Below are 57,671 nucleotides of genomic sequence, written 5' to 3' on the forward strand. Positions count from 1 at the left end.
AGTCGAAGGCGTAGCCGCCGTTGCCGGAGGGGTCGTAGTCGCCGGACGCATCGAAGGTGGAGCGGCAGATGTTGGAGGTCTCGTCGAGGGTCCAGGGGAAGGACGTCCGGATCGTGTTGGCGAGGTCCACCTCCATGCCGCCGGAGATGAGGGCGCCCCCGCTGCCGTCGGCTCTCTCCGAGCCCGGGTCGGTGAAGATGGGGGCGTTGTGGTGGTGCATGGTCCCGATGAGGAAGGGGGCGCCGACGCTCACCGTCCGCGTGTCCCCGGGGAGGAAGCCGACGGAGCTCTGCTGGTCGCTGAAGTCGTCGGGGCAGACCTGCCGGCCGTTCTGCCGGTACCGCCCGTAGGAGAAGGCGGCGTACTGTCCGGACCCCGAGGTCACCGTGGCCGTCGTCGTCATGTCGAGGGTGGAGCCCCCGCCCCGAGGGCTGTACCGCACGCAGGCGTGGGTGTTCGCATACCGCTCGGGGTTCGACACGTCCTGTCTGGTGACGACGTTGTGTATCTGGGCGGAGGTCGCGCCCAGGTCGACCTGCATCGTCGGGACGGCGACGCTCGGGGCCGCGTGCGCCACGTTCAGAAGGCAGGCGAGCACCAGTGCGAGCGCACCGAGCAGGCGCGGGAACCGCCGCGCCGCGGCGGGGCGCGGGGGTGCGGCAGGAGCTGAGAGGCGCATACGGGATCCGTTCGGTCAGGGGCGACTGCGCCCCTGCGGGTATCCGACCCGCAGGGGTTGGGGTGCGGAACACCCTGAATGATCCCAGGTCTAGCACACAATCGTTGATTTTGAAAGTTTCACCATTCGTGCCCTGACTGCCCCCATCACCCAGATCGGGCCGCCTCGCCTCGTGCCGCTGCGACGTCGGCGGAGACGGGTCATCGACGGCCGCGGTGCGCGTCCCCCGCCGGAGTCGTGGGCCCACCGCGACGCGACCCGGGCCTGAGAGACCCGGCCCCTCGTCCGTGTCTCTCAGGCCCCGCCCGCGCGGGGACCGCCCGTCACAGGGCGGCGTTGATGGCGTTGATCGACTCCTTCGCGTCGCCGAAGCACATCACCGTGTTCTCGTTGAAGAACAGGGGGTTCTGGACGCCGGCGTAGCCGGCGCTCATGCCGCGCTTGAAGACGACGACCCGGCCGGCCTCCCACACGTGCAGGACCGGCATGCCCGAGATCGGGGTGCCCTGCTCCATGGCGGCGGGGTTGACGGTGTCGTTGGCGCCGATGACGAGGACGACGTCGGTGTTCTTGAAGTCGTCGTTGATCTCGTCCATCTCCAGGACGATGTCGTACGGCACGTGCGCCTCGGCCAGCAGCACGTTCATGTGGCCGGGCAGGCGCCCCGCCACCGGGTGGATGCCGAAGCGGACCTCGACGTCGTGGTCGTGCAGCTTGCGGACGAGCTCGGCCACCGGGGCCTGCGCCTGCGAGACCGCCATGCCGTAGCCGGGCGTGATGATGACCGAGGTGGAGCCCTTGAGAAGATCGGCCACACCGGTCGTGTCGAGCTCGGTGATCTCGCCCTCGGGACCGGCGCCCGCCCCGGCGTCGGACTGGCCGAAGCCGCCCAGGATGACCGAGACGAAGTTGCGGTTCATGGCCTTGCACATGATGTACGACAGGATCGCGCCGGACGCGCCGACGAGGGCGCCGGTGACGATGAGGACGGGCAGCTGGAGGCTGAAGCCGCTGAAGGCGGCCGCCCAGCCCGAGTAGCTGTTGAGCATCGAGATGACGACCGGCATGTCGGCCCCGCCGATCGCCGCGACCAGGTGGACGCCGAGCAGCAGCGACAGGATCGTCAGCGCGATGAGCGGGAACCAGCCGCCGCCGTCGGCGAACCAGATGCCGCAGGCGATGATCGCGATGAGGGCGCCCAGGTTGAGCCAGTTGCGTCCGGGCAGGGTCAGCGGGGCCGACTTGATCTTGCCGGCCAGCTTGCCCCAGGCCACGATCGACCCGGTGAAGGTCACGGCGCCGATGAAGACGCCGATCCACATCTCGTGCATCTGGAAGGCGGGGGCCTCGGGGTTCTCGATGAACGCGTTGATGCCCACGAGCACGGCGGCCAGGCCGACGAAGCTGTGCAGCTGGGCGACCAGCTCGGGCATGCCGGTCATCTCGACCTTGGCGGCCTTCCACAGACCGATCACGGCGCCGATGACCATGGCGATGATCATGAGGGCCCAGGCGAGGGCCCGCGTGTCGCCGACCGCCAGCGAGACGATCGAGGCGATGAGCGCGAAGGCCATGCCGAGGATGCCGAAGACGTTGCCCCGCTTGGCCGTCTCGTGCTTGCTCAGCCCCACGAGGGCGAGGATGAAGAGCAGGCCGGAGATGATGTAGGTGGCCTGCGTGAAATTGGCGACGCTCGCTTCGAGGAGAGTCATCAGCGATCACCCTTCCTGAACATGTTGAGCATGCGGCGCGTGACCGAGAAGCCGCCGAAGATGTTGATCGACGCGATGAGCACGCCGAGGGCCGCGATGACCGTGATCACCATGTTGTCCTTGGGCAGCTGCAGGAGCGCGCCGACGATGATGATGCCGCTGATCGCGTTGGTGACGCTCATGAGCGGCGTGTGCAGGGCGTGCGAGACGTTCCACACCACGTAGTAGCCCACGACGCAGGCCAGGGCGAAGGTGCCGAACAGGCTCACGAAGCTTCCGGGCGCGAAGGTCAGCAGCGCGATGAGCGCCACCGACAGCAGACCGACCACCAGGAGCAGGAACCACCAGGGCCGTTCCTTCTTCGGCTTCTCCGGCTCCCTCTCGGCGGGTTCGGCGGCGGCCGCGCCGGGGGCGGGTTTCGGCGCCGCGGAGACCTGGATCGGCGGCGGTGGGAAGGTGACCTCGCCGTCGCGGGTCACGGTCATGTTGCGCAGCACCTCGTCGTCGAAGTCGATGACGAACCGGCCGTCCTTGGCCGGGGTGGCCAGCTTGGCCAGGTTCACCATGTTCGTGGCGTACATCTGGCTGGACTGGGCGGGCAGGCGGCTGGCCATGTCGGTGTAGCCGATGATGGTGACGCCGTTGTCGGTGACGTACTCCTCGCCCGGGTGGGTGAGCATGCAGTTGCCGCCGCCCAGGGCCGCCATGTCGACGATGACCGAGCCGTGCTTCATCGAGGCCACCATCTCGGGGGTGATGAGCTTCGGGCTCGGCTTGCCGGGGATGGCGGCCGTGAGGATGACGATGTCGACCTTCCGGCACTGCTCCTCGTAGAGCTCCGCGGCGCGCTTGTTGTAGTCCTCGGAGGTCTCCTTGGCGTAGCCGTCGGAGCTGACCCCCTGGTCGCCGGCCGCGGGACGGACGTGGACGAAGGTGCCGCCCATCGACTCGACCTGCTCGGCCGTCTCGGGGCGGACGTCGGTGGCGAAGACCTCGGCGCCCATGGACTTGGCGGCGCCGACCGCCGCGAGGCCGGCGACGCCGGTGCCGATGATGAAGACCTTGGCCGGGGGCATCTTGCCGGCGGCGGTGACCTGACCCGCGAAGGTCTTGCCGTACGCGTAGGCCGACTCGACGACGGCCCGGTAACCGGCGATGCTCGCCGTGGAGCTCAGGGCGTCCATGGCCTGGGCCCGGCTGATGCGCGGCACCATGTCCATGCTCAGGCCAGTGACGCCGGCCTTCCGCAGGGCCTCGAGGAGGCCGGGATTGGCTCGCGGGTGGAGGAAGGTGATGAGCGTCGCGCCCGGACGCATCGCACCCAGCTCCTCGACGCTCGGCTCGTTGACCGCCATGACGATGTCGCTGCCCCACACCGTGCCGGTGTCGGCCAGTTCGGCGCCCGCCGCGATGTAGTCGTCGTCCAAGTAGGAGGCGCGCTCGCCGGCGCCATGCTCGATCACGACGCTGTAACCCAGCTTGATGAGCTGTGGAACCGTCTTGGGCGTTGCCGCCACCCGCTGTTCGCCGGGCAGCGACTCCCTTGGTATGCCAATTCTCATGATCCCGACCATAGCGGGTGGACATTCTCACCGGGGACGGGGGGCCGGCGGGTCGACGACCCGACGTGGATCGGGCCACAACGGGTTTCGCTCCGCGACGGGGCTCAGCAGGCGTCGGCGGGCGGCTCGATCATGCCGACCCGGCGGGCGTGGCGGCCGCCCTCGAACTCCGCGTCGAGGAACTCGTCGACGATCATCTCGGCCAGGCCGGGGCCGAGGACGCGCGAGCCGATGGCCAGCGCGTTGGCGTCGTTGTGGCGGCGGGCGAGACTCGCCGAGTAGGGCTCGGAGACCACCGCGCAGCGGATGCCGGGCAGCTTGCCGGCGCTCATGCCGATGCCGATGCCGGTGCCGCACACGAGGACGGCGCGATCGGCCTCGCCGTCGAGCACCTTCCGGGCCGCCCGCCTGCCGAACGTCGGGTAGTCGACGCTGGCCGGGCCGTGGGTGCCGACGTCGATGGCCTCGTGGCCCCTGGAGCGCACGTGCTCGACGAGCCGCTCCTTCAGGTTGAAACCGGCGTGATCGGCGCCGAAGGCGATGCGCATGGAGTGCTCCTCGTACTCTCCCGTGGCCGCCGGCGGCTGCGGCGACGAGTTCATTCTCTCACCGCCGGTCGCGGCTCCGACGCGGGCCCGCCCGTGGCATTGTGAGCAGGGGCGGTGCGAAACTCCGCGGACGAGGGGGACCCATGGCGACGACGATCCGATCGGCGCGACAACTCGGCGCGCCGGAGCCCGGGCTCACGAGGCGGGCCCGCGTCGTGGTCGTCGGCGCGGGGGCCGCCGGCTCGGGCGCAGCCATGCAGCTGGCCGCCGCCGGCGTCGACACGGCGCTGGTGACCGGCGGCACGCTGCTCGACGGGGCCACCGCGATCTCGACCGGACGCCTCGACGGGTGGGCCGGGCCCCACGACCCCGAGGAGGCGCTGCGCAGGGGCCTCGGCGTCGCCGACCGGCGGGCGCTGAGCCATCTGCTGAGGACCGCGCCGCTCGTCCACGCCAGGGTCGCGGAGCTCCTCGAGCGCGCCGACGCGACTCGGCCGGGACGCCACGAGACCACCGGGCACCAGGTGCAGCGCGGCCTCGCGTCGGCGGTGCGCACCATGGCCGGGCGCCTGGGCACGCGCCTGCGGCTGGAGACCGGCATGCGCGGCGTCGACGTGCTCACCGACGACGAGGGCCGGGTCGCCGGCTTGCGCGCGCTGCGCTCCGATGGGGCGCTCGTCGACTGGCTGGCCCCCGTCGTCGTGCTGGCCGGCGGCGGGGCCGAGCAGTTCTGGCCGCGCACGACCGCCCCGGTGACCGCCACCGGCGACGCCGCCGCCATGGCGCTGCGCGCCGGCGCCGAGCTGCGCGACATGGAGTTCACCGCCTGCGCCCCGACCGCCGTCGACCTGCCGGACGAGCTGGCCCTCCCGCTCGACCCGGCGATCACGCTGGGCCGCGAACTGCGTCGAGCCGGGGCCGTGCTCGTCGACGGGCAGGGGCGCCCGGCGCTCGCCGGGCTCGGCGAGGACGAGCTGAAGCCCTCCGACGAGCTGGCGATGGCGGTCCACGACTGGCTGGCCGGGCACGCCGGCCAGCGCCTCCTCCTGGACGGCACCCGCATCGGCGAGTCCAGCTGGGCCGCACCGCCCCTGTCCGCGACGCTGGCCGCCTGCCGGGCGCACGGCATCGACCCGGCGCGCGAACCGGTGCCGGTCCGGCCCGCGGTGCAGACGATGATCGGCGGTATCGGCGTCGCCCCGGACGGCTCGAGCACCGTCCCCGGGCTCTACGCGGCCGGCGAGGCCGCCTGCACGGGTGCCCGCGGCGCGGCCGGCCCGTCGAACGCCGGCCTGGTCGAGGCCCTCGTCGGCGGGTTCACCGTCGGCGCCCGTCTGGCGCGGACGGCGGACTCCTTCGACGAGCCCGGCACGCCGGTCGAGCGCACGCCCGGCGGCTGCGTCCCGGCGGCCGCCCGGCCGCGCATCACGGGGGCCGGCCGGGCCGTCGGCCTGGCGCGCGAGCACACCGAGCTCGCACGGGCCGCCGACGAGCTCGTCGGGCTGCCCACCGGCGCCCCGCTGACCGGGGCGGCGCTGTCGACGACGAACCTGCGGCTGGTCGGCGCGACCGTCGTCGCCGCAGCGAGGGCCCGTCCCGAGAGCCGTGGCTGGCATCGGCGCACGGACCATCCGGGCACGAAGGACGCGTGGAGGCGCACCGTCCGCATCGCCCTGGACGACGACGGCCGCATGCGGGTGCGCAGCACCCCGATCCCCTGAGCGCCGCCGGACGATCGTCCGGCCTCTCCCGCCTCGCTCCTTCCTCTTGCGTCAACACCCGGGACGCATCCGGGGCGACAGCACAGAAGCGAGGTGGGAACAGGGGAACGGGGTGCGAGCAGGGGAACGAGTACGACTCGCCCGCCCTCCGGCCCCGGGCGGTCAGCGGACCGCGGAGCCCACCGAGCCGTCGTCGATGCTGATGTCGGGGCTCGACGGGGAGGACGTCTCCGTCCCCAGCGGGCTGGCCGTGTCGAAGTCGGACTGCCACTGCTTCAGCCCGACGGTCCGCTCGTTCTTGAAGGCCGTGGCGATCATCAGCTTGATGCGGTTGAGCTGGTTGACCTCCGAGGCGCCCGGGTCGTAGTCGATCGAGGTGATGTTGGCCTGCGGGTAGAGCTCGCGCAGCGTCTTGAACATGCCGCGCCCGACCACGTGGTTGGGCAGGCAGGCGAACGGCTGGGCGCAGATGATGTTCGGCGTGCCGTGCTCGATGAGGTGCATCATCTCGGCGACGAGCAGCCAGCCCTCGCCGGCCTGGGTGCCCAGCGAGATGACCCTCTGGGCGCGGGCGGCCATGTCGTGGATGCGCTCGGGCACCTCGAACTTGCCGTTCGTGGCGGCCAGCGCCCGGTCGGCGGTCCTCTGGGTCTGCTCGATGTACCACAGCGCCAGCCTCTTGAGGTACCGCCCGGACCTGTCGAGGCCGAAGTTCTCGTAGCGCCACTGGCCGGTCTCGAGTGACTGCAGGAAGAAGCCCATGAGGCCGGGCATGACGGCCTCGCAGCCCTCGTCCTCGATGACGCCGATGACGTTGTTGTTGGCGTCGGGCTGGAACTTCACGAGGATCTCGCCGACGACGCCCACGCGCGGCTTGCGCGGGATGTCGAGCAGCGGCAGCTCGTCGAACTCCCCGACCATCCGGCGGCACAGCCATTTGAAGCCCACCCTGCGGCCCTCCGTCGGGGAGTACGAGGGGTCGGCCATGAACTCGCGCACGAGCGTGTTCCAGCGCCGGTAGAGCCGCATCGCCGAGCCCTCCTCGCGCTCGTACGGGCGCACCCGCAGGAGCACCTCCTGGAGCAGGTCCGTGAGGACGAGCCCCTGGATGGCCCCGTGGACGAGGCTCGGGGTCAGCTTGAAGCCCGGGTTGGACTCGAGGCCCTGGGCCGAGACCGCCAGCACCGGGACGTCCCCATAGCCGGCGGCCCGCAGGCCGCGGCGCAGCATGCCGACGTAGTTCGTCGCGCGGCACATGCCGCCGGTCTGGGTGATCGCCACGACGGACGCGGCGGGGTCGGCGCCGCCGGAGACGAACTTGTTGATGAGCTGGCCGATGACCATGATCGCCGGGAAGCAGGCGTCGTTGTTGACGTACTTGAGGCCGCACTCCATGTCATCGCGCGAGGCGTGCTCGAGCAGCTCCATCCGGTAGCCGGCCCGCCGGAAGAGCGGTTCGATGGCCTGGAAGTGGATCGGGGACATCTGGGGCAGGTAGACCGTGCGGGTCCTGCGCATCTCCTTCGTGTACGGCGGGGTGCTGCTCGCCGGCACCGTGACGAGTCCGGCGGCCGGGGCGGGGAGGGCCGTCGTGTCGACCTCGCGGGAGACCTCCTCGCGCTCGGCCGCCGCGGCGCGCAGCGAGCGCAGGCGGATCCGGGCGGCGCCGAGGTTGGAGACCTCGTCGATCTTCAGGACGGTGTAGATGTCGCCGGCCTGCTCGAGGATGTCCTGGACCTGGTCGGTCGTGACGGCGTCGACGCCGCAGCCGAACGAGTTCAGCTGCACGAGGTTGAGCCTCGGGTCGCGACGCACCTGGGCGGCGGCCTCGTAGAGGCGGGTGTGGTACACCCACTGGTCGCGCACGCGCAGGGGGCGGTCGAAGCCCGTGCTGCGCATGCCGTTGGTCAGCGCGTCCTCCGAGAGGACGACCATGCCCAGCTGGGTGATCTGGTCGGGGATGCCGTGGTTGATCTCGGGATCGACGTGGTACGGCCGCCCCGCCAGCACGATGCCCCGCATGCCGTGCTCGATCATGTACTGCATGGCGCGGTCGCCCTCGGCCCTGATGTCGGCCTTGGCCCGGTCGAGCTCGGCGAAGCCGGCCGCGACGGCCTCCCTCATCTCGGGCAGCCCGATCCCCCATGCGGCCAGGATCTCGACGAGTCGCTCGGCGAGCTTGTCGGGGTCGTTCAGGTTGAGGAAGGGGTCCATGAAGGTGACGCCGGGCTCGTGCAGCCGTTCGACGTTCTTCTCGAGGACCTGGGGGTAGAAGGCGACGATCGGGCAGTTGAAGTTGTTGTCCGCCTCGGCGATCTCCTTGCGTTCGTAGTTGACGCAGGGCATCCAGATGGTCCTCGCGCCGTGGTCGAGCAGCCACTCGATGTGACCGTGGGCCAGCTTGGCCGGGTAGCAGACGTTCTCGGAGGCGATCGACTCCATGCCCGACTCGAACAGGTCGTGGCTGGAGCGGCCGGACAGGAGCACCTTGAAGCCGAGCCGGGTGAAGATCGTGAACCACAGCGGGTAGTCCTCGTACATGCCCAGAGCCCTCGGCATGCCGATCTCGCCGCGGGTGGCCTTGGCGTCGGTGAGCCGGCGGTAGGCGAACATCCGCTTGTACTTGTAGTCGTACAGGTTCGGGGTCTCGCTCTTGCGCGGACGGGCGTCCAGGCTGGCGCCGCGCTCGCAGCGGTTGCCGGAGACCTGGCGGGAGCCGTCGTCGAAGGTCGTGATGGTGAGCTTGCAGTGGTTCTGGCACAGCTTGCAGATGCGCTGGCTGGACTCGACCGAGAAGCCCTCCAGGTCGCGGTCCATCATGGCCGAGACGTCGCCCGGGGCGGCGTGGGACCTGGCGATGAGGGCCGCGCCGTAGGCGCCCATGTGGCCCGAGATGTTCGGCCGCTTCACGTTGACGCCGGTGAGCAGCTCGAAGGCGCGCAGCACGGCGTTGTTGAGGAAGGTGCCGCCCTGGGCCACGACCCGGTCGCCGAGCTCGCCGGCGTCGCGCAGCTTCATCACCTTGTAGAGGGCGTTGCGCACCACCGAGTAGGACAGGCCCGCGGAGATGTCGGCGATGCCGGCGCCCTCCTTCTGGGCCTGCTTGACCGAGGAGTTCATGAACACGGTGCAGCGGCTGCCGAGGTCGACGGGGGCCGTGGCCTCCATGCCGACCCGGGCGAACTCGCGCACATCGGCACCCATCGTCTCGGCGAAGGTCTGCAGGAAGGAGCCGCAGCCGGCCGAGCAGGCCTCGTTGACGGCGATGGAGTCGACGACGCCCTCGCGGATCTTGACGAACTTCATGTCCTGGCCGCCGATGTCGATGACGCTCGTCACTCCGGGGCAGACGGCCTGGGCGGCGCGGAAGTGGGCCATCGTCTCGATCTCGCCCTCGTCGGCGTGCAGGGCCGTCCTCACGAGGTCCTCGCCGTAGCCGGTGACGCAGGTGCGGGCGATCGTCGAGCCGGCGGGCAGGGCCGAGATGACGTCCTGGGCGATGGCCACGGCGGCCTTGACCGGGTCGCCCTGGTTGGAGTCGTAGCTGGAGTGGACGATCGTGCCCTCGCCGTCGATGAGGACCGACTTGATGGTCGTCGACCCGGCGTCGATGCCCAGGTAGAGGTCGCCGACGGCCTCGCTCATGTCGGCCTGCTCGACGTCGACGACGCCGTGGCGCGCGTCGAACTCGGCGCGCTCGGCCTCGTCGAGGAACAGCGGACGCATCGTCTTGGACGCCACCGTCGACTCGCCGGCCCCGTCGAGCATCTCGGCGAGGTGACGCAGCGAGAGCGCCGGGCCGTCGGCGAGGAAGGCGGCGCCGACCGCGACGTACAGCTGGCCGTCGGCGGGGGTGACGTAGTCCTGGACGTGCTCGCCGAGGACCCGCCGGAACGCCTCGCGCAGCTCGGGCAGGAAGTGCAGCGGCCCGCCGAGGAAGATGACCTTGCCGCGGATCGGGCGGCCGCAGGCCAGGCCGGCGACGGTCTGGGTGGCGACGGCCTGGAAGACCGAGGCGGCGATGTCCTCGTGGCGGGCGCCCTGGTTGATGAGCGGCTGCACGTCGGTCTTGGCGAACACGCCGCAGCGCGAGGCGATCGGGTAGATGTTCTCGTAGCGGCCGGCGAGCTCGTCGAGGCCGCCGGCGTCGGTGCGCAGCAGCGAGGCCATCTGGTCGATGAAGGCGCCGGTTCCGCCGGCGCAGGTGCCGTTCATGCGCTGCTCGGGAGTCGGGTGCAGATAGGTGATCTTGGCGTCCTCGCCGCCGAGCTCGATGACGACGTCGACGTCCGGGTCGAGCTGCTCGATCGCCTCGGTCGCGGCGATGACCTCCTGGATGAAGCTGACGTTCATCATGCGGGCGATACCGAGACCACCCGAACCGGTCATGGCGACCTTGAGGGTGTCGTCGGGGAACTGCTCACCGATGTCGAGCAGGAGCCGCTTCATCTCGCCGCGAACGTCGGCGTTGTGACGCCGGTAATCGCTGAAGAGCATCTCGTGACCACGCATGACGACGGCCTTCACCGTCGTCGAGCCGACGTCGAGGCCAAGGCGCAGGGCTTCGTCAGTCATCCGTTGTTCTCCTTCGAGATCCGGTGAGCACCGTCCGAAAACAGAACGCTTGCTCTGTTTCATAGTAGGTCAGATCCGGCCCCTGTCACACCCCGATCCGTACCTCTGGACGCCGCGGCCGACGAGCGGGCCTGGCGCGGCGCAGGGGCACTGCCGCTGTTCCTCGTGGACAATGGGGGCACTGCCCGCGACGAACCCACCCCGGAAGACCCCGCCATGCAATCCCACGTGTCCCGCCGTGTCCGCCTGGCCGTCACGGCGCTCGCCTGTGCCCTCGGCTGTTCACCAGTGCTGAGCGGCTGCGGCGCGCCCGGCGCATCGACCGGGTCGCCCGCGGACGCGGTACAGGTCGTCCTCGAGGACCTCGTCGCGGCCTTTCCCGACGACGCCCAGGTGTCGGTCGTGACCGCCGACGGCGACGTCGTCACGGCCGGCGAGGTGCCTGAGAGCACCGCGTGGTCGACGATCAAGGTGCCGATCGCCATCGAGGCCCTGCGCGAAAGCGGGGACGAACTCGACGAGCAGGCGAAGCTGGCGATCACCGAGTCCGACAACGACGCGGCGAGTGCACTGTTCGAGACGCTCGGCGGCGGCTACCAGGCCAGCACCAAGATCGACAACCTGCTGCGCGAGGCAGACGACACGTCGACGCTGACCCTGCCCAATGCCGCGCTCGGCGGCGACACCGGTTTCGGCATGACCCAGTGGTCGAGTGCCGACCAGGCGCGGTTCGCCGCCTGGATGGCCTGCTCGGACGAGGACGCCGTGCAGCACGTCTACCGGCTCATGGCCGATCTGGTCGACTCGCAGGCGGTCGGCGTCGAGACCGTCGAGGGCGGGCACGCCAAGTCGGGCTGGGGCACCAACGAGCACACCGGCGTCTCGACGATGCGTCAGATGGGCACCATCGACACCGGCTCGGGTCTGGCCGCGATGAGCATCGTCATCACCGGGAGCGAGCTTGAGGACGTCACCGAGGAGATCGATGTGCTGGCCGACTGGCTGGCCGGGCACGCCGGCGAGCTGCCCGTCGTCAAGTGCGGCGTCGACGAGCAGTGACGCCGTTCCCGTCCCGACGGCCCCACTGGGGTGCGGCCGCGCCGGAGCATGCGGGGCCGGCGAGCCCCGTTGGGGGTGCGGCACATGGCTCGCAGCGATCAGCCATCGCGCCTGCTGAAGCCGAGCAGCCACAGCAGGTAGAGACCACCGATCGCCGAGCTGACCAGGCCGACGGGGATCTGGAAGGGGGCGAGCAGCCGCTGGGCCAGCAGATCGGCGGCGCCGAGCAGCGCCCCGCCCATCGCGACGGCCGGCCAGAGGGCGATCCCGGGCGTACCGGCCAGGCGGCGGGCCAGCTGCGGGGCGGCCAGGGCGAGGAAGCCGATCGGCCCGGTGACCGACACGACGGCCGCGACGAGCAGGACGCCGTAGACGAGCATGGCGAGGCGCTGCCGCCCCGGGCGCACCCCCAGGCCGGCGGCCGTGTCGTCGCCGAGTTCGAGAATGCGTGAGGGGCGGGCCAGCCAGGCCAGCTGCGGCAGCAGGACGACCAGCCCGGCCGCCAGCACCCCGGTCTGGGACCAGCCGATCGTGTTGAGGCTGCCGAACTGCCAGGCCTTCGCCGCCTCGGCGGACTCGAGCGGGGCGCGGCTGATGAGGTACTCGTTGACCGCCGAGATCATGGCGGCGATGGCGATGCCGGCCAGGACGAGGTTCTCGCCTGCCATGCCACGGCGGACCGTCGCCACGATGACGAGCGCCGCGGTGAGGAGACCACCGGCCACGGTGCCGAGGGCCAGTGTGGCGACACCGGGGGCGCCCATGCAGATGATGACGATGAGGCCGCCCGCGCTGGCGCCGGTGGTGAACCCGACGATGTCGGGGCTGCCCAGCGGGTTGCGGGAGAGCGACTGGAAGACGGCGCCCGACAGCCCCAGGCCGGCGCCGGCGAGCCAGGCCGCGATGGCGCGCGGGAGTCGCTGGTCGAGGACGATGAACCGGTCCGTCTCGGAGCCGCCGCCCTGCAGGACCTGGAGGACACCGGCGAGGTCGAGCTCGTAGGAGCCGGTCGCGACGGCCAGCACGGCGACGAGACCCGCGACGAGAACGAGGGCCGCAGTGACGGCCACGGCGCGCGGGCGCACCGGCAGGCGGGCGCCGGCGGGCAGGGGCAGCGATGGGGCCGCGGCTCCGTCGTGCCAGAGGTCCGTCCGCGTGCCGCCGTCCGGTCGGGTGCTCATCGTCCCCTCCTGTACACGACCAGGGAGAGCAGCACCGGCGCGCCGACGAAGGCCGTGACGACGCCCGCCTCGATCTCGTCCGGCCGGGTGATGACGCGGCCTGCGATGTCGGCGGCGAGCACCAGGATCGGGCCGCCGACGATCGACAGCGGCAGCAGGCGGCGCTGGTCGGGACCGACGACGAGCCTCAGGACGTGGGGGACGACCAGCCCGACGAAACCGATCGGCCCGGCCGCGGCGGTCGCCGCCCCGCACAGCAGGGTGATGGCCACCAGTGAGGCGGCCCGCACGAGGCCGAGCCGGGCGCCGAGGGCGGTGGCCTGCTCGTCGCCGAGGGCCAGGACGTTGAGACTGCGTCCGCAGGCCAGCGCGATGAGCAGACCGGCCGCGATGAACGGGGTGGTCCAGGCGAACGTGGCCAGGTCGCGGTCGGCGAAGGACCCGAGAGTCCAGAACCGGTAGGAGTCGAAGGCCGCGGTGTCGTACATGGTGACGGTGCCGGTCACCGCGTTGAGCGCCGCGGCGAGCGCGACACCGGCGAGGACCAGGCGCGCGTGTCCTGCGCCGGGTCGGCGCCTGGCCATCGTCTGGACGAGGAGGGCGGCCGCCGCGGAGCCGATGAACGAGAACCAGACGTAGCCGGAGACCGCACTCACACCCCCGACGGCGATGGCCAGGACGACGGCGAAGGAGGCTCCCGCGTTGACGCCCAGGACACCGGGCTCGGCGAGCGGGTTGCGGGTGAGGGCCTGCATGACGACTCCGGCCGCGCCGAGGGCGGCGCCCACGACGACGGCCACCACGGTACGGGGCAGCCGCAGCTGCCAGACGATGATCGAGGCGGCGCTGCGGTCGTGCGCGGCGAGCCCCTCCCACACCTGGGCGAGCGTGAGCTGGCGTGAGCCGATGGACATGCTGACGAACGCCAGCAGCACGATGACGGCGAGTCCGAACAGGACGCCAGCGGCTGTCCGGCAACGCTTTTCAGCTGACAGCGCAGGGATCTGAGACACACCGAGAGACTACTATCAGCAAGTTTAGGCTTACCTCATGACTGCACGTATTCAGCGCCGCACGTTCAGCCTCGGCGCCCTCGCCGCGGCCGCCGCCCTCGCCGGCTGCTCCTCCGACAACTCAGGCTCATCCGGCTCCGGATCATCCGCCTCCTCGACCTCCGCGCCGGCCAGCTACCTCGTGCCCCGCAGCATGGCCGAGGGCATGGGCAGTGGCGCCGCCGACGGCGCCTGGCCGCGCACCGTCGCCCACCACAAGGGGGAGACGACGATCGAGAACGAGCCGCAGCGGCTCGTCGTCATCTCGACCGGCCAGCTCGATGTCGCCCTCACCATGGGCATCGTGCCCGTCGGCTCCACCGGGGTCGACGGTTCCAAGATGGTTCCGCAGTACCTCTACGACGCCTTCCCCGACAACGCGGCCGGGCTGGACGCCATCACCTATGTCGGGAGCCGCACCGAGCCGAGCATCGAGTCGATCGCGAACCTCGACGCCGACCTCATCCTGGTGAACTCGGCCGGCAAGAACATCGACAGCCTCTACGAGAGCCTCACGGCGCTGGCGCCGACCGTCGTCACGAAGGGCACCGGGCTGTACTGGAAGCAGGACTTCCAGCTCATCGCCGATGCCCTCGGCAGGCTCGGCCAGGCGCAGGACTGGCTGACGAGCTACCAGGAGGACGCCGCCGGCTGGGGCGCCGGCCTGTCGACCGTGCCGACCGTCTCGTTCCTCAACAAGACCTCCGACCGGACCCGCGTCTACGGCCTGGCCTCGTTCCCCGGTTCACTGGCCGAGGACGCCGGCCTGAGTCGCCCCGACAGCCAGCGCTTCGAGGACACCTCGCAGGACATCGACGACGAGAGCCTCGACCAGGCCGACGCCGACTGGATCTTCTACGGCGTCCAGTCCGGCGACGGCAGCGAGGTGACCTCGCTGCCGCTGTGGGGCACCTTGGGCGCGGTGTCGAACGACCAGGCCGTGCAGGTCGACAACGACCCCTTCTACCTGAACGCCGGTCCCACCGCTGCCGCCACGGCGATGGCCGTGCTGAAGGAACACATCGGATGAGCCAGGTCCTGCGGGACGGCACACCCGGTTCGGGCCCGCAGGGCAGACCGCGGGCGACTCCCGGCCTCAGTGCGCGGGAGCTGGTGATGAGCTATCCGCACGGCGACCCGGTCATCGAGCACCTCGACGTGGACATCACCCCCGGCGCGTTCACCGTCATCCTCGGCCCCAACGCCTGCGGCAAGTCGACCCTGCTGCGCGCGCTGAGCAGGGTGCTCGCCCCCGCCGGCGGGCAGGTGCTGCTGGACGGGCGCGACGTGCACTCGTATTCGCCGAAGGCGCTGGCCCGGCGGGTCGGTTTCCTCGCCCAGTCCTCGCTGGCCCCGGACGGCATCACCGTGCGCGAGCTGGTGGCGCGCGGCCGCTACCCCCATCAGGGCCTGCTGCGGCCCTGGTCGGTCGAGGACGAGAAGCAGGTGCGCATCGCGATGGAACGCACCCATGTGGCCCCGCTGGCGAAGCGACCGGTGACGAATCTGTCGGGCGGCCAGCGCCAGCGGGTGTGGATCGCCATGGCCCTCGCCCAGCAGACCGACGTCCTGCTCCTCGACGAACCGACCACCTATCTCGATCTGGCCCACCAGGTGGACGTCCTCGACCTGTGCCGCGAGCTCAACCGCGAACTGGGGACGACGATCGTCGCCGTGCTGCACGATCTCAACCAGGCCTGCCGCTACGCCGACGAGATCATCGCCATGCGCGACGGCACGATCCTGGCGAGCGGCGCACCGGCCGATGTCGTCACGCCCGAGCTGGTGGAGCAGGCCTATGGGCTGCCGGTCAGCGTCCTCACCGACCCGATCACCGGCACCCCCCTCGTACTGCCGCAGGCGCCGCGCCGGAGCTGACCGGAGCACCCGGAGCCGGCCCCGACCCGATCGACCCGCACCCACTCGGAACCGCCCAGCCCCGGCCGAGAGACCCGCCGGAAGCTACACTGCACAGCTATTGAACAATGTTCAGCCCTGTGCTACACTGCACAGCTATTGAACAATGTTCAGCCCTGTGAGGGTGCTTGTCTGGGAGAGCTGATCGCATGAGGACCGTACGACTCGACGTCCCCGAGCCGACCACCGCATTCTGGCGTGCCCACCGCGAGGGAACACCGATCGCTCTGCGCACCTCCGGCACCACCGGTGCGGCGCGCACGATCGTGCGCAGCACGTGCTCGTGGACCCGCTCCTTCGCGCCGTTGATCGAGCGCACGGGGCTTCATGCCGGCGACAGGATGTGGATACCCGGGCCCCTCGACTCGACGATGAACCTCTTCTCGGCCTGCCTGTGCGAGTACGCCGGGGCCGTCTGGGACTCTCGGCCCGAGGGCGCGAGCTGGGCGACGCTGACCCCGTCCTGGCTGGCCAGGGCGCTCGACAGCCACGCGCCGATGAAGGCTCTCGTCGCCGGGGACGGGTTGTCCCGGGCGCTCTGGCAGCGGGCCACCGCTCTTGGCTGGGACGTGGTGCACTATTACGGCGCCGCGGAGCTCTCGCTCGTCGCACTCGGCCGGCATGCGCAGGACCTGCGCCCCTTCGAGGCCGTGGAGATCGACACCGCCGACGACCGCATCTGGGTGCGCTCTCCCTGGCTGGCCGACGGTTGTCCCGCCCCGGGGGAGCCGGGCGCGCTCCGGCGGCGCGCGGACGGTTTCGTCACCGTGGGCGACCGCGGCAGGCTCGACAACGGGCTGCTCCAGGTGTGGGGCAGGGCCGGGGCGATCACGACCGCCGGGGCGACCGTCGAGCTGGCGCCGCTGCGGGCCAGGCTCGCCGCACATGCCCACGGCGAGGTGGTGCTGCTCGGTCTTCCGCACCCCGAGCTGGGACAGGTACTGGCCGCGGTCACGACCAGCCACGACGACCTGCGCCACGTCAGGGGCTGGGCCCGCCGGAATCTGTCCGGCCCGCAGCGGCCTCGCGTCTGGCGGGTCGTCCCCCGCCTGCCCAGGACGGCGACCGGGAAGATCGACCTGCACCGGCTGGCCGAGGGGCTGCGATGAGCGTCTACGTCGTCGACGCCCGGCGCACCGCGATCGGCTCGGCCCGCGGCATGTGGCGCACCATGAGCACCACCGACCTGGCCGCCCCCGTGCTCGCCGAGCTGGTGCGATCCTGCCCCGCGCCCGAACTGATCCGGCAGATCGTCCTGGGCACTGTGCGGGGCCCCGGCGGCAATGTCGCCCGGGTCGCCGCCCTCGCAGCCGGCCTGGACGGGACACCGGCACTGAGCGTCGACCGTCAGTGCGGCTCGGGGCTGGCCGCCGTCGAGGTGGGCCACCACTGGCTGACGGCCGAGCCCGGATACGTCATCGCAGGAGGCGTCCAGGCCGTCTCGACCGAGCCGCTGACCTACTGGCCACCGGCCGGTGGAGGACCTGCCCAGCGCTACGAGCGGGCGCCCTTCTCCCCGCCGGGCTGGCCGGACCCCGAGATGGGTGAGGCGGCCGATGCGCTGGCCGCCGAGCGCGGTATCGGCCGACAACGTCAGGATGCCTACGCGGTGGACTCCCACCGGCGGGCCCTTGCGGCACAGGAGGCCGGGCTGTTCACCGCCGAGATCCTTCCCATCAGCGGCAGGGACCGCGACGAACGGCCCCGGTCCGGCTTCAGCATCGAGCGGCTGGCCCGTTTCCGGCCCATCTTCCGCAGCGACGGCACCGTCACAGCCGCGAACTCGTGCGGCATCAACGACGGGGCGGCCGCCGTGCTCATGGCCGACGAGGACACCTGGGCTCGGCACCGGAGCCCGGGGCTGCGCATCCTGGCACTCTGCTCGGCCACCTGCGACCCGGCCCGCCCCGGCTGGGGAATCGTCCCGGCCTGCCGGCTCGCCCTCGAGCGCAGCGGCATCGCCCCCGACCAGCTCGACGTCATCGAGTTCAACGAGGCCTTCGCCGGGCAGGTACTCGCCTGCCTTGACGCCCTGGGCATCGATCAGGGACGCAACTGCCCGCAGGGCGGCGCGATCGCACTGGGGCATCCCTGGGCCGCATCCGGAGCGATCCTGCTGACCCGGTTGTTCAGTCAGCTGGTCCGCCAGGGCCGGGGACGATACGGCCTGGCGGCCATCGCGATCGGGGGCGGTCAGGGCACGGCCGTGGTCGTCGAGACGGCGCGCTGGACAGCTGCCCGCCAGCGCCCGGGGCAACGGCCGGCCCGTGCCGCCACGGCCCCGGCTGGGCAGCAACCGGCGCACCGGGCGGATCGCCGCGCACGGGCCGTCGGCGGAGCCGCGCCCTTGACGTCCGTCCGGATGGGCAGGTGACCGGGCACGCGGCCCGGCACCGCCAGAACCCGCATGACGTGCGGCCCGGCCCCCTCCCATCGCACAGGGGCCGGGCCGCACGGGTCCTTGTCTCAGGCCGGCGCGGCCTCCGGGTCGGCCGCGGCGGCCCGCAGACGCTCGTTGGCTCTCTCGACGTCGAGCCTCCACAGCAGGAACAGGATGATCGCATTGGCGATGGCCGGGATCCACAGGTACATGAAGTAGAGCATGGCGATCACCGAGTGCGCCTGCGCCTCGGCGTTGGCGACGTAGCCGCTGGACGACAGCAACCAGCCGGCCAGCGCCGTGCCCAGACCACCGCCGACCTTCACCCCGAGTGAGGTGCACGAGAACATGAGGCCGTCGATACGTTTGCCGAACCGCAGGAAGGTGTTCTCGGAGGCCTCGGCGATGAGCGCGTTGAGCGTGCCCTGCAGCGGGCTCATGCCGAGGGAGGCGACGCCCGAGAAGAACATCATGAGCGGGACATTGCCCAGGTAGGCGGCGCCCGCCACCCCCAGCCGTCCGAGGACGGCGATGATGTAGCCGACGATGTTCACCTTGTACATGCCACCGAACTTCGCCACGACCGCGGGCGCGAAGAGCAGCCCGACGATGAGCGGGATGTTGATGGCCCATGCGAAGGGGCCCAGGAGGTTGGCATTGCCCAGGATGTACGTCATGAAGTAGATGCCCATGTTGAGGGTCGCGGTGAACATCTGGGTCATGATGAAGATGACGAGGATGACCAGGTAGTACTTGTTGTGTGCCAGCAGCTTGAAGGACTCGGCGACCGAGACCTTCTCGGCCTGCCGGGCGGCCTCGGCGTCGTCGATCTCGGTGAGTTCCTCGGGCGAGAGCTCCTTGACCGACAGCACGGAGATCGTGTTCACCGCCAGGCCGACGAGAGCGTAGATGATGGCGATGGTCCGCCAGCCCTCCGCGCCTCCGCCGAGCATCTTGACACCCTCGACGGTGATCGTCTGGATGGTCAGGCTGGTGCCGAAGGCGAACATGAACCGGATCGAGCCCATCTGGACGCGTTCGGAGCTGTTCTTGGTGATGAGCGCCGTCAGTGTGGAATAGGCGATGTTGTTCGCGGTGTAGAAGACGGCATTGAGCAGCGTGTAGGCGATGAAGAACCAGGCGTACTTGGCGGTGTCGCCCAGGCTCACCGGGATCGCGAAGATGGCGATGATCATCGCGGCACAGCCGAAGAAGGCCCACAGCATCCACGGGCGGGCCTTGCCCATCCTGGTCTGGGTCTTGTCGAGGAGCGTGCCGAAGACGAAGTCCGAGAAGCCGTCGAACAGCTTCGAGACCATCATCAGCGTGCCGACGACGCCCGCGTTGAGACCGACCGTGTCGGTCAGGTAGATCATGACGAACGCCGACAGGAGGGCGTACACGACGTTCCCGGCGACGTCGCCGGATCCGTAGCCGACCTTGTTGTACCACCTCAGGTACTTCTTCTCTGGCATGAGTTCACCTTTCTCCAGGGAACGAGTGGTTGGCGGGTGGTCAGTTGGTGAGGGCGGGGACGAGCCGCAGGTTGAGCTTCAGTTCCGCGTCGTCGACGCGGTACCGCTCCAGCAGGGCCGGCCCGCAGCTGTTGGAGCCGATGCCCGACATCGCCGCGTCGAGACACAGGACCGTGGAGCCGCAGGGTTCCAGCTCGACGTCGTGCCGGGCGCGGGTCAGTTCCTCCTGCGTCCAGGCGGAGGCGTTGAACGAGAACCGCCGCGCGCCGACGACGGTCAGGGCAAGCCCCGGCCCGGTCAGCTCGACCAGCTCGCAGTCGGCGCGGCTGCCGTTCTCCTGCGGACGGATGTAGTCGTGCCCCAGATCGGCGACGGAGCTGGTGAACATGCCGTGGTGGCAGGCGCGGTGCTTGTCGACGTAGCTCTCCTGGGGGCCGAGCCCGAAGTAGCGCACGGCGTCCAGCCGCCGGGGCAGGAACAGGCGCAGTCCGAAGCGCGGCAGGAAGGGGAACTCCGTGTCGCGCTGGGCGTTCAGGTCGAGGGCCAGTGAGCCGTCGGAACCGATCGTCCAGCGCGCCCCGAGACGGGCGATGGGCTGGACGGTCGGGGCGACGAGCGCCATCGTGGCATCGACGAACACCTGCCCGGTGGGGGTCGTCGACACGGCGGTGCTGTAGGCGCGGGTGCTCGTCTGGTCGTAGCGGGCCCGCAGCCACTCCAGCTGAATGGAGCGGTCGTTGTCGGTGGGGGCGCGCCAGATGTTGACCTCGGCCGGCCGGTCGAGCAGCCGTTCACCGCCGACGGTCATGGTGCGCGGCAGGCCGGTGCTCCGGTCGAAGCAGTACTCGAAGTCCTCGCCGCGCACGGTGATGGCCTCCTCGTCCTGCACGGTGCCGGGCGTGGGCCCGCCGGCAGCGCGGCCGAGCAGCGCCGCGGCCTCGCGCAGGCGGGGCTCGGCGGTGGGCACCTCGATCTCGTCGAAACCCAGCTCGTGGCCGGCCTCCAGCAGTGGCCGGGGCTCGGCCAGGCGGTAGCGCAGCGTGAGGAAGCAGCAGCCGCTGGCAGGGGTCTCGATGCGCAGCGGCACCGTCGCGCTCGTGTGGGGCGGCACGGAGGCGGGCAGTTCGACGGGCCCCTCGTCGACGAGCTCGCCGTCGCGCGTCAACGTGTAGGAGACCTCGGCGTAGCCGGCGAGATCGGTGAAGTCCAGGTCGTTGCGCAGGGTGACCGTGCCGGCGGCGAGGTCGAGGGCGGTGACCCGCACCGGGCGCTGGACGTTGCCGAGTTCCAGCAGGCCGGGGTGGGGTTCCCGCTCGGGCGAGACGAGCCCGTCGACGCAGAAGTTCCCGTCGTGGACCCGTTCGCCGTGGTCGCCGCCGTACAGGTGGATCGGCCGCCCGTCCGCGGTGGTACCGGCGCGCACCGCGTGGTCGCACCACTCCCAGACGAAGCCGCCGCACATGCGCTCGTCGGCGTTGATGAGCTGCCAGTACTCCTCCAGGTCGCCCGGCCCGTTGCCCATGGAGTGGCAGTACTCGACGAGGATCAGCGGCTTGTCGGGCTCGTCGTCCAGGTAGGCGTGGATCTCGTCCAGGCTCGGGTACATGCGGCTGTACAGGTCGATGCTCGAGTAGTCGTAGCGCCGGTCGCCCGAGCGGTAGTAGGCGCTCTCGTAGTGGGTGACGCGGCTGGGGTCGAACTGCTTCATCCACAGCAGCGCCGCCTCGAAGGTCCAGCCGTAGGCGCACTCGTTGCCCGCCGACCAGGAGATGATGCACGGACGGTTCTTCTCGCGCTCGACGCACAGCCGGACCCGGTCGAGCGTGGGCTCGATCCAGGCGGGATTGTTGGCGATCCGCTCGTTCCAGTGCTCGACGACGTTGGGCCAGGAGTCATCGGCGAGGAACTGCGTCTGGGTGCCGTGGCTCTCGTTGTCGGCCTCCGACATGACGTAGAAGCCGTACTCGTCGCACAGCTGGTAGAACTGCGGGCAGTTGGGGTAGTGCGAGGAGCGGATCGCGTTGACGTTGTACTGCTTCATGAGCCGCATGTCGCGGCGGATGTGGTCCAGGCCGATGGTGGGCCCGGTGACCGGATCGCTGTCGTGCCGGTTGACGCCGCGCAGCGTGACCGGCGCGCCGTTGACGAGCAGGACCGGCCCGTCGGTCCGCACCTCGCGCAGGCCGACCCGGTCCCTGATGACCTCGTCGGGGCAGCTGAGGGTGAGCGTGTAGAGATAGGGGTCCTCGGCGCTCCACAGGTGCGGTCGGGGCACGGTCACGACGGCCCGGTGCGTGAACTGCGGGTCGGCGCCGAAGGGTTCCAGGACGGCTCCGGCGACCGGGGCGCCGTCGGCGTCGGCCAGCTCGAGCCGGGTCGACACCTCGCCGCCGCGGAAGGCGGCCCGCACGGTGACGGTGGCGGTCCCCTCGCCCAGCTGCGTCGTCGTGAAGTAGTCGAAGAGCGCCGCGGCCGGGCGCCTGAGCAGGAAGACGTCGCGGAAGATGCCGCTGGTGCGGAACTTGTCCTGGTCCTCCAGGTAGGTGCCGTCGCACCACTTCAGGACGAGGACCGCCAGCCGGTTGCGACCCGGGACGATCTGCTCGGTGACGTCGAACTCCGCGGTGGCGTGCGAGACCTGGCTGTAGCCGATGTAGGTGCCGTTGAGCCAGACGTAGAAGCACGAGTCCACGCCCTCGAAGACGAGGCTCACCACGGGGGCGGCAGCGTCCGGGACGTGGTCGAACTCGGTCAGGTAGGCGCCGGCCGGGTTGTCATGCGGCACGTACGGCGGGTCCAGCGGGATCGGGTACCGCACGTTCGTGTACTGGTGCCGGTCGTAGCCCTGGTGCTGCCAGCTGCCGGGAACCTTGATGGGAACGAAGTCCTGCGGCTCGTGGTCCGTGGCGTAGAAGGCGTCGGTGAGCTCGTGGACGCTGTCGTAGTAGCGGAAGTCCCAGTCGCCGTTGAGCAGCTGGAACCGGTCCGAGGACTCCCGGTCGAGCGGGTCGTGGCCGCTGCGGGGCGAGCCGGGAACGTAGTAGGCGCGGGTGGGCAGGGTGTTCTCGTGCAGCACCGAGAGGTCCTCGTAGTGCCTGGGAACGATCATCGTCGGCGTTCCTTCCCTTGTGACGTCTGCCTGGCGGGCCTCTGCTCCGAGGCGGGCACCAGGTGTTCTGAGGGGATGCAGCCCGGGCGGAGCCGCACCTTTGAGTGATATCGTTAACATCATGCACCACACCACCGTTGACGTCAAGTCAGCGCGGAATAAATGACCCGAACTCGTGGTCAATCCGACAAAATTGTCGACGTCAACAATCATGTTGACGGATCGCTCGGGCCGACTTGGTATGGTCCGGCCCATGGGAGGCACACGTCCTGGCGCGGCAGGCGCGCCGTCGATCATCGACGTCGCGCGGCTCGCGGGCGTCTCCTCGCAGACGGTGTCGAGGGTCTCCCGCGGCGCACCGAACGTGAGCGACAGGACCAGGGAGCTGGTCCTGCAGGCGATGGACAAGCTCGGCTACACACCGAACAAGGCCGCCCAGGCACTGCGCAGCGGCGCCTTCCACACGATCGGCGTGCTCACCCAGCAGATCCAGCGCACCGGTGAGGCATGGACGACCAGCGGCGTCCTGGAGGCAGCAGCACAGGCCGGGTACACGGTCGTCATGGCGCAGGTCGCCCATCCCGATGGCGCGGAGATGGGCCGGGCCGTGGGCCGGCTCGCCCAGCAGTCGATCGACGGCCTGGTGATCGTCCAGGCCGGGACCGCCACGGCGGAGCACCTGGCGCTGCCGGCCGGCCTTCCGGTGGCCTCCTCCGACTCGGCGCTCGCCGGACGCTATCCGTCCGCGTCGGCGGACCAGGTGCAGGGCGTGCGCGAGGCGATGAGTCATCTTCTGGGGCTGGGCCACCGCACGGTGCATCACATCGCGGGCCCGGCGGATTCGCGTTCGGCACACGTCCGGTCCGCGGCGTGGGCGCACTGCCTGGCCGAGGCGGGGATCGCCGCGCCCGAGCCGGTCTCGGGCGGCTGGGAGGCGAGCGACGGCTACGCGGCCGGGCTCGAGCTGGCCGGGGACCCGGAGGTCACCGCGGTCCTCTGCGCCAACGACGAGGTGGCGCTCGGGCTGATACGGGCCCTGCACGAGTCGGGCAGGCGGGTGCCCGAGGACGTCTCCGTCGTGGGCTTCGACGGACTACCGCTGGGCGAGTACGCCTTCCCCCCGCTGACCACCGTCCAGCAGGACTTCCGTCGCGCCGGCGCCGAGATGGTCCGGCTCGTGCTCGCCCAGGCCCAGGGGCGGCCGCTCGAGGAGAGCCATGTCATCATCCCGACCAGGCTCGTCGTGCGGGCCAGCACCGCGGCGCCTCCGGCCTGACGCGTCGGCCCTCTTGAGAACCGGACGGGACCATGACGGCGGGCGACCGGCCCGCGGTCAGAAATCGGCGTCGACCCGCGTGGCGCCGAGGGCGTAGAAGGTGGCCTCCAGGACACCGACCGGGCAGGGCTGCTCGGACAGGACGATGCTCACCCAGCCGCGGTCCTCGTCCACGACGTCGGCGTCCCACCAGCGCCAGGGACGCTCCCCCGGGTCGGCCCAGGGCAGCCAGGCGTCGACGTCCCAGATCCTGTCGGAACCGGCCGGGCGACGCCGGCAGGCCCTGCGGAACCAGCCCGGCAGGGTGGCCCTGGCCCTGCCGTCGGTGAAGGCCTCGTGGTCGAGGCCAGCCACCGTCAACCAGACCTGCCGAGCGCCGTCGATGACGTCCTTGGCCAGGCCCGGGGCGACGACGTCGATGCGGCCGAGACCGACCCCGCCGGGCTGTTCACCGGCGTCGGGACCGGACCTGAGCCGTGACAGCTCCGTGGACATGGCAGACCTCCCGCGGGCAGGGGATGCGGTGAACCCATCATCGCGCACGACCCGACCGGCCCGCTCCCCCGGCCCCGAACTGTCAGCCCATCGACTGGCTTATGGCTCGGGCCCACTTCGCTCAACGCCTGTCCACATCTCAAGCCAGCAACTAGACTCGACACATGAGTGCAAGATTGGGACGCCTTGTCGTGGAGGGGTTCAGATCGATCCGCCAGCTTGAGCTGGATCTCACCTCAGACGTCACCGTGCTCATCGGGGCCAACGGCTCAGGGAAATCGAATCTGGTGAGCGCCTTGGAACTGGTCTCACGCATCTGGGACGGCAGTTTCCATGAATACCTGAAACAGCGCGGAGGAGTCGGCAACCTACTCTTCGAGAACTACGAAGAAACCGCCGAGCACATCTTCGTCGAACTCCTATCGGAGTTCGACGAACAGGACCATCGGAACGGCTATCGCGTAGAAATATCTGCCATCCCGATACAGGTTTTCAACTCAGAAGTAGTAGCAGAACTGCACGAATGGCTGCTCTTCCAAGCCGGCCGCGAGTGGCAACGCCCCTATGACGAAGACTTGGGACTCAGCCTGCAGAGCAAAGTCCGACACATCGTCGAATCGGAAACTGCTGGAAAACGACTCCATAATTTCGCCACCTACGTTCGCCCCATCCTTGAAGGATGTCGAGTCTTCCATTTCGATGATGTCTCCAGCAACGCGCCAGTCAAAAGCAGGCCACGGGCCGGCGACAACTTGAGCCTGCACTCGGACGCCGCGAACATTGCCGTCTACCTCTACCGGGTCCAAACCGAACACCCTGAGCACTACCTGAGGATTGTTTCCGCCATTCGACATGTCACTCCTTTCTTCGATGATTTCGTTCTCCTGCCAGATACTTCAGTTTTATCGAGCTGCGCTGGAGACAACGGGGACTGGATCGCGTTTTCACAATCCATGAGGCCAGTGATGGCACGCTGCGCTTCATCTGCTTGGCCACCTTGTTACTCGGACCCGATCTTCCGGCAACCGTGGTTCTGGACGAACCGGAGCTCGGACTTCACCCGGCAGCGATCGGCCTGCTCGCCGAGATGGCCCGCATCGCCGGCCGCAATGGCCACAAGGTCATCCTGGCCACTCAGTCCGTGCCTTTGGTCTCCCATTTCGAGCTGGGCGAGATCGTCGTTCTGAACCGGGTCAATGGCGCCACCGAGGCAGCATGGGAAGCACGGCGGGCAAGCAGCCGAGTCCACCCGCCCCGAACGAGAGCGTTTCTGCACACGAGAGGTGCCGCAACGGATCGTTGCGTCCATTCCAGTGAGGATTGGCGGTCGATCGGCGGCCTGCTGGCTACCGTTGTCACAGACCCGAGGAACAGGAGGCGAGTGACATGACCCCCGGCGAGAAAATACAGCGACTGAGAAGGCAGCAGGGACTCTCCCAGGAGGCCTTGGCGGAAAGGATCACGGTCACCAGGCTGACCATTTCGAAATGGGAGTTGAACCAGTCCTCACCGGACCTGTTCTTCATCGCCCAGCTCAGCGACATATTCAACGTGTCCTCCGATTACCTCATCAAGGACGACATGGTCGAGCCCGACGAGCTGCTCGTCAGGAAACGGAACTACAGATTGTCCGAGCGCAGCAGGCGCATTCTGCTGGTGAGCTTCTCCGCGGCGGCGTTGACCGCGATCTGCGTGTGCCTGATCTGTGATTACTTCACTGCGGACGAGCTGTCCTGGTCCCTCATCACCGCCACATCCATCGTCGCGGGATGGCTCATACTGGTCCCGGGCCTGACGGCCAGGACGAGGCCTGTCCTGAGGACGCTGCTCATGGCGAGCATCGTTCCCGTCCCGCTCCTCGCACTGCTGTCCGTGCTGCTGCAGAAATCCGTCATCCTCACCCTGGGCGCCTGCATCTCACTGGTGTCGATCGCGGCCCTGTGGGCGGTGTACGGAATCTTCCGCAGGCTCTGGCCGAACTGGTACCGGGCGGCCGGTTTCTCCCTCCTCGTCATGGTCCCCGTTCCGATAGCGATCACTCACTTGGCGACCGCGTTCCTTCGGCGAGGCACCCGCAATCTCACATCGGAGATCTTCAACAGCGCCATCACCCTTGTCCTCGCTCTCGTCTGCTTCGGATTGGATTTCATCGATCGCCGCCGCATGGACGAGGACGCTGACCAGAGATGAGAACCGTTCTGCTACATGGACTGGGCCAGACGGCCAAGGACTGGGATGGCGTGATCACGCGGATTCGAGCCGGTGAGGTGGACTGCCCGGAATTGTTCGCCGAGACGACCGGCGAGGTCAGCTACTCCCGGCTGCTGGCCGATCTGGAGCACCGGTATGCGGGCACGACGGAGTCGCTTCGCCTCTGCGGGCTCTCACTGGGGGCGATTCTTGCCATGGACTACACGATCCGGCACCCGGACGAAGTGGCTTCACTGGTTCTCGTCGGGGCGCAGTACAGGACACCCCGCCTGCTCATGGGCCTTCAGAATCTCCTGTTCCGGTGCATGCCGGGCAGGGCATTCGACGGCATGGGCATCTCCAAGAGTGAGGTGATCGAACTGGCCCGGTCCATGCGGTCACTGGATCTCACGCCGCGGTTGAGCGAGATCGTGTGCCCGGTGGCGATCTTGTGCGGGGGAAGGGACCGGGCGAACCTGAAGGCGTCGAGGCGGCTGCAGAAGCTTCTGCCGCAGGCGACGCTCCATGTCGTGCCCGGGGCGGGCCATGAGCTCAACCGGGCTGCGCCAGATGCCATCGTTGACGTCCTCGATCCTGGGGCGCTCGGGGGCGCCGACGGGTCTCCTTGGACCAGCACGAGCCAGTGACCGGCTTGGGAAAACAACTCCGTGTCCCCGCTCCTGCGTGGGTTCTTGATCCGGGTCCTGCACCGCACGGCCAGGAGTTCATCCCACGGCTCGGCAGGGTTCGAGAAGTCCCTCGGGAGTCGCGCGCGGCAATGCGTGTGGCCCATGAAACTCATTCATGAGGATCGGACCTGGGCCGCACTCCACGCCAAGAGCCCGCCGGCTGAAACCATGAACGTTTTTCCCGCACGGGCCCTGCCGACAGCCGCCGTCCGGCACCCTGCGGCGCGTGGCCACACGGTGTGCCAGAGTGGGATCCGGCAGCGCGGGGAGGGGACCATGGCGACCGACGATCTCGGGTACACCGTCGAACCGGCCGTGCTGCCCCGACGTGTCGTCAGCCTGGTGCCCTCACTCACCGAGGCCCTCGCCTGGAGCTGTCCCGAACGCATCGTCGGGGCCACCGAGTTCTGCGTCCGCCCGGCCGACCTTGCCGAGCGGGCCGGGCACGCCGTCCGCCGGGTGCGGGGCCCGAAGAACCCCGACCTGGCGGCCATCACCACCCTGGCACCCGATCTGGTCGTCGCAGCGCGGGAGGAGAACCGCCGCGCCGACGTCGAGGCGCTGCGCGCGGCCGGCGTGGCCGTGTGGGTCACCGACGTGGACAGCGTCGACGGCGCCCTGGCGAGCCTGCGTCGGCTCCTGGGCGAGGCGCTCGGCCTGACCCCGGAGCCCAAGTGGCTCGCGGCGGCCTCTCGCGCCTGGAGCGCACCGGACGAGGAGCCTGGCGCGCGCGTCGTCGTGTGCATCTGGCGCGACCCGTGGATGGTCGTCGGGCCCCGCACCTACGCGGCAGACCTGCTGCGCCGCTCCGGTTTCCCGCTGGCGCCGCTCGACGTCGCGGGCTGGCGGTCCGCGCGTTACCCGGCCGTCACCGTCGAGACGATCCAGCGGGCCGGCGCCGATGCCGTCGTCCTGCTCGACGCGCCCTATCCGTTCACACCCGACGACGGCCCCGAGTGCTTCCCCGGCCACGACGTACGGATCCTGCCCGAACGCCCGGTGGTCTGGTATGGCCCCGCCATGGTCGACGCCCGCGCCCGGATCCGCCGGCTGATGGGACGCGGTTGAGCGGACCGGGCGGGGAGGGTGCCGTCAGCCGGCCACCGCTGCCGCGAGCATCGCACGGCCCTGGACCTCGTAGGCGGCCTCGTCGAAGTCGTCGACGAGGGCGCGCTGGGTGGCGAACCCGAGGATCAGCCCGACGAGCATCTCGGCCAGGCCACGCACCCGCTCCTGCGGCAGGCCCTGGTTGCGGGCCCACGAACCGAGGGTCAGGTCGAGTCCGTCGCGCAGCTGGCTGAACTCGGCGCGCAGCGCCCGGCCCAGTTCGTCGTCGCTGAGGCCGCCCGCGCCGAGCTGGACGAGCAGTTCACCCAGTTCGGGGCCGAACCGCAGCGCCTCGACCGCGTAGCCGAACAGGTCTGCCGGGGATGCGGGGTTGTCGAAGTACTCGGTGATGACGGTCATCGGCCAGTGGAGCGCCTGCCGGGCGGTCTCGACGATGATCTCCTGCTTGCTGCCGAAGTGGTGGTAGATCGCCCCCGTCGAGGTGCCCGAGGCCCTGATGATGTCCGCCACCGAGGTGCCGCTGACGCCCTGCTTGCCGATGAGATCGGCAGTCGCCTCGATGATCGCCTGGCGGCTGCGGATGCTTCGAGGCTGTTCGGGCACGCCGCCAGTCTACGCAGCCGGCCCCGCCGCGGACGGGGCCGCCTCACGGCGTGGATCCGGTTCGGAGCCCCGCTCACGCCGCTCGGAGAAGCGGGCGTACATCTGGTCGATGACGTCGGCGAAACGGCGCTCGACCTCCCGGCGCTTCACCTTCAGCGTCGGGGTGAGGAGGCCGTTCGCGATGGAGAACTCCTCCGGCGAGAGGAACATCTCCCTGAACTGCTCGTGCTTGGGCAGCGAGCCTGTGAGCCGTGCCGCCCGGGCCTTGACCTCCTCGATGACGCGCGGGTTCGAGAAGAGCTCGTTGACGTGGCCGTACTGGATCTGCAGCTTCTCGGCGATCTCATCCATCGTGGGCAGCGAGGGCTTCACAAGGAGCGTCAGGAACGGCCTGTCGTTGCCCAGCAGGACCGCCTGCTCGAACAGGGGATCGGCCTGAAGCAGCGCCTCGATGGGCTGGGCGCGATGTTCTTGCCTCCCTTGGTGACGATGATGTCCTTCAGCCGGTCGGTGATGAACAGATAGCCCTTGTGGTTGATCCTGCCGGCATCACCGGTCCGCAGCCAGCGGGTGCCGTCCTCGTCGATCCAGAAAGCCCGGTCCGTGGCCTCCTCGTCGCCCCAGTAGCCGTCCATGAGATTGGGGCCGGTGTAGAGGATCTCGTTCTCGGGGCCGATGCGCAGCCGCCCGCCGCTCATGACCCGTCCGACGCTGCCGCGCTGCCAGTGCGAGTGCGAGTTGAAGGAGATGAGTGGTGCCGCCTCGGTCATGCCGTAGCCGTTGAGGATCTGCAGCCCTGCCGCGCCGAAGAACAACGCGGCCTCCCGAGGCAGGGGCGCGCCGCCGCTGACGAGCATCTTCTTCGGCCCGCCGATGGCGCCCCGGATCTTGCTCAGGACGAGCCGGTCAGCCACGAGGAGTTTCACCTGGTCGCGCAGCCGCGGGTATTCGCCGTTGTTGTACGCGGCCTGCACCCTGGCGCCGACACCGATCGACCAGTCGAAGAGGCGCTTGCGGAGCCGCGACCCGGCGGCCTGTTCGCGGGCCATCGTCATGATCGTCTCGTAGAGCTTGGGGACGGCGACCACCATGGTCGGGCGCGCCAGCGGCATGAGTTCGGCGATGCTGCGGGTGTCGGTGACATAGGTGTTCATGCAGCCGTGCGCCCACAGATAGGCCGTCCAGGCCCGTTCGAGGGCGTGTGAGAGGGGCAGGAAGCACAGCGAGTGCTCGGCAGGACCGATGTCGAACATCTCGTCGAGGGCCCGGAACTCGGCGATCATCGCGCGGTGGGCAAGCATGACGCCCTTCGGTTCGCCGGTGGTGCCCGAGGTGTAGATGATGCTGTACAGGTCGTCGCCGGTGGCCGACGCCAGGCGGGCATCGACCTCGGTCGCCAGGGCGGTGTCAGCGGGTTCACCGGCGGGCGCGAAATCGGCGAGCCAGCAGAACTCGCCGTCCCAGGCTGTGCCGTGCCGGGGGTCGTCGTCGCACGGGTCCATCGAGACGATCAGGCGCAGGCTCGGTACCGAGGTGGCCGCCTCGATCATGGTGGCGGTCTCCTGGGCGCTACCGGCGAAGGCGGCGACCATCTGGCAGTCGCCGGCGATGTGGGCGGCCTGCTCGGACGTGTTCGTCGCGTAGATCGGCACCGGGACGGCGCCGATGTACTGGCAGGCCAGGTCGGCCTGGGTCCACTCGGGACGGTTGCGGGCGTAGATACCGACACGGTCACCGGCGGTGATGCCCTGCCGGAGCAGTGCGCAGGCGATCTGGGTGACGCGTTCGTCCAACTCGCGGTAGGTGGCGATGTCCCAGACCGCGCCCTCGTCCCCGACGCGCACCCGGGTGGCCGGACGGTGGCTGTAGCGGGCGGCCGCGGCCTTGAACATGAGAGCGACGTTGTCCTGCGCGTAGTGCAGCGGGCGGTGGTGTGACATGTCAGATCCTCGCTCGCAGCCAGGCGATGTCGGCGGCCTGGGCCTCGGGCCCGCCGGGTGTCTCGACGACGGCGGGCGCCCCGGCGGTGGCGACGACGTGGGCGATGGCCCCGGCGTCGGCGAGGCCCCGGCCGAGGTTGGCGTGCCGGTCGGCGCCGGTTCCGGGCTCGTCGCGCGAGTCGTTGGCGTGCACGAGGTCGATGCGTCCGGTGATGGCCCGCACCCGGTCGACGAGGCCGTCGAGGCCGAGGCCTGCCCCGTGGGCGTGGCAGGTGTCGAGGCAGAAGCCGACCCGGTCCCCCCCATCGACCGCCGCGAGCGCCGTCCACAGCCGGTCGATCGACTCGAGCCGGCGGGCCATGGCGTGCCGGCCGCCCGCGGTGTTCTCGATGAGGATCGGCACCGCGGCGTCGAGCCCGGCCACGGCCTTCGCCCAGTTCTCGTAGCCGGCCCCGGGGTCGTCCTCGGCGGTGACGTGCCCGCCGTGGACGACGACCCCGAGCGCGCCGAGTTCGGCCGCCATGTCGACGTGCTTCTGGAGCAGTCGGCGGCTCGGCACGCGGATGCGGTTGTTGGTGCTGGCCACGTTGATGACGAAGGGCGCGTGGACGACGAGCGCCAGCCCAGCGTCGGCGGCCGCGCGCCGCAGCGCCTGCGGGCCGCCCCCGTGGGCGAGGACGGGGCCCTTCCAGCTCCGCGGATCGCCGAGGCTGATCTGGACGATGTCGGCGCCGCGCGCCGCGGCCTCGCCGACGGGGTCCTCCTCGTCGACGTGGGCACCGATCAGGACTGACATACGGTGAGCCTAGTGGGCGCCCGGGGCGGAGCCCCGACCGGCCCCGCCGGGACCCGCGAGCGCTCGCCGCGAACGGTCAAAGGCCCCGCGAGCATTCGCCGCGAGCGGCTCCGGAAAGCCCGCGAGCGCGGGCGACGGACGCCCGGACGCCCACGGCGAACGGCCCGCGCCTGCTGCGGCGACCCGGTCCGGACCCTTCGCCCGGGCCCGGTGCGCGCGCCTAGACTGGATAGGATGAACGCCCACCTCGACCACGATCCGGCCGCATCGGCGCCACTGCGCTGGCTGGCCCGTTTGGACGACGAGGTCCTCCTCAACCACTACCCGCAGCGCTCCGTCGAGCGGGGCGCCGCCTACGCCGAACGCTCCGGCGTCGTCACCGACGTGCGGCTGGGGCCCGACGCCCTCTCGGGGCACGTGCAGGGCACCCTGTCGTCCCCGTACGACACCTCGATCCGCTTCATCTGCGCGGGCCGGCGCGTCATCACCTGGTCGGACTCGTGCACCTGCCCCAAGGGCAGGGACTGCAAGCACGCCGTCGCGCTGCTCATGAGCGCCCGCTCGGCCGCGCAGCTCGTCCTCGAGGGCCGCGCCGCGGCCTCGGCGCCCGCGCCGACCAGCTCGTGGGAGCGCGTGATGGCCCGGCTCGCCCCCGAGCAGGGCGGCACGCGCAAGCTCGCCGTCGTCTTCGAGGACGCCGGCATCGCCGGGTACGACTACGTCTCCTCCGGCCGCTGGCGGCTGCACCTGCTGCGCACCGGCGTGGACGGGGACTGGGTCGGCAAGCGCGTGCGCTGGCGCGATCTCGTCGAGGCCCCGGCGATGGTCCAGGCCCGCTCCGACCAGCGGGCCGCCGTCGTGGGGCTGGCGCAGCTGCTGGGCTCCGGGGACGCCCACGCGGCGAACCGCGTGACGCTCGAGTCGCTGCCCTCCGAGGTCTGGGCGCAGCTGCGCCGGGCCGTCGACGCGGGGGTCGAGCTGCTGCACGACCTGGGCGACCGCCGGCACGCCCGCGTCCACCTGGACCCGACGAAGGCCTCCCTCGGCCTGAACCTCGCGGCGGCCGGCGACGACTACGAGCTGCAGGTGCTGCTGAGCCGCGACGGGCGCCCCGAGCCGTTCCGCCCCGGCTGGACGCTGCTGGGCGAGCCGGCCCACGGCATCCTGCGCACCGAGCCTCGCGGCGAGCTGCGGCTGACCGAGCTCGACCGCTCCGTCGACCCGGCCCTGCGGCCCCTGCTCGAGGCGGCGCCCTCGCTGGCGCTGCCCGCCGACGATCTGCCGCGCTTCCTCGGCCTGTACGCCCCGCAGCTGCGCAGCAACCTGCGTCTGACGAGCAGCGACGCGCGGGTCGACATCGACGCGCCGCCGACCGGGGGCCTGTGGGTGCAGCTCGACTTCAGCCGGCCCGGACGGCTGGCGCTGCGCAGCGGGGTCGCCCTCGCCTCGGCCGGCCACAGCACCAGGCTCGAGCTTGAGCGCTGCCCCGCCGGGCTCATGGACGAGGGGACGCGGCTCCTCCTGGACCGGGTCCGCGATCTCGTCGGGGGGCAGACCGCCGAGCTGACCGGGCGCGCCCTCCTCGACTTCGTCACCCGCGAGCTGCCCGCTCTGGAGGACGACCCGCACGTGCTCGTCGAATGCATCGGCGTCCGTCCCGAGTACACCGAGCTCACCGGCGAACCGAGGCTCGCCGTCGAGGTCCTCGACGCCGAGCCCGACGCCGATGACGCGGCCCTCGCCACCTCGGCGGTGGAGGACGCCGCCCTGGACGGCTCGACCGACTGGTTCGGCCTGTCGGTCGTCGTGACGATCGACGGCCGGGAGCTGCCAGTGGCGGCGCTGCTGGCCGCCCTGACCGCCGGCGACGACCACGTCATGCTCGACGACGGCGCCTGGATCGACCTCGCCCGTCCCGGGCTCGATCCGCTGCGTCGTCTCGTCGAGGAGGCGGCGCGGCTCGTCGACCCGGGAACGGGCGAGATGCGCCTGAGCCGCTGGGACCTGGGGCCCTGGCAGGACCTGGAGGCCTCGGGCGCCATCACGGCCGCCTCGGCCCGCTGGCGGCGCTCGGTCGCCGCGCTCGGGCACCTGGACGAGATCGCCCCGCCCGACGTGCCGGCGGCGATCGGGGCCCGGCTGCGCCCCTACCAGACGGAGGGCTACCAGTGGCTCGCCGCGCTGTGGACGGCGGGGCTGGGCGGCATCCTCGCCGACGACATGGGCCTGGGCAAGACGCTGCAGACCCTGGCGCTCATCGCGCGGGCCCGTGAGACCGGGGAGCTCGCGCGCCCGGCGCTCGTCGTCGCCCCCACCTCCGTCATGGCGGCCTGGACGGGCGAGGCCCGCAAGTTCGCGCCCTCGCTGCGGGTCGTCGTCATCGACCAGACGGCCACCAAGTCGGGCGTGCCGCTGGCCCGGGCCGTCGCCGGCGCCGACGTCGTCGTGGCCTCGTACACGCTCGTACGGCTGGACGAGGCGAGCTTCACCGCGCTGGAGTGGAGCCTGCTCGTGCTCGACGAGGCGCAGTTCGTGAAGAACCACACGGCCAAGACCTACGCCGTCGTGAGGCGCCTGCTGGCGCGCATGCGGCTCGTCATCACCGGCACGCCGCTGGAGAACTCCCTCATGGACCTGTGGAGTCTGCTGTCGATCGCCGCGCCCGGCCTGTTCCCCGACCCGAGGCGCTTCCAGGCCGACATCGCCCATCCGATCGAATCGGGCGACGAGCCGGACCGGCTCGCCCTGCTGCACCGGCGCACCCGCCCGCTCATGCTGCGCCGCACCAAGGAGCAGGTGGCCGCCGAACTGCCGCCCAAGCAGGAGTTCGTCGTGCCGGTGACGCTGGGGCGGGCCCACCGCCGCATCTACGACCGTGAGCTGGCCGCCACCCGCATGCGCGTGCTGGGGCTGCTCGACGACAGCTCCCGCACGCACCGCATCGAGATCCTCGCCGCCCTCACGAGGCTGCGCCAGCTCAGCCTGCACCCGGGCCTGCTCGACGAGGCGGACCTGGCCGTCGGCTCCGAGAAGATCGACTCGCTCGCCGAGCAGCTCCACTCGTTGGCCCAGGCCGGGCACCGGGCGCTCGTGTTCAGCCAGTTCACGGGCTTCCTCAAGCTGGTGCGCGAGCGCCTCACCGCCGAGCGGATCGGCTGGGAGTACCTCGACGGGCGCACCCGCCGCCGCGAGGAGCGGGTGCGGGCCTTCAAGGAGGGCGACGCCACGGCGTTCCTCATCTCGCTCAAGGCGGGCGGTTTCGGCCTCACGCTCACCGAGGCCGACTACGTCTTCGTCCTCGACCCGTGGTGGAACCCGGCCGCCGAGCGCCAGGCCATCGACCGCACCCACCGCATCGGCCAGGACAAGCAGGTGATGGTCTACCGCCTCGTGTCGGCCGACACCATCGAGGAGAAGGTCGTGGAGCTGCAGCAGCGCAAGCGCGAGCTGTTCGACCAGGTCGTCGGCGACGAGGCGCTGAGCAGCGGCGCCCTGACCCTGGACGACATCCGCGGGCTGCTGGCCTGAGGCGGGGCCATGGGGCCCGGTGCCGTCCGGGACCGGAGCCCACCGGCCCGGCCCCGCACCGCCCCTCCGGCCTGGTCCCGGCCCCGCACCCGGCTTCGCTGCCGCCCCTCCGTTCCCACCTCACCTTCCGTTCCCACCGCACTCTTCGGTCAACACCCTGGACATGTACGAGGTGCGAACGCAAAGGCGAAGTGGGAACCGGAGAAGAGGCGGGAGAAGCGAGGAGCGGCCGAGTCCCGAGCCCATCTCCCGGCCTTGGGGGCTCAGCCCCCAGGGGTGGTGCGCTCCCCAGGGGTGGTGCGCCCCGGGGCGACGTCCTCCGGGGCGTCCTCGGGGTCGACGAGGCGCGCGGTCAGGCCATGGATGCCGAGGATCGTGACGGGCAGGCCGACGAGCGCCGTCGTGATCGTCCTGCCGTCGAGACGCAGCACCCCGTTGCGCGCCAGCTCCCGGACGGCCCAGGCCGAGAACGGGATGACGACGGTCGGCGCGGTGGCGACTCCGGGCGTGTAGCCGCGCCACACGGCCGAATTGAGCAGATGGGTGAAGCCGTGGACGCCGAAACCGAGCAGGCCCACCTGATAGAGCCGGGACCTGCCCCCGGTCGCCCTGCCCCGCTCGGCGAGGGCGAGCATGAGGCATCCCATGATCGATATCGACACGCGGACGTGCCTCTCGCTCAGCCCGCCGCTCACCCGTCGGGGGGCCCCGCCCGGCAGTCGCCCTGCGAGTCTGCTCGCGAGCTCGGAGCCGTGCCTCCTCGACCACGGCCCCATGGTGGTCAGTTCCTCGAGGTCGTTGGCGACCCAGGCCCAGAACAGGCCCCGGGTCGCCTCGACGGGAACCCCCTGGCCACCGCGGTCGCCGTTCCCGTTCCGATGTCCGAACATCATGATATACTCCCTTGTCATCTTGCATTTACAGGTTCTCCATGTCATCGGCCGCCCTGGTGGGCCCCACGCCGGGCCCCTCGATCACCTCCTCGGAGAGGAGCCACTATGCCCGCGCGCGTCGGTCCACCGCCGCACGACGACGGTCCGGGACGAGTCATGGCGCACCGGGTCGAGGCTCTCTTCCAACCCGGGACCTCGTCCTCCGTGCCCGAACTGCCCCTGGGGATCGCGGGCCGGATGGGCAGCGGGAAGAGCACCATGATGAGGACCATCGCGGCGATGGCGGCCCGTTCGGGCACGGTCGTGCGCTGGGTCAGCGTGACGGATTCGGACCCCGGCATCCGCCGGTCAGGTCAACGCCGAGCTGATCGGCGATCCATGCGTACTGGACAGCCGTGTCGTGAACCGTCGCATCGAATGATGCAGCATGCAGGTGGCCGCCGGAACGAACACGCAGTACGAAGGGCCCGCCCCTCGCAGTGGTGCGCAGCGCACGGATCCATTTGAGGGCCTCCAGCGGAGAAACCCGCGCGTCCCTCGTCCTGACCGTGGCAAGCACCGGGGGGTAAACCGCGTCACGCACGTTCTGGCACGGTGAATATCCGCGGATGCACTCGAAGATCCTCGGATCGGCCAACGGGTCCCCCCACTCCGAGCGATCGCTGATCGTCAATGGAAGATCCGGGTGCATCATCGTTGTCAGCGGATCGACAAAAGGCATGTCGGCGACCACCGCCCTGAACCGTTCCGGCGCAAGATTGAGGACCGCCCCCACAGCCAGGCCTCCAGCGCTGCCGCCGATGAGGGCAACACGATTCGGATCAGCCGTTCGTCGTGCGACAAGGGCGTCCAAGCACGCCAGCACGTCGGTGAAGGTGAGTGGTTTTCCCAGGCCGGTCGCCACCGTGTGCCACCGGGGGCCGAGCTCACCTCCACCGCGTACATGGGCAACCGCGAAGACCATGCCTGCGTCGAACAGCTTGAGAAGCAGCGGATTGTAGTTGGGGCGCTGATTCACCCCGTATGCACCATAGACACTGAGCAGGCAGGGAGCGGGACCGGTGCGATCTCGCCGACCGACAAGAGTAATGGGGATCCGAACGCCATCAGCAGTCTCGCCGAAAAGTTCCTTCGTCTCGTAGACATCCTCGTTGAGCGCAGCCAGCTCGACCCTCGGCTCGGTTTCGTCCAGGTCGACCCTGCCACTCAGGGGCCGGTGCACATAGGAGCTGACGCCCACTCTGAGAATCGAGCCATCCCAGTCGGGCAGGGCCGTGACGCTCAATTCCGAACCAGTGGCGCCACGCACCGAACGGATGCCCGTCAACGGAACTGTCGGCTTGGCGATGACGATCTCCTGGTGCCCCTCCCTGCGGCGCCCGATGACGAGATTGCGACGAGTCACCAGCACCGGAGCCAGCACGGAACGCTCGTCATGCTCGATGAGACACCTCCAGTCCCCCTCTGCGCCGCCGAGGCGGTCGATGAAGCGGACCAGCAGACGGCCATTCGGTTGATCATCCGTGGCGACTGTGGCGAACAGGGCCGGACGCCCGTCCAGCTCTCCGACATCGAGGGTCGACCGTCCCTCGAATGGCAGGCCCGCAACCTGTCGAAGTCGAAGATCGGCAGCGCCCAGGCGGGAGATGAAGTGTCGCACCATGGTCCTGCTCACCGCATCCAGCAAGAGGAAATCTCCCGAGACGCACTGCTTCATTCGTAGCCTCAGACGCTCATCGCACTCGTGGTGCAACACAGTGACCCGGCCATCAGAAAAACTCTTGGCGAAGACGGCCGCAGGCCGGCGTGTCCCGTCGAGCCCGACCCACACGACCCGCGACCCTTTTTCATCGAGGACGACACTGCCAGAACAACCGTCGATCGGGTCAAGAAGCTCCTTCTGACCGGCGACCGAGGTCACATGGACCCTGTAGGATTCCGAACCATCCGGGTCCTCCGTCCAGCAGACGATCCTGCCATCACTGCTGAACACGACTGATCCGAGTGAAGCCCCGGGTGCCAATTCCGCGACATTGAGCGCCACCTGCGCACGTGGATCTGACATGAGATCCGTGGCCGTCGGCTCCGGCTCGTCGGAATCATGAGGCACTCGCATTATGCTGGGACTGCCGGCCTCCCCGTCGAGCACCATGAGATACCAGAAGTCCCCTGATCGCACCGCGGGCTGCGAAGCTTGTTCGTAGAACAGATCAGCAACGGGAACACCCACGAGCGCATCAGCCCTTCGGGCAGGCCCGGCAAGGACCCGCTCGCTGCACTCGGCCTCGTCCTCGAGCACCCGCTGCAACTCATCTGGGCTGTTCCTGAGCCACTCCCACTGATCGGTCCAGCTGCGGACATGCGAAATGGTCGCCATCGGCCCGGCTCCGTTCATCATTCATCCTCCGCCGAGAAGACCAACTGCCTGTCATGCGCCCAGATGGCGATCTGGACCCGGTTGTTCATGTCGAGCCGGTTGAATATCGACCCGATATGTGCTTTCACCGTCGTCACCTCCAAGTGGAGACGACGCGCAATCTGTTGATTGCTCAATCCGTCCGAGATGAGAGCAGCCACTTGACGCTCCCGCACGGTGAGCAGTTCCGGAGCGGCCCCCGCCGTCGGAACGGGCACCGGCTTGCGGTTCGCGAACTCGGCCGCCAGCCGAGCAGCCAACCGTGGTTTCAGCCAGCAGCCGCCTCGGGCGACCGTACGGATCGCCTCGGACAGATCATCGAGATCGAGATCCTTGTTGGCGAATCCAGAAGCACCGAGATCCATGGCGACGAACAGGTACTCGTCACGTTCGAAGGTGGTCAGGATCAGGATCTTGGATCGGTCAGACTCGGCCAGGATCTGCCGTGTAGCCTCCAACCCGTTGCCCTTCGGCATCCGCAGATCCATGAGGATCACATCGGGTCGCCATGCGTGCGCCAGAGAGACGGCCTCGTAACCGGTGGAGGCCTCGGCCACGACCTCGATGTCGGGACTCTCGCCGAGGAAATCCCGCAGTCCACGGCGGATGATCGCCTGGTCATCCGCGATCAGGACAGTGACCGTACCGGGGTCCTCGGGATCGGGGGCGTCGATGCCTGCCGATTCATCTTGCTGCATGGTCCCTCCTGGGATCAGCCCGTCCACCAGGACGGGGGTGGGCCTCGGCACGAGGCTGTGGCGCCATCCACGATAGCCCCGGGGACCCCCGTCGGGAACCCCGAGAAGTTCGCCCGGGACACGGGCGGGGCGGAGAACCCGACACAGGATAACGGGGGCCGCTCCCCCGCTCGGTATCCGTCGCGGTCGACATCTGCCGCAAGGTTCACCTGCGCCGGCGGCGGCTACTCCTTTGGTCCAGTCCCGCACTCGTACCTTGGTCGTCACAGATCTGGACCAAGCGGGCGGCAGCCATCACAATCGAATCACCCCATCAAGGGATCGCGCGTTGGATGCGGGATCGAACCAGGACACAACAAGCGAGCGAGAACTCCACCATGGGGATTCCACAAGTCATGACTATTCCAATGGAGACAGACCCGATGGACATGAAATATCTCGCGTTCTGCTACGCCGACCCGGCGTTCTACGACATCAAACGCGACACGACGAATGGTTCGGGAGCGCGACGGTTCGAACTTCCCCGCGACCGCGACTGGACCAGCTGGTCGCTGTCCACGGGGAATGGCTGGGAATATGTGATGCCACCTGGGATGAACATGCCTGAGCAGGGCTGGAAGATTCACGTCAGTGCCACCATGGAAAACGCGCAGAAACTCCTTGGAGACGTCGCATCCTACTGCCATGCGTCTGCCGTCCCGTTCAAGTTCCTGCCGACCCGGACGGAGCTCATGCGGACCAACATGAAGTACGCGCATCGTGGCGGCAGCGGAAAATTCATCACCATTTATCCCGATGACGATGAGCAGTGCGCTCGCATTGCCGCAGAACTGGACGCGATCATCGGCGGCGCCGAGGGGCCCTACATCCTCAGCGACATCCGTTACCATGGAGGCCCCGTCTACCTGCGTTACGGCGGCTTCCGTCCGCTGCTCATGAGATCACGCACCGACGAGCTGAGCCCAGCGATCAGGAATCCGTCAGGAGAACTGGTCGAAGACGATCGCCAGCCGGTCTTCCGTCCGCCGGAATGGGTGCAGATCCCTGATTTCATCCGAGCACAGATGGACGCTCTGAATTCTGGTGACCGACCCGAAGAGTTCCCCTATGCAGTACTCGACGCGATGCACTTCAGCAACGGGGGCGGAATTTATCGGGCCATCCCCGACGGCCAGGAGCATCCGGTCGTGCTGAAGGAGGCCCGCCCCCATGCAGGCATCTCGCCGGATGGCACCGATGCGGTGGCACGTCTGCTCCGTGAAGCAGAGTTCCTCGACCGGTTGGCCGACCTCCCTGAAGTCGTCAGATGCCACCGTGTGTTCAAAGCGGGCGAGCACTGCTTCATGGAGGAGGAACTGATCGAGGGCACGACCCTCAACAGCGAAATGGTCATGCGCAGCCCAGAGATCCGGGCAGGAGTCGGCAATCGAGAAATACTTGACTACCGCGACTGGGCGCTGGCCACCCTTGCGAAGGTCGAGCGAACAGTCCACGCTTTTCACGAGCATGGAATCGTCTTCGGGGACCTGCACCCGAACAACATCATCGTCACCCCCGATGGGGACATCCGCTTCATCGACTTCGAGATGGCCCATGACGTCGACGACCCGACCAGCGCGCCCGCCGGGGCACCTGGGTACATCGCCGAGGACGGCCGCACAGGAATTGCAGCTGATCTCTACGGGTTGGGCTGCATCAAACTGTCGATGTTCGTACCACTCACGGTCCTCCTGCCGCTGGATCACAGCAAGTTGCGAGGTCTGGTCGAACATGCCAGACAATTTTATGCATTGAGTGATGAGTTCTGCGCCTCGATCGTCGCCGACATCTCACTGACAGTGACCGATGACAATCCGGCACCGCTGCGACGACGCGCACGGGTGGCACGGGACGCATGGTGCATGGATGATCCCGAAGCAGTTGCTGAGATCGATGCCGCGATCGTCCGCGGCCTGGACGAAGCACTCGACCTGTCACGGCCCGACCGTGTCTGGCCCGGTGACGTGAGCCAGTTCGACGAGGGCGGCTACGGGATCGCAACAGGGGCATGCGGTGTTCTCCTGGCGCACCCTGAGGCACGGCAGCGGGAGGACGTGCTCGATTGGATCGAGGAAACCGCGGCCGACTCGAGCAAGACCTCGTTCGGCTTCTACAACGGTCTTGCTGGAGCTGCATGGACACTCGACCGTCTCGGCAGAGGAGAAGCGGCTGGCAGGCTTTTTGAAAAGGTCAGGACACTTCATCTGCCAAGTCTTCCCAGTGATCTTTACTCAGGACTGTCCGGGATCGGCATCTGCCTCATGGACCAGGCCCGCAGACACAACCAGCACCACTACGACGAGACCATCGCCGCCATTCACGAGGTGATGCTCGACCGCTTTGACGAGGACCGCTCAAGCATTGTCCGAGAGGTCAATGGCACAGCGACAGCCGCAGTGGGCAAGGGCGGACTGATGCAGGGGATGGCCGGTCAGGCCCTGTACTGGATCTGCAGTCATGAACTCACGGGCGACGACACCGATCCTGATCGGGCGAGCACCGCCCTGGACAGGGACCTCGCCCTGCTGGTCCAAACACCTGACGGCTCCCTGCAGCTGAACGAGGGCTGGCGAGTGCTGCCCTATCTGGCAACTGGATCCATCGGCATCGGTCTGGTGATCATGCGCCTGCTCGAGCACAGGCCCACCGATGAACTCGTGAGAACGCTTCACGGCATTGAACGGACGCTCGTCCCGCCCTTCGCGGTGCAGAGCAATCTGTTCAACGGCCGCGCCGGCTTTCTTCTCTTCGCGGACCGCCTGCTCCAGTGCCCGTGGGCATCGATCAGCGACGAAGAGGTCCTGGCGCGTCAAGCCCGACTGCTGAACCTGCATGCCCTGGTACGTGGCACCGGAATCGTCTTTCCAGGAGAACAGCTCATGCGGCTCTCGTGTGACTGGTCCTCCGGGAGCGCAGGCGTCCTGTCCGTCCTCCGACTGTACGAGAGCCGCCACCTCAAGATCGTCCCTCCCAATCTGTTCCGCACCCCACTGCTGGACCGGATCAGCGTGGGTCACAGCGGAAATGAATGGCGGGGAGCATCGTCAGAGCTCATCATGGAGAGGAGGTGAACCATGCACGGAATCCTCGTTCTGCAGTCGCTCGACACACATTCCGAGCCTACCCGCAGCCCGAGCAACTGGTCCAACTGGACATGCTACAGCACCCACAGCATCTGGTTCTGCTGAAGAGCGCCGACACGAAAAGAGGATGAACCATGTCACAAATTCTGGAAATGCAGGGAATCAATTCCGAGGAGCAGGACACCAGATTCCCCAGCACCAACAGCTGGGCGTTCTGCTTCAGTACGCACAGTGTCATCGTCTGCTGACCACCACAAACCATTTCAAAGGAGAAATCATGTCATACATCCTGTCACTTCAGGGTTCGGAATCGACCGATCGCACCACTCGCATGTGCAGCTCATGGAGCCTCGTCGGATGTGCAAGCACTTGGAGCGCCGCCATCTGCTGACACGCATCGGCGTCAAGGGGCCCTTGAAGCCGAAGAATCAACGCGAATCATGCATCGGATGCAGAACAATGACAGGCGGCAGTCCGCCGTTCTGCGCGAGCAGACTCAGAATCAATCACCTGCCAGACACCTGGCGGCAAGGAGCTCATCATGTCGGAAGTCCTGAGAATGCAGGGCCTCGTCGAGGAGGCCAGAGACATGGACCGCACGATCACCAGCAGCAGCAGTCTGGCGCTCTGCGGAAGTTCGTTCAGCACCTGGTTCTGCTGAACGAATCCTCAAAGCCTCACGAGTAGAAAGGACATCTCATGCAGTACATACTGGATCTGCAACGAACCGAGACCGAACCCACCGGTGGAATGCGAACCTGCAATCCCGTCAGTTTCGCCAGCTGTTCCCTCTGTTCGGTGAGTTTCGCCTCCGTGGCCGTCTGCCTGACCGTTTGACGGTCTGACCACCCGTTCACCGCCAGTGGCTGTGGGGAACGTCGCTGTTCCCCACAGCCACTTGGAGAAAGGAAACAGTCCCTCATGTCTGAGAACGCAGCAAGACGCCACCCGGAGGACCTTCCGTCCAGCATGCGCAGCTACCTCGTCGGACTCACCAGGGGAAGTCGCATCACCCTCGGTACCGCCTTGGTCCTGTCGGTGACCGCAGCTGGTCTGTCCGTCGTCCAGCCCCGCGTCCTGCAGAAAACAGTCAACGACGGGATTCAAGGCGGCCTGCAAGCCGACACGATCGAGCTGCTCGCGGCTCTCGTCGTGGGGACCACCGTCATTGGTGCCGTGCAGGCCTATCTGACGGGTCGGGGCGCCGAAGCCGTCGCCCATCGCCTGCGCACCCGTCTGGGTCGTCGCTATGTCAGCATGACGATCAGCGAGCTCGATGCGGCCAACACCGCCGACCTGCTCTCACGCGCCAACGCGGACAGCACCATGGTGAAGCAGTTCCTGTCTGCCGGGATCCTGCCGGTTGCCGGTTCTGTTCTCATGCTCGCCGGAACAACGGTCTTCATGATCATGTCCGACCCGATACTGTTCGCGGTGACAGCAGCGGCCTTCGTCCTCGGCCTGTCCTTGGTGATCGCAGTCACCAACCGGGCGAACAGCATGTCCGCCGAAGTGCAGGAGGCTCTGGGAGATTTCTCCGTGAGCACCGAGCGCATGCTCTCAGCGCTGCGCACCATCAAGGCGACGAATGCTGAACCGCTGGAGCTGGATCATCTACGCCTCAGCTCCCACAATCTTTACCGCAAGGGTCTGAGGATCACCGTCCTGTCCGCGTGCGTCCAGCCTGCTCTCAATGTCTGCATCCAAGGCTCGATCGCCGCAGTGATCGTGGTCGGCACCGCACGGCTGGCCTCGGGTGCGACAACATTGGGAACCCTGCTCGCCTACATCACCTACATGTTCATGATGATCGCACCGATCAGCAGCCTCGGCCAGGCATTCACCCAGATGCAGATCGGCCTGGGCGCCCTCAAGCGCTGCTATGAGGTTGATTTCTTTGAATCAGAGGATGACGTGCGCGCCGACCATCAGACTGCCATCGGCACCGCATCGGGAGACGAACTGCTGCGCTTCGACAGCGTCTCCTTCTCATACGAGCCGGGAACTCCAGTGCTCACTGATGTCAACTTCGTCCTGCGCCGTGGAGAAACAGTCACCATCGTCGGTCGATCCGGTTCAGGCAAGTCCACGCTCCTGGAACTCATCGAACGATTCTACCACCCCGACGCCGGGCACATCTCACTCGGCGGTGTCCCGATCGACCAGCTCGACCTGAACTCCTACCGCAGACGCCTCGCCCTCGTCGGTCAGGACTCGATCGTGCTCACCGGCACGCTGAGAGAGAATCTGGAACTCGGCTGCCACCGCCACCCGGACTCCACCCTGTACGAGGCCCTTGAGCACGTCGGTCTCACCGATCTGCTGGGGAAGAAGGATTTCGGTCTTGACACGGACTTGGGCCAAGCCGGAATCACTCTCTCCGGCGGCCAGCGACAGCGAATCGCCTGGGCCCGAGTGCTGCTCAGCGACGCCGACATCATCCTCATGGACGAGCCGGACTCCAATCTTGATCCCGTGACCAGGTCCTCCTTGACCCATCTGCTCGAGAGCTTCGCCGCAACGCGCACGGTGCTCATCGTCTCGCACAACCTCGAGCACCTCAACTCGAGCGACCGCGTCCTGGTCATGGATCATGGCAGCATACTGGCCGACGGCTGCCGCCAGGAGCTTCTTGCAACAACGTCCGAGTACCAGGATCTGCTGGCCCCCACGCAAGCAGCAGCATGAGAGAAGAACTGCCATGACAACAGGGACTTCCACCATCCCCAGCACGAGGCCCTCCGACCCGGCACCCATCTCCTTCGAACACGTGACGAAGAGCTATGAAAGTCGCCTCATCCTCGACGACGTCAGCTTCAGCATCGAGTCCGGAGCAGTCACCGGGCTGCTCGGCCCGAATGGTTCGGGCAAGACGACGATGCTGCGCTGTCTTCTCGGACTCGCCAGCCCTGACTCCGGCATCTGCCTGGTGGAGGGGAATCGGTATGATGCCATCCCCGTACCGTCTCGTCTGGTCGGCGCTCTGTGCGAAAACGCTGGGCTGCATCCGAACCGCAGGGCAGCCGAATGCGTCGCCCTGGCCAGGGCCGCCGCCGGGCTGACCGATCCTCACGCCGTCGACGCGCACTTGGAGCAGGTCGGGCTGGCGGATGCAGGCCCCATGAGGGTCCGTGAGATGAGCCTGGGCATGCGTCAACGCCTCAGCCTGGCCCTCGCGCTGGTGGGCGATCCACATGTTCTCGTCCTCGATGAACCATCCAACGGTCTCGATCCCGAGGGCATGGAATGGTTCCGCACCCTCCTCCGGCGCTTCGCGGCCAGTGGCGGGTCGGTGCTGATCACCAGTCACATCCTGGCCGAGCTGCAACGCACGATAGACGCCGTCGTCATAGTTCGAGGAGGCCGCGTCGTGGCACAGTCGGACACCTTGCCCGACGATCTTGATTCTTTCTATCTCGCCACTTCAGGAAATCGAGGATGAGTACCATGAACGTTGAGATCATGCGACTGCGCCAAGGCCGAATCGCCTCCACCATGACGATCATCCTGATCATCGCGACTTTCTTGGTCGCCACACTCGAAGCCTTCGCGAGGGATACGATCAACGCCCTCATTTCTCTCAACAGAGTCATCCCCAATGCGACGCAGGCTCAATCCATGTCCCCCGAGGATCTGGCGAAACTGTCATTGGACCAGCCCGGCTTGCAGCTCACAGCCGCCGCCAATGCCGGCGGCGTCGGCGGAGTGAGCCCGGCGGCTCTCGCAATGATGATCATGGGGGGCCTGTTCATCACCCGCGAGTACCACTTCGCCTCCATGACAAGCGCGGCCGTGGCGTTGCCCCGCCGCGGGCAGCTCTACCGGAACAAGTGCGCGGCCGCTGCACTCGCCTCATTCGTCGCCGCGTTCGGTCTCACCGCGGTCAGACTGCTCGTCCTGTTCACCGCTCTCGCCGTGCAGCGCATCAACCTGGCACTGGATCCGTTCGCCCTGGTCATGTCGGAGTTGCGCGGACTCGTCACACTCGTGCTGTGCGGTGTCCTCGGCGCCGGCCTCGGCTTCCTGCTGCGTCGGCAAACCGTTCTGCTCCTCCTGCTGGGCGGTCTGTTCGTCGTCGAGTCGACCTTCCGCTCACTCGCCACGCTCACCGGCGCCGACATCCTCCACGGCTGTCTCCCGCTGAGCGCCACGGGGCTTTCGACGCAGCCGGGCGCCCAGGGCTGGCTCGCAGCGGGTATCGTCGTGGCATGGTCTGCCATCGTGGTGACATGGGGTGCATTCTGCTTCAACCGCAGGGAGCTGACCTTCTCGGCGTTGTAGCGCTGCTGGCCGGCATCGGACGGAGACATGCACATGAGCAGAGGTGCGGCTGAGCGCGTCAACCAGCAGCTGCGGCAGACCGTACTGGCATCGTTCCTGGTGAGTCTCTTGAACGTGCTGCTGGTGGCGAACTCAGAAAACTCGCTCGCCCAGATTCTGTGGCAGATCGGCCTGACCGTTCTCGGGGTCGTCTGCACCATCATTCTCATCAACCGACCGGTCGTGGCGTTCGCGATCGTCCATACTGCTGTTCTCGTTGCAGCACTGACGCAGCAGAATCCATTCGTCACGCAGTTCCTGCTCTATCTGCCGCTGTGCTTCTGGCTGGGACGGCGTACCCGGTCACGGACCAGCTCCGTCACCGCGATGATCGGCCTCACGACGACGATCGGGGCCTTCGTGCTCGCCCCCGTGCGCACCGGCTCCGACGGCATCGCTCTCCTCGCACCAGTCGGTTTCGTCTCGGGCTCGCTCTTCATCGGGGCCCCCACCCTGGTCGGGGCCTGGATGCGGATCGCGAACGAACGAGCGGTTGGAGTGGAGACCCTCCTGAAAGCAGAACGGGCCGAGAGCGAAGCGAGGATCGCCAAGGCACTCGAGGACGAACGCGGGCTCATGGCCCGGGAACTGCACGACATCGCCTCCCATCACATGACTGCCGTCCTGCTCGACGCCAGGCTCGCCCGACGCATGCTCCCCGGAAACCCGCAACGCGCAGCAGAGCTGCTCGAAGAACTGACCCGCGAGGCCGGCAGCGCCAGCGAGAGCCTGCACGAGGTGGTCGGCATCCTCGCGGCGGGTTCCCAGGCCCCCACCGCCCCCCAGCCGACCCTCGCGGACATTCCCGAGCTGTTGCGTCGGGCCAGGGCGATCAACCCCGACATCGGTGTCGCGATGCCTCAGGACCCGAAGGTCTCACCAGCTGTCGGGCTCGCCCTGTACCGGATCGTCCAGGAGTCGTTGACGAACGCCCACCGCTATGCCCCAGGAGCCCCCATCATGGTGGACCTGACCATCAAGAACGGTTGGATGAGCCTGTCCGTGACCAATGGGCTGGCGACCCAACCGACCTCCGGCATCAGCGGGTCGGGGCTGGGCATCCAGGGCATGCGCATGCGCTGCGAGCTGCTCGGCGGCACTTTGACAGCAGGCCCGCACGAGGGCGGCTGGGCCGTCCGGGCCCGGCTGCCGCAACGTGCCGGGGAGGATGGCCCCACCGCCCTCGCGGGGACTTAAGAAGGAGACACGAGTGTCCAGAAGTGCGATGACCGGTGAACGCTCCAGCGGGCATCGTTGTCACTGTCCACGAAGGAGACGGGCATGAACATCCGATCGCACAGCTCTCAGCCGGTCATCGGCTACATCATCGTCGTCATCGCCCTGGCGGGCATGATCTGCTACAGCCTGCTGTTCTGGGACGACATGCCTGCGCAGGTCATCACCCGTCAGGCCGCCGGCCGCCACGGCGCGTCGGCCGTTCCCCGCGGCGTCTCGGCGGCCGCCATGCCCGCCACGCTGCTGGTCTGCACGCTGCTGCTGATGCTCATGCCGCTCTGGAACCGCCTGGTCGGATCCACGCCCCTGCGCCCCGGCCCTGACCAGCGCCAGCAGACGAGGATCTGGACCGCGATCCTGGCCATGCTGTCAGCGCTCCTGCTCACCCTGCACATAGGCATCACCGACATGTGCACGGGCAGGGGTCCTCAGTTCCCGCAGCTGGCCGCCTACGGGATGGCCGTCACCCTCATCGGCCTGGCCGCGATCACCGCGATCCTGCGCGTACGGGCCCACCGGGCCATCGTCATGGGTCTCGCCCTCGGCGGCGCGCTCGTCGCAGCACTGGCGCACGGCCTGCCCCGTGCGGCCATGACCGTCGGGACGGTGATCATGCTCGGCGGCATCGCGGCCGCCACCCTGCTGCCGCAGCTCAGGAACGACGGCGGACGCCGCTGACCCCGGACGACATCCGCGGGCTGCTGGCCTGGGGCCCGCACACCCGTCCGGCCCCGTCCCGACCCCGGCTTCGCTGCCGCCCCTCCGCTCCCACCTCACTTTCCGGTTAGCACCCGGGACATGTCCGAGGTACGAGCGCAAAAACGAGGTGCGAGCGCAAAAGCGAGGTGGGAACGGGAGAAGAGGCGGGAGAAGCAGGCAGCGCCGGACCGGGGAACGGGACGAGGTGGGAACGGGACGGGGTGGGGCGCACCGGATCGGGGGCCGCGGTGGGAGCACGCCCCATGTTCCGTTCTCCGGTTCGGCGCGACGGGCCCCGGTGGCGTAGCTTTGTTCCCGTGAGCACACGTGTATATGTCGCGTCCCCCGATGCCCGGGCCGATCTGAGCGCCGCCGCTCAGGCCATCGCCGAGGCCGCCGGACGCCAGTCCAGTCCCGCCGTCCTCTTCCACCCGCTGGCCGCGCAGGCCTCCTCGGCCCGCCTCGTCGGCGCCTCCTTCGACGAATTCGCCAGGAGCACCGACGAGGCCGAGACGGGCATCATCGAGCGCTTCGAGGCGCTCGCCGCCGCCGGGCCCGTCGTCGCCGTGGGCACCGACTACTCCGGCGTCACCGCCCCCACCGAGCTGGCCCTCAACGGCCGCCTCGCCGCCGACCTGGCCGCCCCGGTCGTCCTGGTCGTCGACGCCTCCCAGGGCCCCGACCACGCCCTCGGCCTGGCCCGCGTCGCCCTGGACGGCCTGGCCGCCCAGCACGCCACCGTCGTGGCGATCATCGCCACCGGCCCGACCCACACCGACGCCACCCGCACCCTTCTCGCCTCGCTCGGCGTGCCCGCCGCCGTCCTCGGCGACGACCTGTCTGCCGTGCTGGCCGCGACCGATGTGACGATCACCACCCGTACCCCGGCCCGCTTCAGCCACGAGCTCATGGCCACGGCCAGGGCCGACGTGCGGACGATCGTGCTGCCCGAGAGCGAGGACCCCCGCATCCTCGAGGCCGCCTCGGTCGTCGCCGCCCGCGGCGTCGCCAGGATCGTCCTGCTCGGCGAGGAGGAGCAGGTGCGCGCCGACGCGAAGAGGCAGGGCCTCGACCTGACCGGCGTCGAGATCGTCTCGATGAACAACCCGGAGCTCATCGAATCCTACGCCGCCAAGTTCGCCGAGCTGCGCGCCAAGAAGGGCGTCACCCTCGAGCAGGCCCGCGAGGCCATGGCCGACGGCGCCTGCTTCGGCACGATGATGGTGTACATGGGCGGCGCCGACGGCCTCGTCTCGGGCGCCAACCACACGACGGCCAACACCATCCGCCCGGCCCTCCAGGTCATCAAGACGAACCCGGGCATGAAGACCGTCTCGGGCGCCTTCCTCATGAGCCTCGCCGACCGCGTGCTGCTGTTCGCCGACTGCGCCGTCACCCCGAACCCGGAGCCGGCCCAGCTCGCCGACATCGCCCTCGCGAGCGCCCAGACCGCCCGCATGTTCGGCATCGACCCCAAGGTCGCCATGCTGACCTACTCGACGGGCACCTCCGGCAGCGGTCCGGACGTCGACCGGGTCCGCGCCGGCTACGAGGAGGCCGTCCAGCGCGCCCCCGAGGAGCGGATCGCCGGCCCGATCCAGTTCGACGCCGCCATCGATCCCGTCGTCGGGGCCAAGAAGATGCCCGACTCCGAGGTCGCCGGCCGCGCGACCGTGTTCGTCTTCCCCGATCTGGAGGCCGGCAACATCGGCTACAAGATCTGCCAGCGCACCGCCGGCGCCGTGGCGGTCGGCCCGCTGCTGCAGGGCCTGCGCCGCCCCGTCAACGACCTGTCGCGCGGCGCCCTCGTCGACGACATCGTCAACACCATCATCATGACCGCCATCCAGGCCCAGGGCACGAACGGCCCGCTCGCCTGAGAGTCCTGGCCTGACAAGGAGAGACATGACCGAACCAATCCTGGTGCTGAACTGCGGCTCCAGCTCCCTCAAGTACCAGCTCATCGACCCCGACTCCGAGGCCGTGCTGGCCAAGGGCCTGGTGGAGCGCATCGGCGACGCGAGCGACGGCATCGTCACCCACGAGGTCGGCGACGACGAGTTCACGGTCACCCCGCGGCTGCCCGACCACACGGTGGCCCTCAAGGCGGTCTTCACGATGTTCGCCGATCACGGCCCCTCGCTCGACGACGTCGCGGCGGTCGCCCACCGCACGGTGCACGGCGGCGACCGCTTCGCCGCCCCGACCGTCATCGACGACGAGGTGCTGGACACCCTCGAGGAGCTCGTCCCGCTGGCGCCGCTGCACAACCCGGCCGGGATCAAGGGCATCCGCGCCGCCCGCACACTGCTCCCGGACGTGCCGCACGTCGGCATCTTCGACACCGCGTTCTTCGTCAACCTGCCGGCCGAGGCCCACACCTACGCCATCGACCGCGGGCTGGCCGCCAGGCACGCGATCCGCAAGTACGGCTTCCACGGCACGAGTCACCAGTACGTCGCCGGCCTGGTGCCCGGCGTGCTGGGCGCCGACCCGGCGGAGCTGCGCCAGATCGTCTGCCACCTCGGCAACGGCGCCTCGATCTCGGCCGTCAAGGGCGGCCGTGCCGTCGAGACCTCGATGGGCCTGACCCCGCTGGCCGGCCTCGTCATGGGCACCCGCTCGGGCGACATCGACCCGGGCGTCTTCGCCTACCTGCACCGCGCCGAGGGCTGGGACGTCGACCGCATCGACACCGAGCTCAACAAGAACTCGGGCATGCTCGGCATGTCGGGCGTCACCGACATGCGCGACGTCGAGGCGCAGTTCGAGGCCGGCGACGCCGACACGATCACCGCCATGAACGTGTACACGCACCGCCTGGCGTTCTACATCGGCGGCTACGCGAACCTGCTCGGCGGCGTCGACGCCATCACCTTCACCGCGGGCATCGGCGAGAACTCGGCCTTCACCCGCCGCGAGATCTGCGCGAAGCTCGCCGGCATCGGCGTCGTCCTCGACGAGGAGCTCAACGGCCGGCGCGACAAGGCCCCGCACCTGATCTCCGCGCCCGAGTCGCGGGTCGGGGTGCTCGTCGTGCGGACCAACGAGGAGCTGGCCATGGCCCAGCAGGCAGCCGGCCTGCTGGCCGGCTGACGGCGGTCGAACGGGCCGGGGATCCCCCGCCGGCCCCGTCGACGTCAGGACGCCGATGCGACGACCCCCGTGCCGGGGGCCGATGCATGCCGGTCCGTCACCCCGGGGCGGCCGCGGAGCCTCCCGGCGCCGGCCCACCGGGGCCCGTCCCACGATCCGACCGTACGCGCCCGGGCGCGGTGCATCGCCCCTGCCCGCAGGCCCACCGGGATCGTCCCCGGGCTCGTGCGCACCGGTGGAGGGGCCGGCGGCGAGAGGATAGATTGGTGGCCATGGCTACCGCACTCGTCACCGGGGGAAGCAGTGGCATCGGGTTGGCGTTCGCCCACGCCCTGGCGGCCCGCGGGGACGATCTGGTGCTCGTGGCGCGCGACGGGTCGAGACTCGACGCGGCCGCGCAGCAGCTGCGGGCCCGGCACGGGGTCGCCGTCGAGACCCTTCCAGCGGACCTGTCCGACCCGGCCGGCATCCGGACCGTCGAGGCCTTCATCGACGCCCACGAGATCGACGTCCTCGTCAACGGCGCCGGCTTCGCGGCGCACGCCGATCTGCTCGACGCCGACTGGTCCGGCCACGCCGGGGCGCTCACGGCGATGGCGCTGGCGGTGCTCGTCCTGTCGGGCGCGGCCGGCCGCCAGATGGTCCGTCGTGGCGCCGGTGGGATCGTCAACGTCGCCTCGGTGAACGCCCTCATCGACGCCGACGTCTACTCGGCGACCAAGCGCTGGGTCGTGAGCTACACCGAGGCGCTCGCGGGGCGGCTGGCCGGCACCGGGGTGCACGCCACCGTCGTCCTGCCCGGCTGGGCGAGGACGAACTACCACGCGGCGGCGGGCATGCGCCGCCCGCGCCTGCCGGGCTGGGCCTGGGTCGAGCCCGAGCAGGTGGCCGCCGAGGCGCTCGCGGCCCTCGACGCGGGCCGGGTGCAGGTCACGCCGAAGGCCATCTGGAGGGCGGCCGCCTGGGCACTGAGGCACGGCCCTGTCGGGCTGTCCCGGCTCGTGGCGAGTAAGGTTCGCAGCGGCCATGACAGGCAGGGGGCCCGCTGATGAACTTCGGACGCAACCCGCGGCTCTACAAGTCGACGGTGGCGGCCATCGCCCGCGACTCCGTGCGCTACGCCCTCATCAAGCCGGTGCTCGACCGCGCCGTCAAGGCGCACGTGCACGGCCTGGAGCACCTCGACGACCTGCGGGCCCCGTTCCTGGTCACCCCGAACCACTCGGGCCACTTCGACGGCCCGCTCATCATGCTCACGATGCCGAGTCGGCTCACCAAGGAACTGGCCACCGGTGCAGCGGCCGACTACTTCTTCACCAAGTGGTACACGGCGATGGGCACCCAGCTGCTCATGAACGCCTTCCCCGTCGACCGGGCCCGCAACAAGGGCCGGAACCACCGGGGTATGTCGGGCGAGCTGCTCGACGCGGGCGTCTCGCTGCTCATCTTCCCCGAGGGCACCCGGTCCCGTACAGGCGGCATGGGGCGTTTCAAACCCGGTACCGCGGCCCTGGCGATCGCCCACAACGTGCCGGTCGTCCCCGTGGCGCTGGTCGGCTCGTGGGCGGCGTGGCCGCCCACCGAGAAGCGCTGGCTGCCCGGCCGCCCCGACGTGCACGTCGTCTACGGGGCCCCGATGACCGCCGAGCCGGGCGAGATCGCCCACGAGTTCTCCGAGCGGGTGCGCCGCAAGATCATCGAGATGCACGACGGTGTGGCGAGGGCCTACGGCATGCCCACCCAGGCCGAGATGATGCACTTGGCGGCGATCGAGCGGGCCCGCAGGTCGGACGGGGGGAAGCACTGAGGCCGCCCCGCACCGCGGGCATCGCCGCCCGCTCTAGCGCGTGATGGTGCCGTGCTCGAACTCCTGGGTGCAGGTCCCAGACGCGTCGCACCGCGCGTCGCCCACGGGCGCACCGTAGTCGCCCTCGAGGGCACCCGCGGCCGACCAGGCCTCGTAGACTGCGCCCCGCACGACGAGGAGGGCGTCCGCCGCCGTGAGGTGGATCGCCCCGCCCTGGAAGTACTGGGTCATCGTCATCGTCCCGGCGCCGACCTCCGCCTCGCTGACCGGAAGGCCGAGGTAGCCGTCCTCGGCGCCCTCGTCCTCCCACTTGCGCTCGATCTCGTGGTGGACGGAGTGGGCACCGGTGGCCGGTGTCCACTCGATCAGACCGAAGCTGAAGAACTGGACGCAGCCGACCGTGCCGTTGTCCTGGCCGCAGCTCTCGTCGCTCCTCGGATAGCCGAGATAGCCCCTGGCCTGACCGGTCGCGTCCCACCGGGCGCCGATCGCACCCCGGAGAATGTGCGCGCCCCACGTCGCGCCGGCCGCGCCGTCGCGGACGATCGAGCCGCGCTGGAACCGCTGGAAGCAGCCGTTCTGGATGAGCGTGCAGCTGATGCCCGTCACCGGGTAGCCCAGTGAGCCGTCCTCCGAGCCGCTCTGGCGCCACTGGGTCAGGAAGTCGCCGTGGATCTCGTGGGCGCCGGTGGCGGCCGTCCAGACGATCGTGCCGTTCTCGTAGGAGCGGTAACAGCCGCCATCGCTGGTACCGCACGTCTCGCCGCTCCGCTCGGCGCCCAGGACGCCGTCAGCGCCGCCGAGGGCCTCGTAGCGGGCGGTGATCGCCCCGCCCGAGTCGGTGTCGGCCCGCGCCGGCTGCGCGACGCCGACCATCCCCAGCACCGTGAGGAGGGCGAGAAGGGGCGCAGCCGCGCAGCGGCCGGCGGGGCTCGAAGGGCGCTTCCCGTGCCTGGTCCTCATCGATTCGGGTCCTTTCCGCTCATCGACCGCCGGGACGTCCGGCGGCGCAGGCCGAGCAGGGGGGTCGACCCGGCGATCCAGAGGAGGATATCTGCGGAAGCTGTCCGTGCGCTGAGAGCCGGCCGGGCGGCGGCTGTCCGGCACGCCCCCGTCGCCCGGCCGGGCGACACCGATAATCTTGGGCCATGGCCGAACCCACCGCCGCCGACGGCGGCTCCCCCGCACCCCGCGTCGTCGCGGTCGTCGTGGCGTGGAACCGCGCCGAGCTCCTCGGCCGCTGTCTCGACGGGCTGGACGGGCAGACGCGCCGGCCGGACGCGGTCGTCGTCATCGACAACGCCTCCACGGACGATTCGCCGCGCGTGGCGGCGGGGCACCCGGCGGTCACCGAGGTCGTCACCATGCCGACGAACACGGGCGGGGCCGGCGGCTTCGCGTCGGGCATCGCCGTGGCCTGTCACCGCCACGGCGCCGACCTGGTCTGGATCATGGACGACGACACGGTGCCCGGCCCGGGCGCGCTCGAGGCGCTGCTCGATGCCCGCGAGCGCTATCCGCGTCCGACAGCGGTCCTGGCCAGCCGCGCCGACTGGCGCGACGGCCGCGAGCACCCGATGAACACGCCGCGGGCCCGGTTCGGCGCCACCCGCGAGCAGCGGCGCGATGCCGCGCGACTGGGCTGCCGTCCGATCCGGTCGGCCTCGTTCGTCTCGATCCTCCTCGACGCCCGGGCCGTTCGCGACGAGGGCCTGCCGCTCAGCGACTACTTCCTGTGGAACGACGACTTCGAGTACACGACGCGCCTGCTGCGCTTCCGCGAGGGCCTCTACGTGCCGGCCAGCCGCGTGGCGCACCTGACGGAGCGCTTCGGTGGCACGAGCGCCGACCCCGGCCCGCGCTTCCGCCTCGAGGTGCGCAACAAGGTGTGGATGTTCACCCGCTCGCCGGCGCTGGCCGGCTGGGAGCGCCTGCTCTACGGCGCCTCGACGCTGCGACGCTGGGCGGCGACGTTCCGTGCCTCGTCCGACCGGGCCGCCCTGCGCAGCGGCCTGCGCCGGGGTCTGCGCGACGGCCTGCGCCGGGGCCCGCGGCGCAACGCCCGCGTCCTGGCCGGCACCCCGGTCGAGGCGGACGTCCTCGCCGTCGAGGGGGGCCGATGACAGCGTTCAGCGTGCTGCTGCCCGTCTACGCGGGCGACGACCCGGCGTTCTTCGCCCGCGCCCTGCGCTCGGTGAGCACCGAGCAGACGCTCCGGCCCGACGAGATCGTCATCGTCCGTGACGGCGAGGTGAGCGACGGGATCGAGGCGGTGCTCGACACGGCCATCGACGGCTCGGCCGTCGGCGGCGTGCCCGTCACCGTCGTGCGGATCGGCCACAACCGCGGACTGGCGGCCGCCCTCGTCGAGGGCCTCAAGGCCTGCCGCTACGAGATCGTCGCCCGCGCCGACGCCGACGACATCTCGCTGCCCCGGCGCTTCGCCACCCAGATCCCGCTCGTCGTGGGCGGTGACGACGAGGAGCCGCTCGACCTGCTCGGCGCGGCGATCCAGGAGTTCGAGTCGGAGGCGCGGCCGGCGGGCCTCGTGCGGGAGCTGCCCGCCGAGCCGGAGCGGATCAGGCGGATGGCGCGTTTCCGCGACCCCTTCAACCATCCGACGGTCGTCTACCGCAAGGCGGCGGTGGCCAGGGCCGGCGGCTACCAGCCGCTGTCGAAGATGGAGGACTACTGGCTGTTCGTGCGCATGCTCCAGACGGGCTCGCGGGTGGCCAACCTGGCCGAGCCGCTGGTGCTCTACCGGGTGGGCGCCGGCGCCTACCAGCGCCGCGGCGGCGGCGAGATGCTGCGCAGCGAGATCGCCCTGCAGCGGGCCTTCGTGGCGTCGGGATTCATCTCCCGCGGCCAGGGCCTGCGCAACATCGTCGTGCGCGGCGGCTACCGCCTGGTCCCCACCGGGGTGCGCCGGCCCGTGTACCGGCTCATGGTCGGAGGCCGGGACGACGACTGAGCGGCCGGCCGCGGACGCGGGGACGCGCGGCCGGGCGGGCCTCACCGCGCTGGTCCCAGGAACGCGGAGCGGGGCGCTCCGCGGGCGGCGTCCGCCGCGCCCTCCGGGCTCAATCCCTCTCGGCGGCGGTCGTCGGCGGGCCGCCGGCGCGCACCCGCACCGGCACGGCGGCGCGCTCGTCGTCGGTGAACAGGCGGTTGGCCCTCTCCTCGTCGCTGAGCGGCGGGCGCGGCGGGTCCTCGCTGCCGTCGAGGGCGCGGCCGCGCAGGAAGCGCACCGCCTGGTCGCAGGGGCCGTCGAAGACGAGCCGGCCGCGCTCCATGACGAGGCCGCGCTTGCAGAACTTCTCGACCATGTCGAGGTCGTGGCTGACGATGACGATCGTCTTGCCGTCGCGCACCATCTGGCGGATGAGCGCCTTGCACTTGTTCTGGAAGGGCTCGTCGCCCACGGCGAGGATCTCGTCGACGAGGAAGACGTCCGGGTCGGTGTGCACCGCGACCGAGAAGGCCAGCCGCAGGTACATGCCGGACGAGTAGAACTTCACCTCGGTGTCGATGAAGTCACCGATGTCGGCGAAGGCGAGGATGTCGTCATAGGAGGCGTTGATCTGCTCCTTGGTCATGCCGAGGATGGCGCCGTTGAGGTAGACGTTGTCGTGGCCCGTCAGGTCGGGGTGGAAGCCGGCGCCAACCTCGATGAGGCCAGCGACCTTGCCCTTGATGCCGACGGCGCCGCCGTCGGGGTGCATGACGCCGCTGATGAGCTTGAGGGTGGTGGACTTGCCCGAGCCGTTGAAGCCCATGAGCGCCACCGACTCGCCGTCGGCGATGTCGAAGCTCACGTCGTCCATGGCCT

44 protein-coding genes and 1 pseudogene (2 of these 45 cut by a window edge) are annotated in these 57,671 nt (G+C 69.3%); 26 read left to right on the forward strand and 19 right to left on the reverse strand.

The genetic code is table 11. The features are described from left to right. From K336_RS0104245 to rpiB, 4 genes are all read right to left on the reverse strand, one after another. On the reverse strand, window positions 1-679 hold the start of the coding sequence (locus tag K336_RS0104245) for a SpaA isopeptide-forming pilin-related protein (protein WP_028706373.1). 1,823 nt of this gene lie to the left of the window's left edge; only the first 679 of its 2,502 coding nucleotides appear in the window; its start codon is at window positions 677-679; the stop codon falls past the left edge of the window. 323 nt (window positions 680-1,002) lie between these two features. Further along, the gene (locus tag K336_RS0104250) at window positions 1,003-2,391 is read right to left on the reverse strand and encodes an NAD(P)(+) transhydrogenase (Re/Si-specific) subunit beta (RefSeq protein WP_021797198.1); all 1,389 of its coding nucleotides are present in this window, start codon (window positions 2,389-2,391) and stop codon (window positions 1,003-1,005) included. Next, on the reverse strand, window positions 2,391-3,953 hold the full coding sequence (locus tag K336_RS0104255; protein WP_028706374.1) for a Re/Si-specific NAD(P)(+) transhydrogenase subunit alpha: 1,563 nt from the start codon (window positions 3,951-3,953) through the stop codon (window positions 2,391-2,393). The genes K336_RS0104250 and K336_RS0104255 overlap by 1 nt, the downstream gene beginning before the upstream one ends. A 104-nt stretch (window positions 3,954-4,057) precedes the next feature. Beyond that, window positions 4,058-4,501, reverse strand: coding sequence for a ribose 5-phosphate isomerase B (gene rpiB, locus K336_RS0104260; protein ID WP_021797195.1), 444 nt, complete (start codon window positions 4,499-4,501; stop codon window positions 4,058-4,060). A gap of 143 nt (window positions 4,502-4,644) precedes the next feature. On the opposite strand from rpiB, the gene K336_RS14325 reads away from it, so the two are divergent. Then, window positions 4,645-6,222 carry an FAD-binding protein gene (locus K336_RS14325; protein ID WP_043150252.1) on the forward strand — a complete coding sequence of 526 codons (1,578 nt, stop codon included), beginning with the start codon at window positions 4,645-4,647 and terminating at the stop codon, window positions 6,220-6,222. Between the two features lie 162 nt (window positions 6,223-6,384). On the opposite strand, the gene K336_RS14330 is transcribed toward K336_RS14325, so the two are convergent. Then, window positions 6,385-10,797, reverse strand: a complete 4,413-nt coding sequence (locus K336_RS14330) for an acyl-CoA dehydratase activase-related protein (protein WP_081660569.1) — start codon at window positions 10,795-10,797, stop codon at window positions 6,385-6,387. A 216-nt stretch (window positions 10,798-11,013) separates the two neighbouring features. Here K336_RS14330 and K336_RS16795 point away from each other — a divergent pair, with 216 nt between their 5' ends. Further along, window positions 11,014-11,856 (forward strand): serine hydrolase, encoded by an 843-nt coding sequence (locus K336_RS16795; protein WP_155944980.1) that lies wholly within the window; start codon window positions 11,014-11,016, stop codon window positions 11,854-11,856. Between the two features lie 98 nt (window positions 11,857-11,954). On the opposite strand, the gene K336_RS14340 is transcribed toward K336_RS16795, so the two are convergent. Together K336_RS14340 and K336_RS0104285 are read right to left on the reverse strand one after the other, a co-directional pair. After that, window positions 11,955-13,037 carry a FecCD family ABC transporter permease gene (locus K336_RS14340; protein WP_081660570.1) on the reverse strand — a complete coding sequence of 361 codons (1,083 nt, stop codon included), beginning with the start codon at window positions 13,035-13,037 and terminating at the stop codon, window positions 11,955-11,957. Next, on the reverse strand, window positions 13,034-14,050 hold the full coding sequence (locus tag K336_RS0104285) for a FecCD family ABC transporter permease (RefSeq protein ID WP_028706375.1): 1,017 nt from the start codon (window positions 14,048-14,050) through the stop codon (window positions 13,034-13,036). Before K336_RS0104285 ends, K336_RS14340 begins: the two co-directional genes overlap by 4 nt. A gap of 37 nt (window positions 14,051-14,087) precedes the next feature. On the opposite strand from K336_RS0104285, the gene K336_RS0104290 reads away from it, so the two are divergent. The 4 genes from K336_RS0104290 (at window position 14,088) to K336_RS14350 (ending at window position 18,380) form a co-directional block, all read left to right on the forward strand. After that, complete coding sequence (locus tag K336_RS0104290) at window positions 14,088-15,119, forward strand: iron-siderophore ABC transporter substrate-binding protein (protein ID WP_028706376.1); 1,032 nt, start codon at window positions 14,088-14,090, stop codon at window positions 15,117-15,119. Next, window positions 15,116-15,967 (forward strand): ABC transporter ATP-binding protein, encoded by an 852-nt coding sequence (locus K336_RS0104295; RefSeq protein ID WP_043150254.1) that lies wholly within the window; start codon window positions 15,116-15,118, stop codon window positions 15,965-15,967. Before K336_RS0104290 ends, K336_RS0104295 begins: the two co-directional genes overlap by 4 nt. A 188-nt stretch (window positions 15,968-16,155) precedes the next feature. Then, window positions 16,156-17,115 carry an AMP-binding enzyme gene (locus K336_RS14345; protein ID WP_051245389.1) on the forward strand — a complete coding sequence of 320 codons (960 nt, stop codon included), beginning with the start codon at window positions 16,156-16,158 and terminating at the stop codon, window positions 17,113-17,115. Then, a complete protein-coding gene (locus K336_RS14350) occupies window positions 17,112-18,380 on the forward strand; it encodes a thiolase family protein (protein WP_081660571.1) in 1,269 nt (422 codons plus the stop codon). The genes K336_RS14345 and K336_RS14350 overlap by 4 nt, the downstream gene beginning before the upstream one ends. A gap of 92 nt (window positions 18,381-18,472) precedes the next feature. Here K336_RS14350 and K336_RS0104310 read toward each other — a convergent pair whose 3' ends face one another. Both K336_RS0104310 and K336_RS0104315 read right to left on the reverse strand, forming a co-directional pair. Continuing rightward, on the reverse strand, window positions 18,473-19,861 hold the full coding sequence (locus K336_RS0104310; protein WP_028706378.1) for an MFS transporter: 1,389 nt from the start codon (window positions 19,859-19,861) through the stop codon (window positions 18,473-18,475). Between the two features lie 40 nt (window positions 19,862-19,901). Continuing rightward, complete coding sequence (locus tag K336_RS0104315; RefSeq protein WP_028706379.1) at window positions 19,902-22,970, reverse strand: glycoside hydrolase family 2 TIM barrel-domain containing protein; 3,069 nt, start codon at window positions 22,968-22,970, stop codon at window positions 19,902-19,904. A 253-nt stretch (window positions 22,971-23,223) separates the two neighbouring features. On the opposite strand from K336_RS0104315, the gene K336_RS0104320 reads away from it, so the two are divergent. Further along, a complete protein-coding gene (locus K336_RS0104320) occupies window positions 23,224-24,246 on the forward strand; it encodes a LacI family DNA-binding transcriptional regulator (protein ID WP_051245401.1) in 1,023 nt (340 codons plus the stop codon). A 57-nt stretch (window positions 24,247-24,303) separates the two neighbouring features. On the opposite strand, the gene K336_RS0104325 is transcribed toward K336_RS0104320, so the two are convergent. After that, on the reverse strand, window positions 24,304-24,741 hold the full coding sequence (locus K336_RS0104325) for a hypothetical protein (protein WP_028706381.1): 438 nt from the start codon (window positions 24,739-24,741) through the stop codon (window positions 24,304-24,306). Between the two features lie 164 nt (window positions 24,742-24,905). Here K336_RS0104325 and K336_RS20085 point away from each other — a divergent pair. The 5 genes and pseudogenes from K336_RS20085 to K336_RS0104350 all read left to right on the forward strand — a co-directional run. Next, window positions 24,906-25,238: pseudogene (locus K336_RS20085) on the forward strand (AAA family ATPase); the annotation flags it as partial. A gap of 452 nt (window positions 25,239-25,690) precedes the next feature. Further along, entirely contained in the window at window positions 25,691-26,131 is a 441-nt protein-coding gene (locus tag K336_RS20090) for an AAA family ATPase (RefSeq protein ID WP_411431117.1), read from the forward strand. Then, entirely contained in the window at window positions 26,128-26,931 is an 804-nt protein-coding gene (locus K336_RS0104340; protein WP_028706382.1) for a helix-turn-helix domain-containing protein, read from the forward strand. The genes K336_RS20090 and K336_RS0104340 overlap by 4 nt, the downstream gene beginning before the upstream one ends. Next, the gene (locus tag K336_RS14355; RefSeq protein ID WP_051245390.1) at window positions 26,928-27,578 is read left to right on the forward strand and encodes an alpha/beta fold hydrolase; all 651 of its coding nucleotides are present in this window, start codon (window positions 26,928-26,930) and stop codon (window positions 27,576-27,578) included. Before K336_RS0104340 ends, K336_RS14355 begins: the two co-directional genes overlap by 4 nt. Window positions 27,579-27,896: 318 nt before the next feature. Beyond that, entirely contained in the window at window positions 27,897-28,688 is a 792-nt protein-coding gene (locus K336_RS0104350) for a helical backbone metal receptor (RefSeq protein WP_028706383.1), read from the forward strand. 24 nt (window positions 28,689-28,712) lie between these two features. Here the strand turns inward: K336_RS0104350 and K336_RS0104355 are convergent, their stop codons facing one another. From K336_RS0104355 to K336_RS0104365, 4 genes are read right to left on the reverse strand one after another with little or no spacing between them, the layout of a single operon-like run. After that, window positions 28,713-29,291 carry a TetR/AcrR family transcriptional regulator gene (locus K336_RS0104355; RefSeq protein ID WP_028706384.1) on the reverse strand — a complete coding sequence of 193 codons (579 nt, stop codon included), beginning with the start codon at window positions 29,289-29,291 and terminating at the stop codon, window positions 28,713-28,715. Window positions 29,292-29,300: 9 nt separating this feature from the next. Then, window positions 29,301-29,744 carry a hypothetical protein gene (locus K336_RS19670; RefSeq protein ID WP_423809679.1) on the reverse strand — a complete coding sequence of 148 codons (444 nt, stop codon included), beginning with the start codon at window positions 29,742-29,744 and terminating at the stop codon, window positions 29,301-29,303. Then, complete coding sequence (locus K336_RS14360; protein WP_051245392.1) at window positions 29,672-31,231, reverse strand: AMP-dependent synthetase/ligase; 1,560 nt, start codon at window positions 31,229-31,231, stop codon at window positions 29,672-29,674. The genes K336_RS19670 and K336_RS14360 overlap by 73 nt, the downstream gene beginning before the upstream one ends. A 1-nt stretch (window position 31,232) precedes the next feature. After that, entirely contained in the window at window positions 31,233-32,027 is a 795-nt protein-coding gene (locus K336_RS0104365; RefSeq protein ID WP_028706385.1) for a deoxyribonuclease IV, read from the reverse strand. A 234-nt stretch (window positions 32,028-32,261) separates the two neighbouring features. Here K336_RS0104365 and K336_RS14365 point away from each other — a divergent pair, with 234 nt between their 5' ends. Beyond that, window positions 32,262-35,555: a DEAD/DEAH box helicase gene (locus K336_RS14365; RefSeq protein ID WP_051245393.1), complete on the forward strand. Its 3,294-nt coding sequence runs from the start codon at window positions 32,262-32,264 to the stop codon at window positions 35,553-35,555. A 263-nt stretch (window positions 35,556-35,818) separates the two neighbouring features. On the opposite strand, the gene K336_RS16805 is transcribed toward K336_RS14365, so the two are convergent. From K336_RS16805 to K336_RS0104385, 3 genes are all read right to left on the reverse strand, one after another. Then, window positions 35,819-36,448, reverse strand: coding sequence for an HXXEE domain-containing protein (locus K336_RS16805; protein ID WP_051245394.1), 630 nt, complete (start codon window positions 36,446-36,448; stop codon window positions 35,819-35,821). A 313-nt stretch (window positions 36,449-36,761) separates the two neighbouring features. Then, complete coding sequence (locus K336_RS0104380; protein WP_081660572.1) at window positions 36,762-38,846, reverse strand: prolyl oligopeptidase family serine peptidase; 2,085 nt, start codon at window positions 38,844-38,846, stop codon at window positions 36,762-36,764. Next, window positions 38,843-39,562, reverse strand: coding sequence for a response regulator (locus K336_RS0104385; protein WP_021796581.1), 720 nt, complete (start codon window positions 39,560-39,562; stop codon window positions 38,843-38,845). Before K336_RS0104385 ends, K336_RS0104380 begins: the two co-directional genes overlap by 4 nt. 407 nt (window positions 39,563-39,969) lie before the next feature. On the opposite strand from K336_RS0104385, the gene lanKC reads away from it, so the two are divergent. The 11 genes from lanKC to K336_RS14385 all read left to right on the forward strand — a co-directional run bounded on the left by lanKC (window position 39,970) and on the right by K336_RS14385 (window position 53,842). Next, complete coding sequence (lanKC, locus tag K336_RS14375; protein WP_051245395.1) at window positions 39,970-42,672, forward strand: class III lanthionine synthetase LanKC; 2,703 nt, start codon at window positions 39,970-39,972, stop codon at window positions 42,670-42,672. A gap of 711 nt (window positions 42,673-43,383) precedes the next feature. Continuing rightward, entirely contained in the window at window positions 43,384-43,521 is a 138-nt protein-coding gene (locus tag K336_RS20095) for a SapB/AmfS family lanthipeptide (protein ID WP_123826057.1), read from the forward strand. A 132-nt stretch (window positions 43,522-43,653) separates the two neighbouring features. Then, complete coding sequence (locus tag K336_RS0104400; RefSeq protein ID WP_028706388.1) at window positions 43,654-45,372, forward strand: ABC transporter ATP-binding protein; 1,719 nt, start codon at window positions 43,654-43,656, stop codon at window positions 45,370-45,372. 82 nt (window positions 45,373-45,454) lie between these two features. After that, the gene (locus K336_RS14380; RefSeq protein ID WP_196807725.1) at window positions 45,455-46,126 is read left to right on the forward strand and encodes an ABC transporter ATP-binding protein; all 672 of its coding nucleotides are present in this window, start codon (window positions 45,455-45,457) and stop codon (window positions 46,124-46,126) included. Between the two features lie 5 nt (window positions 46,127-46,131). Then, on the forward strand, window positions 46,132-46,965 hold the full coding sequence (locus tag K336_RS0104410) for a hypothetical protein (RefSeq protein ID WP_123826059.1): 834 nt from the start codon (window positions 46,132-46,134) through the stop codon (window positions 46,963-46,965). Window positions 46,966-46,998: 33 nt separating this feature from the next. Next, the gene (locus K336_RS0104415; protein ID WP_021796588.1) at window positions 46,999-48,201 is read left to right on the forward strand and encodes a sensor histidine kinase; all 1,203 of its coding nucleotides are present in this window, start codon (window positions 46,999-47,001) and stop codon (window positions 48,199-48,201) included. Between the two features lie 84 nt (window positions 48,202-48,285). Beyond that, window positions 48,286-48,918 carry a hypothetical protein gene (locus K336_RS0104420; protein WP_021796571.1) on the forward strand — a complete coding sequence of 211 codons (633 nt, stop codon included), beginning with the start codon at window positions 48,286-48,288 and terminating at the stop codon, window positions 48,916-48,918. A 338-nt stretch (window positions 48,919-49,256) separates the two neighbouring features. After that, on the forward strand, window positions 49,257-50,819 hold the full coding sequence (pta, locus tag K336_RS0104425) for a phosphate acetyltransferase (RefSeq protein WP_028706390.1): 1,563 nt from the start codon (window positions 49,257-49,259) through the stop codon (window positions 50,817-50,819). A 25-nt stretch (window positions 50,820-50,844) separates the two neighbouring features. Next, entirely contained in the window at window positions 50,845-52,035 is a 1,191-nt protein-coding gene (locus K336_RS0104430) for an acetate/propionate family kinase (RefSeq protein WP_021796572.1), read from the forward strand. Window positions 52,036-52,307: 272 nt separating this feature from the next. Further along, on the forward strand, window positions 52,308-53,084 hold the full coding sequence (locus tag K336_RS0104435; protein ID WP_028706391.1) for an SDR family NAD(P)-dependent oxidoreductase: 777 nt from the start codon (window positions 52,308-52,310) through the stop codon (window positions 53,082-53,084). Then, the gene (locus tag K336_RS14385; RefSeq protein WP_021796585.1) at window positions 53,084-53,842 is read left to right on the forward strand and encodes a lysophospholipid acyltransferase family protein; all 759 of its coding nucleotides are present in this window, start codon (window positions 53,084-53,086) and stop codon (window positions 53,840-53,842) included. The genes K336_RS0104435 and K336_RS14385 overlap by 1 nt, the downstream gene beginning before the upstream one ends. 33 nt (window positions 53,843-53,875) lie before the next feature. On the opposite strand, the gene K336_RS14390 is transcribed toward K336_RS14385, so the two are convergent. Beyond that, window positions 53,876-54,805 (reverse strand): LGFP repeat-containing protein, encoded by a 930-nt coding sequence (locus tag K336_RS14390; protein WP_081660575.1) that lies wholly within the window; start codon window positions 54,803-54,805, stop codon window positions 53,876-53,878. A 185-nt stretch (window positions 54,806-54,990) separates the two neighbouring features. Here K336_RS14390 and K336_RS0104450 point away from each other — a divergent pair, with 185 nt between their 5' ends. Together K336_RS0104450 and K336_RS0104455 are read left to right on the forward strand one after the other, a co-directional pair. Then, window positions 54,991-55,965 (forward strand): glycosyltransferase, encoded by a 975-nt coding sequence (locus K336_RS0104450; protein ID WP_028706393.1) that lies wholly within the window; start codon window positions 54,991-54,993, stop codon window positions 55,963-55,965. Further along, entirely contained in the window at window positions 55,962-56,813 is an 852-nt protein-coding gene (locus K336_RS0104455) for a glycosyltransferase (protein ID WP_028706394.1), read from the forward strand. The genes K336_RS0104450 and K336_RS0104455 overlap by 4 nt, the downstream gene beginning before the upstream one ends. A gap of 109 nt (window positions 56,814-56,922) precedes the next feature. Here K336_RS0104455 and K336_RS14395 read toward each other — a convergent pair whose 3' ends face one another. Beyond that, window positions 56,923-57,671: the 3' portion of an ABC transporter ATP-binding protein gene (locus K336_RS14395; protein WP_081660576.1), read on the reverse strand. Its footprint extends 157 nt past the window's final position; the window shows 749 of its 906 coding nt (coding positions 158-906); its start codon lies off the right edge, out of view; it ends in the stop codon at window positions 56,923-56,925.

This window comes from Propionibacterium acidifaciens DSM 21887, assembly GCF_000426605.1.
In the GTDB taxonomy this organism is placed as follows: Bacteria; Actinomycetota; Actinomycetes; order Propionibacteriales; family Propionibacteriaceae; genus Propionibacterium; species Propionibacterium acidifaciens.

Coding starts and splice junctions, on each gene's coding strand:
- K336_RS0104325 (WP_028706381.1), bottom strand. CDS start 24,741: ATGTCCACGGAGCTGTCACGGCTCAGGTCCGGTCCCGACGCCGGTGAA.
- K336_RS0104420 (WP_021796571.1), top strand. CDS start 48,286: ATGAACATCCGATCGCACAGCTCTCAGCCGGTCATCGGCTACATCATC.
- K336_RS0104450 (WP_028706393.1), top strand. CDS start 54,991: ATGGCCGAACCCACCGCCGCCGACGGCGGCTCCCCCGCACCCCGCGTC.
- K336_RS16795 (WP_155944980.1), top strand. CDS start 11,014: ATGCAATCCCACGTGTCCCGCCGTGTCCGCCTGGCCGTCACGGCGCTC.
- K336_RS16805 (WP_051245394.1), bottom strand. CDS start 36,448: ATGATGTTCGGACATCGGAACGGGAACGGCGACCGCGGTGGCCAGGGG.
- K336_RS14350 (WP_081660571.1), top strand. CDS start 17,112: ATGAGCGTCTACGTCGTCGACGCCCGGCGCACCGCGATCGGCTCGGCC.
- K336_RS0104365 (WP_028706385.1), bottom strand. CDS start 32,027: ATGTCAGTCCTGATCGGTGCCCACGTCGACGAGGAGGACCCCGTCGGC.
- K336_RS0104255 (WP_028706374.1), bottom strand. CDS start 3,953: ATGAGAATTGGCATACCAAGGGAGTCGCTGCCCGGCGAACAGCGGGTG.
- K336_RS14385 (WP_021796585.1), top strand. CDS start 53,084: ATGAACTTCGGACGCAACCCGCGGCTCTACAAGTCGACGGTGGCGGCC.
- K336_RS20095 (WP_123826057.1), top strand. CDS start 43,384: ATGCAGTACATACTGGATCTGCAACGAACCGAGACCGAACCCACCGGT.
- K336_RS0104290 (WP_028706376.1), top strand. CDS start 14,088: ATGACTGCACGTATTCAGCGCCGCACGTTCAGCCTCGGCGCCCTCGCC.
- K336_RS0104430 (WP_021796572.1), top strand. CDS start 50,845: ATGACCGAACCAATCCTGGTGCTGAACTGCGGCTCCAGCTCCCTCAAG.
- K336_RS0104410 (WP_123826059.1), top strand. CDS start 46,132: ATGAACGTTGAGATCATGCGACTGCGCCAAGGCCGAATCGCCTCCACC.
- K336_RS0104250 (WP_021797198.1), bottom strand. CDS start 2,391: ATGACTCTCCTCGAAGCGAGCGTCGCCAATTTCACGCAGGCCACCTAC.
- K336_RS0104435 (WP_028706391.1), top strand. CDS start 52,308: ATGGCTACCGCACTCGTCACCGGGGGAAGCAGTGGCATCGGGTTGGCG.
- K336_RS14365 (WP_051245393.1), top strand. CDS start 32,262: ATGAACGCCCACCTCGACCACGATCCGGCCGCATCGGCGCCACTGCGC.
- K336_RS0104415 (WP_021796588.1), top strand. CDS start 46,999: ATGAGCAGAGGTGCGGCTGAGCGCGTCAACCAGCAGCTGCGGCAGACC.
- rpiB (WP_021797195.1), bottom strand. CDS start 4,501: ATGCGCATCGCCTTCGGCGCCGATCACGCCGGTTTCAACCTGAAGGAG.
- K336_RS0104315 (WP_028706379.1), bottom strand. CDS start 22,970: ATGATCGTTCCCAGGCACTACGAGGACCTCTCGGTGCTGCACGAGAAC.
- lanKC (WP_051245395.1), top strand. CDS start 39,970: ATGGAGACAGACCCGATGGACATGAAATATCTCGCGTTCTGCTACGCC.
- K336_RS0104320 (WP_051245401.1), top strand. CDS start 23,224: ATGGGAGGCACACGTCCTGGCGCGGCAGGCGCGCCGTCGATCATCGAC.
- K336_RS14325 (WP_043150252.1), top strand. CDS start 4,645: ATGGCGACGACGATCCGATCGGCGCGACAACTCGGCGCGCCGGAGCCC.
- K336_RS0104400 (WP_028706388.1), top strand. CDS start 43,654: ATGCGCAGCTACCTCGTCGGACTCACCAGGGGAAGTCGCATCACCCTC.
- K336_RS14330 (WP_081660569.1), bottom strand. CDS start 10,797: ATGACTGACGAAGCCCTGCGCCTTGGCCTCGACGTCGGCTCGACGACG.
- K336_RS0104340 (WP_028706382.1), top strand. CDS start 26,128: ATGACCCCCGGCGAGAAAATACAGCGACTGAGAAGGCAGCAGGGACTC.
- K336_RS0104380 (WP_081660572.1), bottom strand. CDS start 38,846: ATGATGAACGGAGCCGGGCCGATGGCGACCATTTCGCATGTCCGCAGC.
- K336_RS14340 (WP_081660570.1), bottom strand. CDS start 13,037: ATGAGCACCCGACCGGACGGCGGCACGCGGACGGACCTCTGGCACGAC.
- K336_RS14360 (WP_051245392.1), bottom strand. CDS start 31,231: ATGTCACACCACCGCCCGCTGCACTACGCGCAGGACAACGTCGCTCTC.
- K336_RS0104310 (WP_028706378.1), bottom strand. CDS start 19,861: ATGCCAGAGAAGAAGTACCTGAGGTGGTACAACAAGGTCGGCTACGGA.
- K336_RS14345 (WP_051245389.1), top strand. CDS start 16,156: ATGAGGACCGTACGACTCGACGTCCCCGAGCCGACCACCGCATTCTGG.
- K336_RS0104385 (WP_021796581.1), bottom strand. CDS start 39,562: ATGCAGCAAGATGAATCGGCAGGCATCGACGCCCCCGATCCCGAGGAC.
- K336_RS0104350 (WP_028706383.1), top strand. CDS start 27,897: ATGGCGACCGACGATCTCGGGTACACCGTCGAACCGGCCGTGCTGCCC.
- K336_RS0104455 (WP_028706394.1), top strand. CDS start 55,962: ATGACAGCGTTCAGCGTGCTGCTGCCCGTCTACGCGGGCGACGACCCG.
- K336_RS14390 (WP_081660575.1), bottom strand. CDS start 54,805: ATGAGGACCAGGCACGGGAAGCGCCCTTCGAGCCCCGCCGGCCGCTGC.
- K336_RS14355 (WP_051245390.1), top strand. CDS start 26,928: ATGAGAACCGTTCTGCTACATGGACTGGGCCAGACGGCCAAGGACTGG.
- K336_RS0104295 (WP_043150254.1), top strand. CDS start 15,116: ATGAGCCAGGTCCTGCGGGACGGCACACCCGGTTCGGGCCCGCAGGGC.